The organism is Micromonospora sp. RV43 (assembly GCF_001029515.1).
Taxonomy (GTDB): Bacteria; Actinomycetota; Actinomycetes; order Mycobacteriales; family Micromonosporaceae; genus Micromonospora; species Micromonospora aurantiaca.
The window spans coordinates 1-43,351 of the sequence record NZ_LEKG01000042.1; the positions used below are offsets into that span (position 1 = coordinate 1).

The 43,351-nt window shown below is 72.0% G+C and carries 35 protein-coding genes and 3 pseudogenes; 13 read left to right on the forward strand and 25 right to left on the reverse strand.

Annotation, left to right across the window (positions count from 1 at the left end; translation table 11 throughout):
• Window positions 1–158 precede the first annotated feature (158 nt).
• Both ABD52_RS13080 and ABD52_RS13085 read left to right on the forward strand, forming a co-directional pair.
• Window positions 159–1,817, forward strand: a complete 1,659-nt coding sequence (locus ABD52_RS13080) for a BTAD domain-containing putative transcriptional regulator (RefSeq protein ID WP_047891982.1) — start codon at window positions 159–161, stop codon at window positions 1,815–1,817.
• 84 nt (window positions 1,818–1,901) lie between these two features.
• Complete coding sequence (locus ABD52_RS13085; protein ID WP_030268087.1) at window positions 1,902–2,888, forward strand: Gfo/Idh/MocA family protein; 987 nt, start codon at window positions 1,902–1,904, stop codon at window positions 2,886–2,888.
• A gap of 15 nt (window positions 2,889–2,903) precedes the next feature.
• Here the strand turns inward: ABD52_RS13085 and ABD52_RS13090 are convergent, their stop codons facing one another.
• Window positions 2,904–3,614 carry a bifunctional 2-polyprenyl-6-hydroxyphenol methylase/3-demethylubiquinol 3-O-methyltransferase UbiG gene (locus ABD52_RS13090; RefSeq protein ID WP_047891983.1) on the reverse strand — a complete coding sequence of 237 codons (711 nt, stop codon included), beginning with the start codon at window positions 3,612–3,614 and terminating at the stop codon, window positions 2,904–2,906.
• 178 nt (window positions 3,615–3,792) lie between these two features.
• On the opposite strand from ABD52_RS13090, the gene ABD52_RS13095 reads away from it, so the two are divergent.
• Both ABD52_RS13095 and ABD52_RS13100 read left to right on the forward strand, forming a co-directional pair.
• On the forward strand, window positions 3,793–4,902 hold the full coding sequence (locus tag ABD52_RS13095; RefSeq protein ID WP_047891984.1) for a DegT/DnrJ/EryC1/StrS aminotransferase family protein: 1,110 nt from the start codon (window positions 3,793–3,795) through the stop codon (window positions 4,900–4,902).
• A gap of 127 nt (window positions 4,903–5,029) precedes the next feature.
• On the forward strand, window positions 5,030–6,466 hold the full coding sequence (locus ABD52_RS13100; RefSeq protein WP_047891985.1) for an NDP-hexose 2,3-dehydratase family protein: 1,437 nt from the start codon (window positions 5,030–5,032) through the stop codon (window positions 6,464–6,466).
• A gap of 163 nt (window positions 6,467–6,629) precedes the next feature.
• Here the strand turns inward: ABD52_RS13100 and ABD52_RS13105 are convergent, their stop codons facing one another.
• Window positions 6,630–7,838 (reverse strand): nucleotide disphospho-sugar-binding domain-containing protein, encoded by a 1,209-nt coding sequence (locus tag ABD52_RS13105; protein ID WP_047891986.1) that lies wholly within the window; start codon window positions 7,836–7,838, stop codon window positions 6,630–6,632.
• A 155-nt stretch (window positions 7,839–7,993) separates the two neighbouring features.
• Between ABD52_RS13105 and ABD52_RS13110 the strand changes: the two genes are divergently transcribed.
• The 3 genes from ABD52_RS13110 (at window position 7,994) to ABD52_RS13120 (ending at window position 9,846) form a co-directional block, all read left to right on the forward strand.
• Window positions 7,994–8,608 carry an NADPH-dependent FMN reductase gene (locus ABD52_RS13110; RefSeq protein WP_047891987.1) on the forward strand — a complete coding sequence of 205 codons (615 nt, stop codon included), beginning with the start codon at window positions 7,994–7,996 and terminating at the stop codon, window positions 8,606–8,608.
• On the forward strand, window positions 8,605–9,357 hold the full coding sequence (locus ABD52_RS13115; RefSeq protein WP_047891988.1) for a class I SAM-dependent methyltransferase: 753 nt from the start codon (window positions 8,605–8,607) through the stop codon (window positions 9,355–9,357). The genes ABD52_RS13110 and ABD52_RS13115 overlap by 4 nt, the downstream gene beginning before the upstream one ends.
• A 69-nt stretch (window positions 9,358–9,426) precedes the next feature.
• The gene (locus ABD52_RS13120) at window positions 9,427–9,846 is read left to right on the forward strand and encodes an ester cyclase (RefSeq protein WP_013476232.1); all 420 of its coding nucleotides are present in this window, start codon (window positions 9,427–9,429) and stop codon (window positions 9,844–9,846) included.
• A 77-nt stretch (window positions 9,847–9,923) separates the two neighbouring features.
• On the opposite strand, the gene ABD52_RS13125 is transcribed toward ABD52_RS13120, so the two are convergent.
• The 3 genes from ABD52_RS13125 to ABD52_RS13135 form a co-directional block, all read right to left on the reverse strand.
• Complete coding sequence (locus ABD52_RS13125; RefSeq protein WP_047891989.1) at window positions 9,924–11,057, reverse strand: nucleotide disphospho-sugar-binding domain-containing protein; 1,134 nt, start codon at window positions 11,055–11,057, stop codon at window positions 9,924–9,926.
• A 7-nt stretch (window positions 11,058–11,064) separates the two neighbouring features.
• A complete protein-coding gene (locus ABD52_RS13130) occupies window positions 11,065–12,336 on the reverse strand; it encodes an acyl-CoA dehydrogenase family protein (RefSeq protein ID WP_047891990.1) in 1,272 nt (423 codons plus the stop codon).
• Window positions 12,337–12,579: 243 nt separating this feature from the next.
• Window positions 12,580–15,579: a BTAD domain-containing putative transcriptional regulator gene (locus ABD52_RS13135; RefSeq protein ID WP_047891991.1), complete on the reverse strand. Its 3,000-nt coding sequence runs from the start codon at window positions 15,577–15,579 to the stop codon at window positions 12,580–12,582.
• Window positions 15,580–15,900: 321 nt separating this feature from the next.
• Between ABD52_RS13135 and ABD52_RS13140 the strand changes: the two genes are divergently transcribed.
• Window positions 15,901–18,849, forward strand: coding sequence for a hypothetical protein (locus ABD52_RS13140; RefSeq protein WP_047891992.1), 2,949 nt, complete (start codon window positions 15,901–15,903; stop codon window positions 18,847–18,849).
• 96 nt (window positions 18,850–18,945) lie between these two features.
• Window positions 18,946–19,170 (forward strand): annotated as a pseudogene (locus ABD52_RS37825) (PEP-utilizing enzyme); the annotation flags it as partial.
• A 1-nt stretch (window position 19,171) separates the two neighbouring features.
• On the opposite strand, the gene ABD52_RS13150 reads toward ABD52_RS37825, so the two are convergent.
• The 8 genes and pseudogenes from ABD52_RS13150 to ABD52_RS40775 all read right to left on the reverse strand — a co-directional run.
• A complete protein-coding gene (locus tag ABD52_RS13150) occupies window positions 19,172–19,672 on the reverse strand; it encodes a MauE/DoxX family redox-associated membrane protein (protein ID WP_047891994.1) in 501 nt (166 codons plus the stop codon).
• 3 nt (window positions 19,673–19,675) lie between these two features.
• Window positions 19,676–19,987, reverse strand: coding sequence for a S24/S26 family peptidase (locus tag ABD52_RS13155; RefSeq protein WP_013287125.1), 312 nt, complete (start codon window positions 19,985–19,987; stop codon window positions 19,676–19,678).
• Window positions 19,984–21,762 (reverse strand): ABC transporter ATP-binding protein, encoded by a 1,779-nt coding sequence (locus ABD52_RS13160; RefSeq protein ID WP_013287124.1) that lies wholly within the window; start codon window positions 21,760–21,762, stop codon window positions 19,984–19,986. Before ABD52_RS13160 ends, ABD52_RS13155 begins: the two co-directional genes overlap by 4 nt.
• Before the next feature lie 3 nt (window positions 21,763–21,765).
• Window positions 21,766–22,035: a hypothetical protein gene (locus ABD52_RS40765; protein ID WP_235437454.1), complete on the reverse strand. Its 270-nt coding sequence runs from the start codon at window positions 22,033–22,035 to the stop codon at window positions 21,766–21,768.
• Window positions 22,029–22,247, reverse strand: coding sequence for a hypothetical protein (locus tag ABD52_RS40770; protein WP_235437455.1), 219 nt, complete (start codon window positions 22,245–22,247; stop codon window positions 22,029–22,031). Before ABD52_RS40770 ends, ABD52_RS40765 begins: the two co-directional genes overlap by 7 nt.
• 70 nt (window positions 22,248–22,317) lie before the next feature.
• The gene (locus ABD52_RS13170; protein WP_013287122.1) at window positions 22,318–22,554 is read right to left on the reverse strand and encodes a hypothetical protein; all 237 of its coding nucleotides are present in this window, start codon (window positions 22,552–22,554) and stop codon (window positions 22,318–22,320) included.
• A 65-nt stretch (window positions 22,555–22,619) separates the two neighbouring features.
• Window positions 22,620–24,539: a tetratricopeptide repeat protein gene (locus ABD52_RS13175; protein WP_235437456.1), complete on the reverse strand. Its 1,920-nt coding sequence runs from the start codon at window positions 24,537–24,539 to the stop codon at window positions 22,620–22,622.
• 352 nt (window positions 24,540–24,891) lie between these two features.
• A pseudogene (locus ABD52_RS40775) lies at window positions 24,892–25,539 on the reverse strand (BTAD domain-containing putative transcriptional regulator); the annotation flags it as partial.
• A gap of 411 nt (window positions 25,540–25,950) precedes the next feature.
• On the opposite strand from ABD52_RS40775, the gene ABD52_RS13180 reads away from it, so the two are divergent.
• Entirely contained in the window at window positions 25,951–27,492 is a 1,542-nt protein-coding gene (locus ABD52_RS13180; RefSeq protein ID WP_047891995.1) for a CopD family protein, read from the forward strand.
• Between the two features lie 50 nt (window positions 27,493–27,542).
• On the opposite strand, the gene ABD52_RS13185 is transcribed toward ABD52_RS13180, so the two are convergent.
• The 10 genes from ABD52_RS13185 to ABD52_RS13230 form a co-directional block, all read right to left on the reverse strand.
• Window positions 27,543–28,463, reverse strand: a complete 921-nt coding sequence (locus ABD52_RS13185) for a M56 family metallopeptidase (RefSeq protein WP_013476241.1) — start codon at window positions 28,461–28,463, stop codon at window positions 27,543–27,545.
• Window positions 28,460–28,822: a BlaI/MecI/CopY family transcriptional regulator gene (locus tag ABD52_RS13190; RefSeq protein WP_013476242.1), complete on the reverse strand. Its 363-nt coding sequence runs from the start codon at window positions 28,820–28,822 to the stop codon at window positions 28,460–28,462. Before ABD52_RS13190 ends, ABD52_RS13185 begins: the two co-directional genes overlap by 4 nt.
• A gap of 108 nt (window positions 28,823–28,930) precedes the next feature.
• Complete coding sequence (locus ABD52_RS13195) at window positions 28,931–29,587, reverse strand: DUF305 domain-containing protein (protein ID WP_047891996.1); 657 nt, start codon at window positions 29,585–29,587, stop codon at window positions 28,931–28,933.
• A 76-nt stretch (window positions 29,588–29,663) separates the two neighbouring features.
• Window positions 29,664–30,065 carry a DUF6153 family protein gene (locus ABD52_RS13200; RefSeq protein WP_013287116.1) on the reverse strand — a complete coding sequence of 134 codons (402 nt, stop codon included), beginning with the start codon at window positions 30,063–30,065 and terminating at the stop codon, window positions 29,664–29,666.
• A gap of 160 nt (window positions 30,066–30,225) precedes the next feature.
• The gene (locus ABD52_RS13205) at window positions 30,226–31,368 is read right to left on the reverse strand and encodes a nitrate/nitrite transporter (RefSeq protein WP_174361801.1); all 1,143 of its coding nucleotides are present in this window, start codon (window positions 31,366–31,368) and stop codon (window positions 30,226–30,228) included.
• Between the two features lie 127 nt (window positions 31,369–31,495).
• The gene (locus tag ABD52_RS13210) at window positions 31,496–32,791 is read right to left on the reverse strand and encodes a molybdopterin molybdotransferase MoeA (protein ID WP_047892002.1); all 1,296 of its coding nucleotides are present in this window, start codon (window positions 32,789–32,791) and stop codon (window positions 31,496–31,498) included.
• Complete coding sequence (gene narI, locus ABD52_RS13215; protein ID WP_030268129.1) at window positions 32,788–33,549, reverse strand: respiratory nitrate reductase subunit gamma; 762 nt, start codon at window positions 33,547–33,549, stop codon at window positions 32,788–32,790. The genes ABD52_RS13210 and narI overlap by 4 nt, the downstream gene beginning before the upstream one ends.
• Window positions 33,546–34,166 carry a nitrate reductase molybdenum cofactor assembly chaperone gene (gene narJ, locus ABD52_RS13220; RefSeq protein ID WP_030268131.1) on the reverse strand — a complete coding sequence of 207 codons (621 nt, stop codon included), beginning with the start codon at window positions 34,164–34,166 and terminating at the stop codon, window positions 33,546–33,548. The genes narI and narJ overlap by 4 nt, the downstream gene beginning before the upstream one ends.
• Window positions 34,163–35,860 carry a nitrate reductase subunit beta gene (gene narH / locus ABD52_RS13225; protein ID WP_047891997.1) on the reverse strand — a complete coding sequence of 566 codons (1,698 nt, stop codon included), beginning with the start codon at window positions 35,858–35,860 and terminating at the stop codon, window positions 34,163–34,165. The genes narJ and narH overlap by 4 nt, the downstream gene beginning before the upstream one ends.
• Window positions 35,860–39,525: a nitrate reductase subunit alpha gene (locus tag ABD52_RS13230; protein WP_047891998.1), complete on the reverse strand. Its 3,666-nt coding sequence runs from the start codon at window positions 39,523–39,525 to the stop codon at window positions 35,860–35,862. The genes narH and ABD52_RS13230 overlap by 1 nt, the downstream gene beginning before the upstream one ends.
• 234 nt (window positions 39,526–39,759) lie before the next feature.
• On the opposite strand from ABD52_RS13230, the pseudogene ABD52_RS39055 reads away from it, so the two are divergent.
• Window positions 39,760–39,935, forward strand: a pseudogene (locus tag ABD52_RS39055) (radical SAM/SPASM domain-containing protein); the annotation flags it as partial.
• A 49-nt stretch (window positions 39,936–39,984) separates the two neighbouring features.
• Here the strand turns inward: ABD52_RS39055 and ABD52_RS13235 are convergent.
• Both ABD52_RS13235 and ABD52_RS13240 read right to left on the reverse strand, forming a co-directional pair.
• Window positions 39,985–40,425, reverse strand: coding sequence for a hemerythrin domain-containing protein (locus ABD52_RS13235; protein ID WP_047891999.1), 441 nt, complete (start codon window positions 40,423–40,425; stop codon window positions 39,985–39,987).
• A gap of 129 nt (window positions 40,426–40,554) precedes the next feature.
• Entirely contained in the window at window positions 40,555–41,361 is an 807-nt protein-coding gene (locus ABD52_RS13240; protein ID WP_047892000.1) for a DUF2249 domain-containing protein, read from the reverse strand.
• Window positions 41,362–41,410: 49 nt separating this feature from the next.
• Between ABD52_RS13240 and ABD52_RS13245 the strand changes: the two genes are divergently transcribed.
• Both ABD52_RS13245 and ABD52_RS13250 read left to right on the forward strand, forming a co-directional pair.
• Window positions 41,411–42,118 (forward strand): metalloregulator ArsR/SmtB family transcription factor, encoded by a 708-nt coding sequence (locus ABD52_RS13245; RefSeq protein ID WP_013287107.1) that lies wholly within the window; start codon window positions 41,411–41,413, stop codon window positions 42,116–42,118.
• A complete protein-coding gene (locus ABD52_RS13250) occupies window positions 42,115–43,242 on the forward strand; it encodes a hypothetical protein (protein ID WP_047892001.1) in 1,128 nt (375 codons plus the stop codon). The genes ABD52_RS13245 and ABD52_RS13250 overlap by 4 nt, the downstream gene beginning before the upstream one ends.
• Window positions 43,243–43,351: the final 109 nt, after the last annotated feature.

Sequence of the window (43,351 nt, forward strand, 5' to 3'; positions counted from 1 at the left end):
CACCTCCAGGCGATCATCAAGAACCGACTCAAGAGCATCCAGTACCGCACCGACCTACTCGACGGGTTCCTCGCTCACACCGGACTGACCCTCGAACCCGACACAACCTGACCATTCAAGATCTGTACCTGCTCAACGTCCCGGACGAGGCGGTCGACCTGTACCGGTTCGAGACCGACGCCGCCGAGGGACGCGCGCTACTGGAGGCCGATGACGCCGAGCGGGCCGCGACGACGCTGCGCCGTGCCCTCGCCCTGTGGCGCGGGGCCGCGTTGGTCGACGTGGTGCCCGGCGCGTTGCTCACCTCGTACGTGACCCGCCTCGAAGAACTCCGGGCCCGCATCCTCGATTTGCGCATTCAGGCCGATCTCACCCTCGGCCGGCACAACGAGCTGGTCAGTGAACTGAAAGCCCTCGTCCTCACCCGCCCGCTCGACGAGCAGCTGCACGCTTCGCTCATGCTGGCACTGCACCGCTCCGGCCGCCGTCAGGAGGCCCTCGAAGTCTTCCGGACCCTGCGCGGCAGAATGATCGAGGACCTTGGGCTCGAACCGGGCCACGCCCTCGGCGCGCTGCACCATTCGCTGCTGTCCGACGCCCCGATGGTGCCGAGCCAGCCCGGGCCGCCGGCACGTGAGCGGATCGTCGCCGGCGGGCAGACGCCCGCCGAGCCGGCTCCGGGTCGCCGGACGGTGTCCGAACAGCCCCGGCCCGTGCCCACCGCCCCGGCGAGTCAGCTGCCGCGACCCGCCCAGCTGCCGACCGACATCGCGGACTTCACCGGACGGGCCGGCGTACTCGCCGAACTCGGCGCACACCTCGCGATGGACGCGGGCGTCGGATCGCGGACCGCGACCCGCATCGGGTTCATCACCGGCATGCCCGGTGTCGGCAAGACCGCCCTCGCGACGCACCTGGCGCACCGGCTGCGGCGCTCGTACCCCGGGGGTCAGCTGTACGCCGACCTCAACGGCTCCTCAGGCCGGGCCCTGGACCCGGCCGAGGTGTTGCACGGCTTTCTGCGGACGCTGGGTCTGGCGGAGGAGCACATCCCCGACGACCTCACCGAGCGGTGCAAGACGTACCGGTCGGCGACGGCGGGACGACGACTCCTGGTGCTTCTCGACGACGCCGCCTCCGTCGACCAGGTGCGGCTACTGCTGCCGAGCGACCCGCGGTGCGCGGTCGTCGTCACCGGACGTCGCCGCCTGTACGGGCTGGGCGGCCTCTGGAACATCGATCTCGACGTGTTCGACCACGCCGAGAGTCTGGAGCTGCTCGCCCGCATCATCGGCCGGGACCGTGTCGACCGCGAACAGCGGGCCGCCCGCACCCTCGTCGACATGGTGGGCCGGCTGCCGCTCGCGTTGCGGTGCATCGGCGCGCGGCTCGCCGCGGTACCGGCCCGCTCGCTCAGCGGCATGGCCGAGCATCTGCAGAGATCGCGCGAGGTACTCGACGAGCTGTGCCTCGGCGAGCTGGATGTGCGATCGGCATACGACGCGAGCTACGACCTGCTCAACCGGGTGGAGCAGAGCACCTTCCGGCTGCTGAGCATGCTGCCGCACGGGGAGTTCACCGCTGAGGCCGTAGCCGACCTGCTCGGCTGGGAGGTCCCGCCGGCGGAGCGGCTCCTGGAGCGGTTCGCCGACAACCACCTGCTGAAGGTGAGTGTCGTACCCGGCGCCCGAGACCAGCTGCACTACTCGTTCCCGAGGGTGGCGCACCTGTACGCCCGGGAACGGCTCGACTCGGTGCTGTCGACGATGCGTAAGTTGCCGCCGAACCCGATCGAGCGGGTGTCGAGCAGCCGATGAGGCGTGCCCGCCAGGGTCGCCTTGGTTCGCACGTACGCCCGCGCTGAGAGGTGCCCGTTGTCTGGATCCGGTTCTGTGCTTCGGATGGGCGTGCTCGGGTGCGCCGACATCGCCATCCGGCGGTTGATGCCCACGATCGCAGGGCTCGACGGTGTCGAGGTCGTCGCGGTGGCCAGCCGGAGCCGGTCCAAGGCCGAACAGGTCGCCGGCCGGTTCGGCTGCGCGGCGGTGACCGGCTACCGCGATCTGCTCAAGCGCGACGACGTCGAGGCGGTGTACATCCCGCTGCCGCCGCGGCTGCACTACGAGTGGGTGGCGGAGGCGCTGCAGGCCGGCAAACACGTGCTCGCCGAGAAGCCGTTGTGCACCACGCACGTGGAGACGGTCGAACTGATGGCCGTCGCCCGCGAACGCGGACGCGTCCTCGCCGAGAACTTCATGTTCCTGCACCACTCGCAGCACGACGCAGTCCGGGCCATGGTCGCCGCCAACGCCATCGGCCGGCTGCAGGTGTTCTCCAGCTCGTTCGGTGTGCCGCCACTCGATCCGGCCGGGTTCCGCTACCAGCCGGCCCTCGGCGGCGGCGCACTGCTCGACGTGGGGGTGTACCCGCTGCGGGCGGCGCAGCTGTTCCTGCCGGAACTCGAGGTGCTCGCCGCCACCCTGCGGTACGACGAGACCACCGGCGTCGACGTGGCCGGATCCGCCCTGCTGGCCGCGCCGGACGGCGTGGCGGTACAGCTGGCGTTCGGCTTCGACCACTCCTACCGGTGCGAGTACGCGCTGTGGGGCAGCACCGGCCGGATCGCCGTCGACCGGGCGTTCACGCCGCCGGACCAGCTGAAACCGCCGGTCCGGGTCGAACGCCAGGATCAGGCCACCGAGTTGGCGATGCCGGCCGACCCGCAGGTACGCAACGCGGTGCGGGCGTTCGTCCAGGCGGTTCGCTCCGGTGTCGACGGGCCGATCGAGGAGCGGGCCACCCTGCGGCAGGCCCAACTGGTCGAGGCGGTCCGCGACGTGGCACGCGTGACCGGTTCTCCGGCGAGAATGCTGCGTGCGGCCGGATGACGGTGCCGCACGCCCTCACTGTCGGATACCGACGAACAGGCCGCGCCCGGTCGGCGGGCCGGGGAGGAACTCGATCGAGCATCCGGCATCGCGGAAAGCTGATTCGTACTCCTCACGCGTGAACAGCGTCAGGCGGTCGATCTCCACGAACTCGCGGATACCCGACTCGTCGGCGACCAGGAACCGGACCTCCATCCGGGTGGCCCGGCCGTCGAGTGTCGAGTGGGAGATCCGGGCGATCGTGAGGTCCTCACCACGGGCCAGGTCACCCGCCACGTAGCCCTCGATGAACTGTTCAGGGAACCACCAGGGCTCGACGACCAGGACCCCTCCGGGCGCCAGGTGCCGCGCCATGCCACCGATGGCGGCGCGCATCTCCTCGACCGTGTCCACGTACGCGATCGAGCAGAACATGCACGTGATCGCGTCGAAGGTGGTGTGCAGGTCGAAGTCGCGCATGTCGCCGGCCCGGATGTGGACGCCGGGCAGCCGCAGCCTGGCCCGCTCCCGCATCGGTTCGGCCAGTTCGAGGCCCTCGACGTGCGCGAATCGGCGGGACAGCGCTTCGAGATGTGCACCGGTTCCGCAGGCGACGTCGAGCAGCGTGCGCGCCGCCGGGCGGTGCCGGCGCACGACCTCGTCGACGAGGACGGCTTCGGCGCCCCAGTCCTTGCCCCGGCTCTGATAGATCCGCTCGTACACGTCGGCCAGATCGGCGCTGTACATCGGCGCTCCTGCGAAAAGGGGAGGGTGTCGGCCAAGAACCCTGGCAGAGCCCGCTCGCGGCGTGCTGAACGGCTCACCAAGGTGTATCGAGCCGCGTTGCAGCGGTTCCCGAGCGCGTGCTGCGAACGTCGTGCCGACCTAGCCTGGCGCAGCGAACGGATGAGGGGCCGGCGCATCGATGAGCGACAACGTATGGGACTACCTCGGCGAGTACGAGACCGAGCGGGACGACATCCTCGACGCGGTCGACACCGTGTTCCGGTCCGGTCAACTGGTGCTGGGCCAGAGCGTAAAGGCGTTCGAGGCGGAGTATGCGGCCTGGCACGGGATGGCCCACTGCGTCGGCGTCGACAACGGCACGAACGCGATCAAGCTCGCGCTGCAGGCGGCCGGGGTCCGCCCGGGCGACGAGGTGATCACGGTGTCGAACACTGCAGCGCCGACGATCGTCGCGATCGACTCGGTCGGCGCGGTGCCGGTCTTCGTCGACGTCGACAGTGACACGTACCTGATGGACAACTCAGCGGTGAGCAGCGTGGTCGGCCCGCGGACCACCTGCATCCTGCCGGTGCACCTGTACGGACAGTGCGTCGACCTGACCGAACTGCGCGCGCTCGCCGACGCCCACGATCTGATCCTGCTGGAGGACTGCGCGCAGGCGCACGGCGCGCGCCACCGCGGCCGGCTGGCCGGAACGACCGGTGACGCCAGCGCGTTCTCGTTCTACCCCACCAAGGTGCTCGGCACATACGGCGACGGGGGAGCGGTCGTCACCGGCGACGACGAGACGGCCCGGCGGCTGCGCAGGCTGCGGTACTACGGCATGGAGGAGCGCTACTACGTCGTCGAGACGCCCGGTCACAACAGCCGCCTCGACGAGGTCCACGCGGAGATCCTGCGCCGCAAGCTGCGCCGGCTGGACAGCTACATCGCGGGCCGGCGGGCGGTGGCCGACCGGTATGCCGCCGCGCTGGCCGGGACGGACCTCGCGCTGCCGGTGGTCGCACCCCACAACGAGCACGTCTACTACGTCTACGTGGTGCGCCATCCCCGGCGGGACGAGATCATCGCCGCTCTGCGCGAGTACGACATCAACCTCAACATCAGCTATCCCTGGCCGGTGCACACGATGACCGGCTTCGCGTATCTGGGCTATGCCGAGGGCGCCCTGCCGATCACGGAGAAGCTGGCGGGGGAGATCTTCTCGCTGCCGATGTATCCCGCGCTGGAGCCGGCGAAGCAGGACCGGATCATCGATGCGCTCCAAAAGGTTCTGGCCAAGCTGTGACCGGGCCGGTGCGCGAGCCTGCTCGCGCGCCAGTAGAGCGCGGATCCAGCCATCGTCGACGGTTACCCGTGACGGGTGCGCGACCGTCGAGACCTCGCACTTGGTAACGACGACGGAGGACTGCCGCATGCCTGTCCTGCCCCCTGCCACGACGTTACGGGTCGATCGTGAGCCGATCCACCTGCGCCTGGCCCGCTCGGCTCTCGTCCGCGACGGCGCCGGCGTTGCGGACGTCCGGGGCTGGTTTGACGAATTCGCCCGGCGCGCGTACACCGACGTACACCGGATTCCGTTGTCAGCGCTGAAGAGCTGGCACACCGACCCGGCGACCGGCGACATCCGCCACGACCTGAGCAAGTTCTTCGTGGTGCAGGGCATCGACGTGGCGGTTCCCGGCGGGCCGGTCGCCCACTGGCGCCAGCCGATCATCCACCAGCCGGAGATCGGAATTCTCGGCATCATCGCCAAGGAGTTCGACGGGGTACTGCATTTCCTGATGCAGGCGAAGGTGGAACCGGGCAACGGCAACGGCCTGCAGTTGTCGCCGACCGTACAGGCGACCCGAAGCAACTACACGCGGGTACACAACGGCCGTGCCGTGCCGTACCTGGACTACTTCCGCCACCCCGGTATGCACCGGGTGATCGGTGATGTACGCCAGTCCGAGCAGGGGTCCTGGTTCTACCGCAAGCGCAACCGGAACATGGTCGTCGAGGTGACCGGGGACGTCGAGGTGCTGGACGGGTTCCGCTGGCTCACGCTCGGCCAGATCCATGCCTTGCTCAGCGCAGACGATCTGGTGAACATGGACGCTCGCACCGTGCTGTCATGCCTGCCGTTCGCTGGCGCCGGTGTGCACAGGGTGCTGCCCGGCGGCGGCGCGATCCGCGAGTCGCTGATCCGTGCCTGCGACGAGACCGCCGGTAGTCTGCACACCACGGGCGAGGTCCTCAGTTGGATCACCGAGATGCGCTGCGGGCTCGACGTCGAGACCCGGCGGATCCCGCTGAACGAGGTGACCGGCTGGCATCGGACCGAGGACGCGATCGTCCACGAGAGCGGCCGGTTCTTCTCGGTCATCGGAGTCGGCGTCTCGGCGGGCGGGCGTGAGGTCGCCCACTGGACGCAGCCGATGATCGAGCCGGTCGGCACCGGGCTGATCGGACTCCTGGTGCAGGACATCGGCGGCGTGCTGCACGTCCTCGTGCAGGCCAGAGTCGAGCCCGGCTATCTCGACGTCGTCGAACTCGGTCCCACCGTGCAGTGCATCCCCGGCAACCACGAGATGCTGCCACCCGGCGACCGGCCGCGGTTCCTCCCAGACTTTCTCGACGCGCCTGCCGACCAGATCCACTTCGACACCGTTCTGTCCGAGGAGGGCGGTCGATTCTTCCACGCGCTCAACCGGTACATGATCGTCGAGACCAGTCGCGGCGCCGAGCTGGAGCATCGGGCGTTCCGCTGGATCGCCGTGCACCAGCTTGTGGCGCTGCTGCGACACAGCCACTACCTGAGCGTCCAGGCGCGCAGCATGCTCGCCTGCCTGCACAGCCTGATCACCTGAGCACCCGCCGGCCGCCCGGCGGTCAGGCGGGGCGGTCGTCGGCGTCGTTGAGCGGCAACCGCAGCCGTATCCGCAGTGCCGCCAGCCGGTCCGCTCGACACGTGCAGCTTCGATGATCGCCGTCAGGGAGCCGGAGAGCGGTCACGGAGGAGGAAGCAGAGAGTCAGACGCCGATCAGGTCTACGAGATCCGCGGGCGTCGGCCGCTGCTCCATCTCTCCGCGCAGCCGCACGGCCGACCGCCTGTACGACCCGTCGGCGAGCAGTTCGTCGATGGCACGGCGGATCGCGGCGGCGTCGACGAGGTGACCCGGTAGCTGAACCGCAGCGCCGGCGGCGGCCACCCGGGTCGCCGACGCGGCCTGTTCGGAGGCGAACGTCAGCAGCACCTGTGGCACGCCCGCCCAGAGCGAGGTCAGGGTGCTGCCGCCGCCGCCGTGGTGGACAACCGCTGAGCACGTCGGCAGCAGCAGCCGTAACGGAAGCCTCTCGAGTACCCGCACCGTCGGCGGCACCGGGCCGAGCTCGGCCACGTCCTGTGCGGTCGCGGTGAGCACCACCTCGGCGTCCAGGCCTTCGAGCGCACGCACTGCCTCGGGCAGCACGAACGAGCGGGGACCCGACATCGAGCGCAACGCCGTCGACCAGGACAAACAGACCCGCGGACGGTCGATGGGTTCGAGCAGCCACGTCGGAGCCGGGGCGGTGCCGTTGTAGGGGACGTAGCGCACCGGCAGCCGCTCGGCCGCCAGCGGCGGTTCGACCGATGACGGGCACGGGTCGACGACCGTCTTGATCATGCCGGCTTCGAACGGGCCGAGACCGTAGCGGGCGAAGGAGCCGCTGATGTCATCCGGCACGATCCGCATGTGCTCTGGTTCGGCCGGACCGACCGGACCCCACAGCACCATGGCCGTCTTGACGCCGGTGACGAGGCCGGCGAGCAGGCCCTCCAGGCTCGCCGGGTCGTGCAGCACGAAGTCCGGCCGGAACGCCGTCGTGTACTCGACCGCGGCGTCGAAGCTGGCCGCGGCCCGGGCGGCGTCCTCCGGGAGCTGACGCTCGCGAAACCCGGTCAGGTCGAAGTCGTCCAAGCCGTCCAGCTGCGCGCCGGTGATCGGATGCAACGGCGGCCACGGGTACGGCCATACCCCGTCGACCGCCTCCATGAAGTACTGCAGGCGGAGCCGGATCTCGTCCGACGGACTGTCCAGAATCGGCACCGGAATCAGCCCCGCTGCGCACAGCGGCGCTACCTGCGACGGGGTGCACAAAACGCGCACCTCGTGCCCGCCGGCCTGCAGTGCCCAGCCGATCGGCACCATCACAGCGTAGTGGGTGGGCCAGGACGACACCGTGAACAGGACCTTCACCGCAGCTCCCTCGATACGGATGCGCACGGCCTGCGCGTCGCCATCCTGGCCACATCCGGTCGAAAGGTGCTCGAGCGGGCGTCGATGCGTCGCCGACCGGAGCCGGGCAGAGTCGCCATGACACGACGTTCAGCACGGCAGAAAGAGGACCGTCGATGCCTGGACCACCCCACCGCAGCAACCATCCGCCTCCCCAGGTCGTACTCATCGGTGGCTCGCTGTGCGCATCGTCGCGCACCGGCCGGCTTGCCGTGTGGTGTGCTGGTAGATGCGCCGAGGAGGGAGCCGTCGTCACGTGCCTGCGCGGCGCCGACCTCGAGTTGCCGTTCTACCGGCCACACCGCGGGGACGGGCCGCAGCGGGTACCACGGATCGTGGCGGCCCTCGCCCGTGCCGACGGGGTCGTGCTCCTCTCACCCACGTATCACGGCACCGTCTCCGGCCTGCTGAAGAACGCTCTCGACTACGCCAACGACCTCGCCGACGCCCGTGAGCCGTTCCTCAGCGACCGGCCGATCGGCTGCGTTGCCATCTCCTCCGGGGATCAGGGTGCGCACTCCACTCTGGCCACCCTGCGGACCATCGCGCACGCGCTGCGCGGCTGGCCGACCCCGCTCGGCCTCGCCCTGTCCGGTGAGCGCGCCGAACTGGACACGACCGGAGCGCCCGCCGACCCCCGTACTCGGGCCGCTCTGGAGATTCTGCTGGATCAGGTACTCGTCGCCGCCCGCCGTCGGGTGCGGCCGACGGTGGCGGGAGCGCGGCGATGACGACATCCGTGCCGGCGGCCGGCATGTACGGCGAGGAACAGGCCGAGGTGTACGAGCTGGTGCACCGTGCCCGAGGCAAGGATTACGACGAGGAAGCCGCGTTCGTCGCCGAGCAGGCGCGGGCGTTGCTGCCCGGCGCTGCGACCCTGCTCGACGTCGCCTGCGGCACCGGTGCGCACCTGCGCGCGTTCGCTCGGCTCTTCGACCGGGTGGAGGGCCTGGAACTGTCCCCTGCGATGGTCGAGGCGGCCCGCACGAACACCCCGGGGGCGGTCGTGCACCACGGCGACATGCGCTCCTTCCATCTCGGCGAGCGGTACGACGTGATCACCTGCATGTTCGGCTCCGTGGGCTACCTCACCGACGTCGAGGAGCTGAACGCGGCCCTGCGGCGCTTCGCGGCGCACCTCTCGCCCGGCGGTGTGGTCGCGATCGACCCTTGGTGGTTCCCGGACACCTACCTCGACGGATACGTGTCGGCCTCCCTCGTCGAGGCCGACGGGACGACCGTCGTACGTGTCTCGCACTCCAAGCGCGACCGCGACGCTTCCCGGATGGAGGTCCACTACATCGTCGCTCGCCCCGCCGGCGGCGTCCACCACTTCGTCGAGCAGCATCGCATCACGCTGTTCCCCCGCGACACGTATGAGAAGGCATTCCGGGGCGCGGGATTGAGGGTGCGCTACCTCGAGGGCAGCCAGTCGGGCCGTGGCCTCTTCGTCGGCTGTGCCGGACACCAGGAGGACTGAAGCCCTTTCCGAGCGCCGGATGCCAGCATCGGCGGCAACCCGGCAGACCCCAGAGCATGAGGAGTTGGCATGTCGCCGCTGGAGAACAAGAATCGCTGCCTGCAGATGGTCGCCGCCTGGAACCGGGCAGATGTGTCGGGGGTGACTGAGCACTGGGCGCCCGACGTCACGCATTACAACCTGGACGGCGAGCCGCACGACACCGAACTCGTCCTGACGGCGATGCGTGGCTCGCTGGTGTCCTTCTCAGACCTGCGACTCGAAGTGAGGAGCATCCTCGCGGAAGGCGACCGGGTGATGCTCCGGTTGACCGCGACCGCCACGCACAGCGGTGAGTTCGCCGGGATACCGGCGACCGGGCGGAAGGTCACCTGGCACTACCTCGAGGAGCTGCGCTTCAACGAGGAGGGCAAGGTCGTCGAGCACTGGGACATATTCGACTTCGCCCCGCTGTTCCGGGAACTCGGCCACCCGGCACCGGCGCTCTGAGCGTCACGCCGGGCAGCGCCGGCAGTGTGAAACGGCCTCGTCCGGTCGCCGCGGGCGAGGCCGTTTCGCGTACCGGCTCACCTGGTGAGCTGCACCAACCGGGGAACGAGGTCGGCGACCGGCGGCATGGTGGCGGCCTCGGAGGCCGCGTCCCGAGCCGCCTCGCGCATCGAGTCGTCCTCGAGGAGCCGCCGGCACTCTGCAGGACCCAGCTGGGCCGAATTGGTCGAGAAGCCGATGCCTCGCTTGACCAGCACGTCGCGCCCGATGTTCTGGAAGGAACCCTGCGGGATCACACACTGCGGCACCCCGGCGACGAGCGCGGTCATGATCGTGCCGCTGCCGCCGTGGTGGATGATCCCGGCGCAGGACTCCAGGAGCACACCCAGCGGGAGCCACTCGATGACGCGGACGTTCTGCGGCAACTTGCCGAGCAGCGCCTCGTCACCGCCGCCCAGAGTGAGCACGAACTCGGCCTCGACAGAACCGGCGGCCTCGATGAACGGGGCCAGCTGGGCGATCCCACCCCAGCGGGCGTCGATCGTGCCGAGCGTGACCGCGATGCGCGGCCGCGCCGGCGCTTCCACGAGCCACTCCGGCAGGATCGCACCGCCGTTGTAAGGCTGGTACCGCACCGGCCAGGCACCCGGCGTGTGCGGACCGGGCAACAATGACTCGATGCTCGGCGCCATCGGCATGAGCCGGACCCGGGTACCGGGCGAGCCGCCGACAGCGTGCCGCTCGTAGTCGGTGGCCATCGCCGCACGGATCAGCGATGGCAGCTGCTCCTCACCGTCGGCCGGCCCGAGCGGCAGTTCGGCGCAGGGTATCCCGAGCGCAGCGGCGACGAGTGGCCCGGCACCCTGCGTCGGGGTGTACACGACCAGGTCCGGCCGCCACTGCTTCGCGAACGCGAGCGCGCCGTTCACCACGGCCCCCGAGACCCGGGCGAACATGGCTGCGAGATCTGCGACGCCCGCCTCGTCGGAGTGCATCGGGTCGACGCCGTCGGTCTCGTCGGGGATGAACAACTTCGCGTAGTCGGCGCCGGGCGAGGCGTCGACGCCACACAAACCGGCCTCGGCGACGGCATGGATCTCGCCGCCACCCGCGTACCGGACGTGGTGGCCCGCGGCCTGAAGGGCGTGGGCGAGCGGCACGGTGGGCAGGATGTGGCTGAGCCCGGGGGACGGGATGAACAGGACGCGCATGGCTCTCCTAAGGGGACGGCTCGCGCCGGGCTCTGATCGCCCGGGCGCTGACGTAGTCGTTGTCCTGGTCGAAGCAGAGGACTTGGCCGCTGAGGTAGTCGATCGCGTCGACGTAGGTGTACGGCTGCATGTATCGGCCGGCGCGCACGTCGCGGTAGTGGCGGGCGAGCGGGTGCCGGGCCGAGAAGGAGGCGCCACCGACGACCGTCATGCAGCGATCAACAATGTCTGACGCGAGCTGGTTGACCATGAGCTTCGCGCACTGGAACGGGGTCATCATCCGGCGGCCGCGCTCATCGGCGTCGACCGAGAAGTCGAATGCGAGCTCGTCGGCATTGCGTAGCGCGGCGGCGGCCGACGAGCGCAGTGCGAACAATCGCGCCTCGATCTCGGCGAGCAGCGTCCGGACCGCCGCTCCTGGGTCGACCCGGCGCCGGACGGTCCAGTCGACGGCCACGTTGCGCGCCGCCGACGCGATCCCGGCGTAGATGCCGAGCATGGTGACCGAGCTGACCGTCTGCCCAGCGAGCACCGCGTCCTGGCGGGCACCGACGGCGGCCCTGGGGAGGACGTCCTCCGCTGCGATCGGGCAGTTGTCGAAGACGATGTCGACAGTGCCCGAGCCGCGCATGCCGAGGCCGTCCCAGTTGTCGAGGACCGTGAGGCCGGGCGTCTGGCGGGTCAGTACCGGCGCGGCGAGGCGGAGCGGTTCCTCGTCGACGTGCACCTCGGCGTATACCGCGAAGTGTGTGGCGGCGGGCGCGAGGCTTACCAGGGTCTTGCGACCGTTGAGCAACCAACCTCCGCCAGGCGCCGGAGTCAGCCTGGTCGTGGCACGCGGCGCGTCCTTGACCGCGCCGCAGATGATCGCCTCGCGCTCGCCGACCGAACGCATGAGCCGCTCGGCGAGGGACTGCGCCTCCGGCGCGCCGTAACGCCACTCGTATGTGAGGGTGAGCCCACGGCTGAGCTGCATGTGCAGCGCGAGCGCGACGGACGCGTCGAACTCGGCGAGGGTACGTAGCGCGAGCGCCACGTCGTGCATGTGGCTCACCCCGAGACCGCCCAGTTCGGCGGGAACGGTGGCGGCCAACACCCCCGAGGTGCGAAAGCGATCGAACACCTCGAACGGAAATGTGCCGTCCCGGTCGTGCGCTCCGCTTACCTCCCGCACGTACGGAATGTGCACGGCCAGCAGGTCAAGGAACGCCTGCCCCTCCTTGCTGACCGGTGCCAGCAACTCCCCGGCCGCCGGTGCTCGTACAGGCGTGGTGGTCATCCATGCTCCAGTCTGTGACCGTGTGCGTCAGATGCATCCGACTCTGCTCCGGACGATTTGAGCCTCACTGGAGCGGCATCATCGCCGTCAAGGAGGATTCGAGGGACCAACGCGACGGACGTCCGCCGGCCCGCCGTAGCCCCGGATGGCGCCCCCGAAACCCATCCAGAGCGGAACAGGGAGTCTGTTGCCTGGTATCTCGCCGGGTTGGCCGCCGCCGTACGTGGGCCCGGTCAAGACGATTCAGTCGTCGAGCGTCTTCAACAGTCCAAGCGCGCGCGACTCGATCAGCCGGTAGCCGGCTTCGATCGCCATGCGCAGCGCGGCCTCGGCGTGCTCGCGAGCGACGTCGGGCTGCTCGGTGGCCAGGCACACCGCCGCCAGCCCCACCAGGGCACTCGCCTCGCACCACACGAACCGGGTCTGCCGGGCCAGGTCGAGCGCCAGGCGGTGTTCCTCGGCTGCCTCTGCCGGCCGTTCAGCGGCCAGCAGCACGCGGCCGTAAGCCTCGCGTGCCCACGCCTCGGTGCCGGCGTCGCCGATCTCCTGGGTCAACGCCACTGCTTGTCGCGCGTCGGCGCAGGCGCGTGGTGCGCGGCCGGTCATCGACCACAACAACGCACGTCCGCTGAGTGCCGTCGCCTCACCGTACTGATAGCCCAGATCGCGGTTGGCGACCAGCGCCCGGTCGTACAGCTCCTCGGCGGCTTCCCGGTCTCCACGGTCGCGGCGGATGCCCGCGAGGTCGACCAGAAGCACCGCTTCGTTGTACCGCGAGCCGCTCCGTTCCGCGCAGGCTAGTGCGTCCCGGATGTGCTGGTCCGCCTGTGACAGCGCGCCGAGCTGCCAGTGTGCGAAGCCGAGGTTGGCGAGGGACATGGCCTCACCGCCGTCGTTGCGGTATTGCCGGTTGAGCTCGAGGGATTGTTGGGCGCAGTCGATTGCGGCTCGGGGGTTGCCGAGGCGCTGGTGCACCGCGCTGAGATTGTTCAGCAGGGCCGTGCGTCCCTCCGGCCACCGGTCATGGGCGTTGATGCGGAGGCCGTCGAGGAGGTGTTGGCGGGCTTCCTCGTACCGGCCGGCGGTGACGTGGGCGAGGGCGATGCTCAGGTGCATGCTCGCCTGGGCTGTCAGGTCGTTCGCGGCCTGGGCGGCGGCCAACCCTCCGGTGGCCGCGGACAGCCACTCGGCGCGGCGTCCACGCTGGTGGAACCAGGCGCGTAGGGCGTCGGTGAGCTGCCAGACAAAGCTTGCATGCCCGTGGTCGGCGGCGTGGTTGATCGCCGCGATGACATTGGCTGCTTCTGCGTCCAGCCACGCCGACGCCTCGTCGGCATCGGGAAACGATTGTTGCGGGACCGGCCCGGGGAGCCTGAGGAAGTGGGGGATGAGTTGACGTCCGGCGGCGTCGGCCCTGCTGCGATAGTGCTCAAGCAGACGCTGCCGGGCGTCGTGACGGGTGGTGTCGTCGTCCTCCGTGACGAGCCGGTCCACGGCGTACTGGCGGAGCAGGTCGTGAAACCGGTATCTGTCGGCTCCCTGATGCTCGATCAGGTGTGCGGACGCGAGGGCGCGAAGTGTTCTCGTCGCGATGGGGGGCGCGACCCCCTCGAGCGCGGCGGCGACGTGGGGGGTGAAGCTGCCACCGGGGACCAGCCCGATGTGACGGAACATTCGTTGCTGTGCGGTGGGCAGGGCCCGATACGACATCGCGAAGGCCTTCGTGACCGCGCCCTCGTCGGCACCGTCGACGGTCAGGCTGGTGAGAGGACCGCCCTCGTCGAGTTCCTCGGCCAGTCCGGCGATGCGGGGATGGCCGCTCGTCTGCAGGTTCGCTGCCGCTATCCGCAGTGCCAGTGGCAGGTGCCCGCAGAGGTGGGCGAGGCGGGCCGCGGCGCCGGCCTCGACCCGAACGGCCTCGTCGCCGAGCATCGCCGCCAGCAGCCGTACGGAGTCCGTCGGGCTGAGCACGCCCAGCAGCAGAGATCGGGCGCCGGCCCGGACGACCAGCTCACCGAGCCGGCGACGGCTGGTGATGAGAACGGTGCCGCTGGGCGGGATCAGCGGTATCACCTGGTCAGCGTCACGAGCGTTGTCCAGCACCAGCAGAATCCTGCGGCCGGTCGTCGTCGAGCGGAACAGCGAGACCCGGCCGTCCTGATCGTCCGGAACGACGCGGGGGTCGACACCAAGCCCACCAAGTAGCTGTCCGAGCGCGGCGGACGGTGTGACGGGTGGGCGCTCGACGTCGAAGCCGCGCAGGTCGATGAACATCTGACCGTCGGGGAAGGCCTCACGTACCCGATGCGCCCAGCGCACCGCCAGCGCCGTCTTGCCGACGCCGGGGATTCCGCTGAGAACCCAGACCGTCGTGGCGCTGGGTCCGCCCGGCAGCTGGTCGAGACGAGTCATCTCGTCAGTTCTACCGATGAAACCCGGTACGTCCTGTGGCAGTTCTTCCGGACGGTGCGGGACGCTCGTCAGTGCGTCGTCGCGTTCCGCTGGCAGCACCGGATCACCGCTGAGGATGAGCCGGTGCAGGCGGCTGAGCTCGCGTGACGGTTCCAGGCCGAGATCGTCGTGTAGCCGGGTGCGGAGATTGCGGTAGACCTCCGATGCTCGATCGGCCTGGCCCTCGAGGTACAGGGCTGTCATGAGCTGACCGACGAGGCGATGCCGGTAGGGCTGTCCGGCCACCTGGTCGGACACCTCGCGCACCACTCTCCTGGTGCGACCCAGCCGCAGCAGCGCGTCCGCCCGGTCCTCCGCAGCCGTCCAACGGGCCTCGACGAGACCCGAACAGAGCAGTTGGCGTCCGGAGTCGTCGACGACGTCGAGCAGTGGCTCACCTCGCCACAGGTCCAACGCCTGGTCCAGCAACTCCACGGTGGTGAGATCGGCGGAAGAGCCTGCGGCCTGTTGGACGAGGGCGGAGAAGCGGTGTGCGTCGACGGTCGCCGGATCGGTGTGCAGCCGGTAGGCGCCGCGCTCGCTCAGCAGCTGCGCGGATGCACCGATCTGCCGGAAGGTGGCCCGTAGGCGCGAGACCATGGCCTGCACCGCCGCTCGTGCGCTGGGTGGGGGCGCCTGCGCCCAGATCAGGTCGATGAGCCGGTCCGCAGGTACCGGTCGATTGGCCTCCAGGACGAGCGCCGCCAGGAGCAACCGGGGCTGTCGTCCTCCGATGGCGACGCGGACACCCTCGGACCAGATCTCCACCGGCCCGAGGACCCGAAACTCCATGTGCACTTCCCTGCCGTCGCTGCGTGTGCGGGCCGGCGCGACTCCTCTGCAAGCATTTTGCAAGATCGCTGCATGCGCCGGCCCTGATTATGGTCGAGCCCGCTGACAGTGAGCGGGCGGTACGAGCGTGCGCTTCGGGCGCGGCCAGCACGGGGTGGCCGCGAGCGACGAAGGGTGCGCAGAGTCCGGTGCGCTCATCCGGGGGGCGATGAGCGACGCAATCGCCGGGGTGCGATGCCTGCTGGCCGAGCACAACGATCCACCGGCCGGACGCGCCGCCCACCGGACGGCACCGGCCGGTCATCCAACAGAGGGAGTGCGATGAGAGACCCCCTGGCCCTGCTCAGCGCGACAGTTGTGCTGGCAGCGGCCGTGTTGACCAGTGGCGCCGCGCAGGCGGCGCCCGATTCGGTCGCGGCGCCAGCCGCCGTGGGAGCCGTCGCGCCGCCGCAGACCGAGCCGCGAGTCGCCGCCCCGCCGGTCCCGCAACCGACGCCGTTCAAGGAGGCGCCGCTGCGCACCGCCACCGGCAGGACGGCCGCCCCGCCCGACTTCGGCCCCGGGGAACGCGTGCTCTCGGCGTACCACCGGGGGAAGCTCTCCCGCGACGATGCGGTGCGGTACGGCCTGGGCGCGGTGCGCTCGCCCCGGTCGGTGCCGGCGCACCTTCGACCGACCGGGGCCATCCGCGACCCGCAGCGATATCTGACATACCTGTCGATGTTGGCGGCGAGCGCCGATCCGGAGGCGGCGCGGACGATCGCGCCAGATGTCGCGGTGCCTGCCGGCGCCGCCACGGCCGCCGGCTACGACGACTGCGCCGCCGAACCGTACGACTACCTCGGGGTCACCTATCGCTGCCGGGCGTCGGCCGGCGAATTCCTCGTCCTCTACAACATCGCCGGTGGAGGCAGGCCGGGCATCCCGGCGGACGCCAACCCGAACGGCCGGGCGAAGGCGGTGCAGCATCTGCTGAACGCGCTCTCGATCGCCGTCGACGAGTATCGCGAGATGGGCTACCCGTTGCCCGTGCGGGACGGCAAGCCCTGGGTGCTGGTCTACGGCGTCGACGAGATTCCGATCGTCGGCGGGGTCGGCCTGCCGATCGACGCGCCGTTCGTCCTGCCGTTCGGCTTGAACCAGCAGGCGACCATGCTGGTGCCCAACGGGCAGGACGACTGGGACTACCTGCCGCGGCATGAGCTGTTCCACGTCATGCAGTACCAGTACTGGGACCGGTCCGACGTCGGCCTGGACTACCTGGCCCTCTTCGTGGGCGGCAAGGAGTTCGGCTCGATGAACTGGTGGATGGAGGCCACCGCGGAGTGGGCGACCCGCCAGACCTACGTCCGGGCGCCGTACGTGCCCATCCCCGGCGAGGAGAAGCTGTACGCCCGCAACGTCTACGACGTGCTCAGCAAGCCCGGGGCGGCACTCAACTCCTGGGGCGGGCTGGGCGGCGGTCCGCAGTATGGCGCGTTCCTGCTGCCGACCTATCTCACCGAGCAGGTCGACGCCTCCTTCGTGCGACGCACGTGGGAGAGCATCCGGGACCACGACCATCTGCCGATCGAGGCGATCCGGCACACCGCTGAGGGCTACGGCCTGAACTTCGCGGACATGCTCCTCAACTACCACATCGCCAACTACCGACTGGCCAAGGCGAACGCCGCGCCCGCCCCGACCGTGGACGCCTGGCGGATCTACGGCTACTCCGACTCCGACGCGAGCCTGTGGCGCAGCAACCTCACCGGCGCGAGCGGGACGAGCGACGACGCCCTCGGGGGCGCCAGACCGGCCCGGAAGAGTCACTCGACGCCCGCCGGCACCCAGGCGGAGTACCAGGACATCCTGCGTAAGGGCGGTGCTGTCTACCACGACTTCCGCGCGGTCAGGAACTCCGGCGACGCGAGCTGCGGATACTGCTCGACACTGATGGTGGACACCACCAGGGACGCCAACCGCAGATCTGCCGTCGTCGTCTGGTCGCCGACGGGAAGCACCGGCACGCTGGCGAAGTACCCGAGCATCCACACCGTGCGCCATCCCGACGCGGGTGGACTGATCACGGTGCCGGACTTCGCGTACCCCATGGTGGCCACTCTGGTGACCACCTGGACCGAACTGGACATCCACTCCGCCGACGCGGACAGCAGCCCGAAGACGTTCACCACGAATGTGGAGAGCGTGCTGCCACTCACGGCCCGCTCGTGCGCGCTGCGCCCGCTCTCGGTGCACAGCGTCGAGACCACGGTCGAGCCGGAGGGCGCGTTCAACAGATACGCCGCCAGCACGCCGGACGGCTGGACCGGCGGCGACTCCACGTACTCGGTGAAGCTGCCCGACGGCCGGATCGTCTGGCTGTTCTCCGACACCTGGATGGGCCCGCTCAACAGCGACGGCACCCGCCCGGTGAGCGCCCCCCTGGTCAACAACACCTTCGTCGTGCAGAACGGCGGCAGCCTCACCACCTACCAGGGTGGCACCGCCGGGGCGCCTCGGGCGTTGATGCCGCCGTCCGGACCCGGAAAGTGGTACTGGGTCGGTGACGGCCACCTCTCGGGCGGACAACTTCAAGTCGTGTACCAGGAGTACGAGCGGTTCGGCTCCGGCGCCTGGGACTGGCGGTTCAACCGCAACGTCGTCGCCAACTTCGCCCTGTCCAACCTGCGGACCCCGGTCAGCGTCCGGGAGTTGCCCTCTGCCAGCGGGGTCGCCTGGGGCTCGGGGCTGCTGCCGGCCAGCCGCAGCGGCGACGGCTACACCTACGTCTACGGCGTCGACGACTCCCCGATCAACAAGCAGATGCGCATCGCCCGGGTGTACGGCAGCGACCTCGCCAACGGCACCTGGCAGTACCACACGCCGTGGGGCTGGACGCTCCGCGAGCAGAACTCCCGCAACCTGCTGACCGGCATCGCCAACGAGTACAGCGTCACCCCCTGGGGCGGACAGTTCCTCCTCCTCAGCCAGGACAGCACCGAGGCGTTCAGCGGACAGATCAACGCCTGGACGTCCTGCTCACCGTACGGCCCCTTCACCCAGAAGACCCCGGTCTACCGCATGCCGGAACCCGGCCCCTACGGCAGCTACTGGAACCCCAACGTCATCTCCTACAACGCCCACGTGCACCCCGCGCTCAGCTCCGGTGACACCTTCATCGCCTCCTACAACGTCAACAGCATGGACACCCGTGTCTCCCCGGACGCGGACCACTACCGCGATCCGGGCATCTACCGCCCCCGCTTCTTCCGGTTCGTCCTCGGATAACCACTGCGGTTCCGCCGGGCGTAGGACACGCCCGGCGGAGCCATCGGGCATCACCGGTACCGGTGTGTGCCTCCGAGAGCGCGACCGCGACGTGGGGTCAGCGACCTCGACGACCTGCGGGGCCCCCACGTCGCGGCATGCCTGGGGCCGCCGATGCCGGGCGTGCCGGACCCCGGCCACCCGTACCTGCTCATCGCCGGCGACCTGGCGTCCGCCGACACCGCCGGTCTCGAACCAGGCCTGGTCACCGCCGAGGGCGGGCCGACCAGCCACACCGCGATCCTGGCCCGGACCCGCGGCATCCCGGCCGTGGTCGGCTGTGTCACGTGCGGCTGGCGGCGCCGAACAGGTAGCGCAGCTCGTCCAGCATGACGACCAGCACGCCGACGGCCAGCGCGGCGGCGCCGGCCAGGACCGCCTCGCCGGGGCGTACGGCACCGGCCGGCGCGAGCGCGCCGGCGACGGCACAGGCGACGAGGAACGCGTTGCGCCACACGTGGTGCCGGCCCAGGGGCGCGGCGGTGCGGCCGAAGCAGCGGCAGGTGCCGCCGCCGCGCCGCAGGTTCGCGACGATGGCGGCGGTGAAGGCGAGCAGCAGGGCGCCCGAGGCGAGGAATCCGGCCAGCGGGAACACCGCCAGCAGGACCACGGCGGTGAACTCGGCGGCGACCACGGCCGCGGCGAGCGGGCCGGCGGGCCGGAAGCCCATGTCGCGCACGGAGCGCGTGAACTCGCGGTAGGCGTCGCGGCCGGAGACCTTCCCGACCGCCGCCGCCAGCAGGACCGTGCCGAGCAGCACCCGGCACCCGATCTCGACGTACATCTGTCATCGCCTCCCTCTGACCACGCCGAGGACCGCCTCGGGTGGCACCGCGCCGAAATGCCGCGAGTCCTGGCTGTGGGTGTTGTCGCCCCGTACCGTCACGGCGCCGTCCGGTTCGACCCGGTGCACCCGCTTGACCATCCACGTCAGGTCGGAGGCGGGGACGACGTCGCGGGCCCGGAAGACGACGAGGTCACCGACGGCGGGCGCCCGGCCGACGCGGACGATGAGCCGGTCGCCGTCCCGCAGCGTCGGCGCCATGCTCTGCCCGCTCACCACCACGAGGCGCCAGCGGCGGCGCAGCCAGCCGGTCATGTCGCCGCCAGCTGGTAGCCGTCCGCCTGGAGGCGGAAGAGCCGGGCGTACTCACCGCCGGCCGCCATCAGCTCGTCGTGCGTGCCCGACTCGACGACGCGCCCGGCGTCCAGCACGACGATGCGCCGAGCGTCGCGCAGGGTGCTGAGCCGGTGGGAGATCAGCAGCCCGGTGCGGCCGTGGCGGATCCGGGTCAGCGAGGCGTGCACGCGGGTCTCGGCGTCCGCGTCGAGCCCGGAGCTGGGCTCGTCCAGGATGAGCAGGTCGGCGTCGGCGCGCATCAGGGACCGGGCGAGCGCGACCCGCTGCCACTGCCCGCCGGAGAGCGTCACGCCGGGCTCGCCGTCCTGGCCGGCGAAGGTGCGGCTGAGCAGCGTGGCGTACCCGTGGGGGAGGGCGCGGAGGCGGTCGTGGATCTCGGCGTGCGCGGCGGCCTCGGCGACCTGCTCGGTCGTGTGCGGCAGCCGGCCGATGCCGACGTTCTCCTCGGCGGTGAGGTCGTAGCACATGAAATCCTGGAACACCGCGCCCATCCGCCGGCGCACCGTCTCGATCCGCAGCTCGCGCAGGTCCACCCCGTCCCACGTGATCCGGCCGCGGTCCGGGTCGTAGAACCGGCAGAGCAGCTTGACCAGGGTGCTCTTGCCGGCCCCGTTGAGTCCGACGAGCCCGACGGCCTGCCCGGCGGTGATCGTGAGGTCGACGCCCCGCAGGACCCAGGGGCCGTCCTCGTCGTAGCGGAACCATACGTCCTCGAACCTGATCGCGGTGCGCAGCGGCGGCGCCGGCAGAGTCCCGTCGACCAGGTCGGTGGGGCTGTCGAGGACGGCGACGTAGTGCCGGAACAGCCGCATGGCGGCACCGGCCTCGCCGAGCTGGGCGGCGATGCCGGCCAGGCCGCTGTGCGCCGCGGTGAACGCGGCCAGCAGGAGGGTGAGGTCGCCGAGGCTGAGCCGGCCACGGACCGTGGCGTTCACCGCGAACACCGTCGCGGTGAGGGTCACCGCGGCGCCGGCCAACGCCCAGCACGCCTGCACCGTCGTGGTGTGCCGGGCGGCGGCCAGCTCGATCCCGGCGGCCGAGCGCACCGCGCCGATGAGCCGGTCGTGGAAGAAACGGCCGAGGTGGTAGAGGCGCACCTCCCGGGCGGCGCGCAGGTCGGTCAGCACGGTCTGGAACAGGAACCGGGCCCGGAACAGGCTGGCGCTCTCCTCCACGGCCCGCGCGGTCCGCCGGGACAGTCGCAGTTGGATGAGGAAGTCGGGCACCGCCACGGCGAGCAGGAGCAGACCGGCCGGCGGCCAGAGGGACGTCAGGATCACGGCGAAGCCGCCGATGGTGACGACGTTCTGGGCCACGTCGACCGCGAACATGACGACCACGTACGGCGCCTGGGTGGCGGCCTGCTGGGCCAGCGCCAGCCGGTCTCGCAGGGCCGGCTGCTCGAACGGGCCCAGCCCGACGAAGGTGTTCAGTTTCCGGTACAGCCGCACGTCGGCGGCGATCGTGATCGCGTTCTGCAGGGCCGTGGTGAAGTATCCGGACACCCGGCTGGCGATCGCCGCCAGCGCGCCCAGGACGGCGATCGCCACGGCGTACCAGGTGGCGGTCGACGGGTCGGCCGAGCGGCCCCTGCCGACCTCGTCAAACAGCAGCTTGGTGAACCACGCGACGCCGATCGGGGGCGCCGCGCCGATGACGACGAGGGCGACCGTGGCGGCGAGCGCCCTGCGGTCCGCGCAGCCCAGTCGCAGGGCGGCTCGCAGCGTGGCCACGTCTCAGGCCAGGACCGGAAGCTGGTGGCTGGAGTTGACGACGACGCCGTCGACGACCGACAGCACGGCGGGGAAGCCCTTGACCCCGAACTCCTTCTCCGCCTGGTCCTCGTTGATGGTCGCCGTGTCGAAGTCGGCCAGGCGGGGCGCCATCTCCACCGTGTCCTCCGGCATGCCGATCATGAACACGAAGGTGTCGTGGCGGTAGCGCCGGGCGTCGACGGTGAGGGTGTCCAGGATGGTCTGGCACGGTGGACAGGTGGGGGTCAGCATGACCACCGTGCGCCGACCGCGGTCAGGTCGACGTGCGGGAAGCCGGTGACCTCCAGGCCCGGGGCGGGCAGCACCTCGGGGGCGGCCCCGCCGTCGTGGGCGGTGGCGGTCTGCGTCTCCCGGAGCCGCCGGGCGAGGGCCAGGGTCAGGACGAGGTTGAGCACGGCGACCGCGCCGATCACGGCGATGGCGGCATAGGCGAAACCCGGCATGGGAACTCCTCAACGAGTCAGCGGGGAGTGGGGGCCGCGCCGACGGCGCGGCCCCCGAGGATGAGCCAGGTCAGCAGACGCCGACCTTCTTGGTGTAGCAGATCGGCGACGACGTCGTGACCGAGCACACGCCGGTGCAGGACAGGGTGCTCCGCCGGTAGTAGCGGAAGTACGAACCGCCCGAGCAGTAGCCGTTGGACACCGCGCAGCACGACTGGCCGTGCTCCGGCACGCAGGCGCCGGCCACCTCGCGGCCGAGCACCTTGCTGAGCATCGCGTCGCCGACGCGGTTGATGAGCTTGGTCATGGCAGACCTCCTTGGTGGGTGACTGCCATCACTGTGCTGGGTGCCGCTGCGCGCGCCCTGCGCTCCTACTGCGCGCCGGCTGCGCTCCGCCAACGCGTCAGCGATTCGCGCAGGTCGTCGACGTACGCGGAGTCGAAGTGCTCGAAGATGTGCAGCGCCTCCTCGCCCAGCGCGACGGCCCGGTCGTGCCTGCCGAGGGTGGCCTGCGCCCGCGCGAGCAGGTGCAGCGAGTTCGCCAGCGGGAACGGCTGCCCGACGCCGCGCAGCATCGCCACCGAACTCTCCAGTTCCACCACCGCCCGGTCCGCGTCGCCCTCCTCGAGGTGCGCCTTGCCGAGCAGCCGCCGGGAGATCGCTTCGCCCCACTCGTGACGCAGCTCGTGGAACGCCAGCACCGTACGCCGCAGCAGCCGCCGTGCCGCCTCGCCGTCGCCGGCCGCGAGGTGCGTCGCGGCCAGCGCCTGCTCGGCCGTGGTCACGCTCATCCGATCGCCGAGCCGGCGCGCGCCGGCCACCGCCTGCCGAAGCTGCTCCACGGCTGGCGGCCACTGCTCGGCGTGCCGGTGCAGCAGCCCGATGGTCTCCCGCGCGAGCGCCTCGCCCCACAGGTCGCCGTCGTCGACGAAGACCCGCAGGGCCGCAGCGCAGGCGTCCAAGGCGAACGGGGAGGTGAGCCGGTACTGCCCGTGCTGCATGCCGAGGGCCAGCAGCACGTGCCCGCCGACGCGGCCGACCGGCCAGTGCGCGGCGCACAGCCGCACCATCACCAGCAGCGCGGCGTCCGCCTCCCGCAACCTGCCGAGGTGGCGGCAGCACAGCGAGTAGCCCTGCAGGGCGACGAGGCGGTGCGCCACCCACCGCCCGCGGCCGGCCCGCTGCGCCGCGCGCAGCAGCGGCACGGCTTCGGCGTGCCGGTTCAGCGACCGGTACGCCGTGCCCAGGTGCAGCCGCAGCGACATCCGGGTCGCCGACGGCAGCTCGGCATGGCGGTCGAGCACGGCGCGCAGACAGTCGACCAGCTCGGGCAGGTGTTGGCTGCGCATCGTCGCGAAGTTGCCCATCGTGCAGGCCAACCGCCCCGCCAGGTCGACGGCGCCCAGCCGCAGCAGGTCCTGCACCGCCGCGACCAGGTTCTCCCGCTCCGCCTCGAACCAGTCGACGGCCTCCCAGGCGTCGAGCGCCGGCCCCGCGCCGGCCACCGGCAGGGCCCCGCAGGGCAGCGACGCGTCGGCCCGCTCGGCGTACGCGTGCAGCCGTGCGTACCACGCGACGACCTCGTCGACGGGGACCTCGGTGCGTTCCCGGGCGACGAGCCTGACCAGGTCGTGCATGCGTACCCGGCCGCTGGCGTCGTCGGTCAGCAGGTGGGCCCGGCACAGCTGCTCCAGCAGCGGCTCGGTGGTCTCGTCCCACATGCCGAAGCTGCGCAGCGACGTGCGGCTGAGCACCGCGAGCAGCCGCGCGGCGGGCTGCGGCAACCGCTCGAACCCGACGGTGAAGCTGCTGCGCACGTCGAGCCCGTCGAGGGAGAGTTCGTCGAGGCGGCGTCGCTCGTCGCGCAGCCGCTCGCGCAACCGCGCCACGGTCATCGCCTCCCGCTCGGCCAGCCGCACGCCGGCGATTCGCAACGCCAGCGGCAGGCGACCGCACAGCTCCACGACGTCGGCGGCGGCCCCGGCCTCCCGGTCGATTCGCTCGCCGCCGGCGAGCCCGGCCAGCAGGTCCAGGCCGTCGTCGATCGGCAGCACGTCGACCGGGACGACCTCGGCGCCCGCCAGCCCCGGCAGCGCTCCCGTGCTCGTGACGACAGCGCTGCCGCCGGGCGGCAGCAGCGGACGCACCTGCGCCGCGTCCGCCGCGCTGTCCAACATCACCAGCAAGGTCTGGTCGGCGAGCACGGAGCGGTACAGCGCCGCGCGCTCCTCGGCCGCCGCCGGGATCGCCTCGCCGGCCACGCCGAGGGCGCGCAGGAACGCGCCCAGCACCGTGCCGGGCCGCGCCGGATCCGGGGTGTTGCCGCGCAGGTCCGCGTAGAGGCACCCCCCGGGGGAAGCGGTGCCGGCTCTCGTGGGCCGCGCGCAGCGCCAGCGTGGTCTTGCCCGTTCCCGCCAGCCCGGTCACGACGATCACCTGGGCGACTCCGGCGACCGTCGGGGTGCGCCCCAGCAACGACAGCAGCAGCCCCAGCTCCTTGTCCCGCCCGACGAAGTCACCGGTGACTCCGGGAAGCTGGTTGGGGCGCACCCACCCCCGCGGGGGCGTCTCCTGCTCGCTGCCGAGGATCTCCCGGTGCAGTTGCCGCAGCTCCGGCCCCGGGTCGATGCCGTGCTCCTCCGCCAGCACCCGGACCCCGGCCCGGTACACGGCGAGCGCCTCCGCCTGTCGGCCGCTGCGGTGCAGGGCCACCATCAGCTGGCCACGCAGCCGCTCCCGCAGGGGTCGGTCGCGGACCAGCGTGGTCAGCTCCGGCACGAGTTCCCGGTGCAGACCGAGCGAGAGCAGTGCCTCGGCGCGCAGCTCTGTCGCGTGCTCGCGCAGCTCACGAAGCCGATCGCGCTCGTACTCGACGAGCCGCGACCCGACGTCGACGAACGCGTCGTCGCGCCAGCGCGCCAGCGCCCGGTCGAGCAGCTCCACGGCGCGGCGGGCATCGGCGGTGGCCGCGGCGGCCGCTACCTCGGCGGCGAACTCCGCCGAGTCGACGACCGCCACGGGGTTCAGCTGGTAGCCGGGCGAGCGGGTGAGGATCAGCTCCGGCTTCGCGCCGCGGCGGACCGAGGCGACGACCGCCTGGACCCGGTTGCGCGCCCCCGTGGGCGGATCGTACGGCCAGAGCCCGTCGATCAGGCGGTCGACGGAGACGATGCGTCCGTGGTGGGCCGCCAGGCTCGCGACGAGTGCCCGCTCCAGCGGGGCGAGCGACACGGCCACCCCGTCGACGCTCACCTCGATCCGACCGAGGATGCCGATCCGATACCCACGCACGGCGCAAAACTAGCGCGGTCTGCGCCCTTCGTGACCGCACGTCCGGAACGTTCCCGGCGCGGAAAGCGCTGGTCACGACGTTCCGGCCCGAAGATCGTGACCAGAGCCACTGTCTGCCCGGTCGCGGGGTGGCCGGTCCGACACGGACACCGCGACGCCGGTGGCCTGCCCGAGCCCTGGTGACCTGCGCGTGTCCGACCCTGGCGGGGCCGCCGTCGATTTGCGCGGGACCAGTGAGCTACTACTCCTTGCTAGTAGTTGCCCTATGATGGCGACCGCGTCAGGTCGGAGCGATGGGCGCCGGGTCCATGTCTTCTCGACGGAGGGTTCAGCAGTGCCTTTCTCGCGGCATGCCCAGGTGGCCTGACGGTGTCCGCCACATCGACGAGGTCTTCCCGGCGCAGGTTGCCGATGCGTGGCGTGGCACGGTGGGTGCTGCTGGTATGGCTGGCGTGGTGTCCAGCCCTGTTCGTGGTGCTCGGGTTCGCCTCGCCGGCCGCCGCGCACTTCAAGCTGGTCAAGGCCGTGCCGGCCGACGGCGCGCGGGTGAGTGGCGCTGTCGGAGAGGTCCGGCTGACGTTCAGCGCGCCCGGCACGCCCACCGGGGCCGGTTTCCGGCTTTCCCGCGACGGCGAGGCCGTTGCGGTGACCAGTCACACCCCGGACGGGGGTCGTACGTGGCTGGTGCACCCGGCCGCCCCGTTGACCGGCGGGGAGTTCGCGCTGCGGTGGAGTGTCGCCGCCCCTGATGCTCACCCGCTGACCGGCGACGTGGCGTTCACTGTGGTTCCGTCGGCTGCGGCACCCGGGGCGACGGCCACGCCCCGGCCCACCGCCGGTCCGCCCGGGCATGCCGGTCACGGTGTGCCAGGACTGCCGTCGGCGTCGCCGTCGGCCCATGCCGGCGGGCACGCGGTGGGTCATACCGCTGACGCCGAACAGGGGACGGTGCGGTTCGTCGGCGTGGCGGGCCGGTGGCTGTCCTACGGGGCGACCCTGCTCGGTGTCGGTGGTCTGGTCTTCGCGTTGACCACGCTGGTGGGAACGCGCCGCGACATCCAGCTGGTCCAGGTCTGGGTGCGGGCGGCCGGGCTGACGGTGGCAGCCGGCGCGGTGCTCGAACTCGCGGCGCTGGCGGCGGTGTTCAGTGCCGATGGTGGTCTCGCCTCGGCGGCCGGCACACAGGCGTTGACCGCGCTCAGTCGTACACCGGTGGCCGCCGGCCTGGGTCTGCGGCTCGCCGGCGCGGCCGGGTTGCTCGTGGCCGGGTCCTTGGAGGCGGCGTTGATCCGGGGCCGGCACGCGGTCGGCCGGCACGCCGCAGCGACCGTCGCCGGTATCCCGACCGACCCTCAACCCCTGGTCGTGCCCACCGTCGGCGAAGCGCACGACGACGACGCGCACCGGGTCCGGGCGCGCGCGGTCCGGCCCGTGCTTCTGGGTGTCACCGTGGCGCTGCTGGTGGGTTCGTTCCTGCTCGACGGGCACACCGTCACCGCGCGACCGCGGATGATCGTCGTGGCGGCGGACGTCGCGCACACTCTCGCCGCAGCCGTGTGGGTCGGTGGGGTCCTGCTCCTGGCCGCGCTGCTGCTGGGGCGTGCACGTCTCGGTGCGCCGACCGGGGCCGCCGAGATGGCGGTGCGGTTCTCCGTGCCGGCCACGGCGGCGGTGACGTTGACCGGAGTCGCCGGCGTCGCGTTGACCGTGGCGATCCTGGACCGGCCGGGTCACCTGGTGAGCACCAGTTGGGGGCGGGTGCTGCTGGTCAAGGTCGCGTTGGTGGCGGTCGTCGCCGTCATCGGGCTCTACAACAGCAGGCGGGTGGTACCCCGGTTGGACGATCCCGTGCCGGGCGGCACGCGTCGCCTGCGTCGCACGGTGCTGGTCGAGGCGGTGCTGATGGTCGCTGTCCTGCTGGTCACCGCGATCCTGGTCAACGCCGGCACGTAGGCAACGCCCACCGGACGCACGGCCGCGTGTCGCGGACGGGATTGCGGGGGTTACAGGCAGAACAGGATGCCGGCGGCCACGCCGACGACCAGGGGTGCGGCCAGGGTGGCCGAGGCGAGCGCGGCGCGGGCGAGCACGTTGCGGCGGTCCGGCCGGTACCCCTGAAGGCGTTGGAGTCGGATGGCCACCTCGGCGCCGGCCATCGACAGCGCCGACGGTGGGTGCGGCGCGCCGGCGAAGGTCAGCAGCGCGTCGCGTACGGCGCTCGGGCCGCACTCGCGGACCGCGGCGGCATCGGCGCGCAGTTCGACGAGCAGGCGTACGGCCGAGGGCGCCTGCCGGGTCAGCGGCAGCCACGGTACGGCCGCCGCGAGCCCCTCCACTGCGCCGACGAGGAGGTGGTGGCGCTCGCGCAGGTGGGCGCGTTCGTGGCTGAGCACCGCGGCGAGCTGCTCTGCCGGCAGGTCACCGGCGGCGCTGGCCAGGACCGTGAGTCCGCGGGATCCGCCGATGCTGTACGCCATCGGGGTCGGGTGTGGAATCCACAGCACCGCCTCACCGGACGCAGGCGGCCCGCCGGCGAGCGTGAGCAGGTCGGCGTGGGCGCGACGGGCGCGGTGGGCGCGGTAGGCCCGCTGGGTGCAGGTCATGGTGAAGCGGGCGAGCACGGTCAGCAGGAGCAGGGCTCCTACCGCCCCGACGACCTCGTCGACGGCGGCCGGCCGGCTGGGTTGGGCCCAGTGCCAGCAGACGCGAGCGAGGTCGTGCAGTGCCCACTGCCGGGTGCTGCCCGGGGCGAGGAGCATCACGGTGGCCAGGAGAAAGGTGGCGATCATCGCGACGAGCAGGCCGAGCCAGCCGAGCAGCATCGCGACGGGATCGGCGACATGCCGGAAGCACCACCGCAGCGCGGCGGGACCCCACCAGGCCACGGCCGCGGCGCCGGTGACGAGGGCGAGCGCGAGGCTCACGCCTCGGACTTCCGCTCGTCGAGGACCCGCCGCAGGATGTGCAGCTCGTGGTCGGAGGCGGACCGGGCGAAGTGCATGAGCACCAGGTCGGGATGGCTGCTCGTCTCGATGACCCGACGCAGGGTGCGCGCGGTGATCTCCTCGCGGGTGCCGGCGGCGCGATAGCGGTAGGCCTTGCCGTCCTTCTCGCGAACGGCCCAGCCCTTACGGTGCAGGTTGTCCAGCACGGTGAGGACGGTCGTGTACGCCAGCGCCCGCTCGGTGGTCACCGCGTCGAGGACGTCGCGCACGAGCATCGGATCAGAGGCACGCCACAGCACGTCCATGACGGCCGATTCGAGTTTGCCCAGTTCCGCCACGTGCCCTCCTTCGTGTCGCTCAGGGTACGCGAGGCGACGCGGCGGAGTCACCGCGCGGCGGTGCGGCCGGTTCCGACGCCAAGACCGGAACCGGCCGCACCACGCCGGCTACAGGCGGTCGAGGATCTTCTGCAGGGTCTGCACCTCGGTGGCCTGATCCGCGGCGATCTTGGCGGCCAGCGCCTTGGCCTCGGGGTTGCTGCCGTCGGCCTGCTCGGTCCGGGCCATGTCGATGGCGCCCTTGTGGTGGGCGATCATCATCTCGGCGAACATCTTGTCGAACGCGGGGCCCTTCGCCGCGGCGAGGTCCGTCATCTGCTGCTCGGACATCATGCCGGGCATCCCCGCGTCCATCCCCGGCATGCCGTGCCCGGGCGTGGCGCTCGTGCCGGGCATGCTGTGGTCGCTGGGCAGGTCCGTGGGCTTGCCCCAGGCCGTGAGCCACCCCTTCATGGTGGCGATCTCCGGATCCTGCGCCGCCTTGATCTTTGCGGCCAGGTCCTTCAGTTCGCTGTCGCTCGCGCGCGTCGGGGCCAGGTCGGCCATGGCGACGGCCTGCTGGTGGTGCGGGATCATCATCTGGGCGAACATCACGTCCGCGTCGTTGGCGTTGGCGGTGGCCGAGGACGAGGCGCTCGGCGTGGCACTGCCGGCGTCGTGCGTCATGCCGCCGGCGTCGTCCGCGCCGCCGCAGGCGGCGACGGTGAGCAGGGCGGACAGGGCGACGCCCGCGAGGGCGGCGCGACGCAGGATGGTTGGCGTCATCTGGTACGTGGTCCTTGTCGTGAGGTGGGTCGGAACAGGGCCGTCGGTCCGGGCGAGGCGCCGGACCGGGGTCTGCTCACGTGCGCAGGACCGTGACGGCTCGCAGTCGCAGCCCGATGGGCCGGCGGGGTGGACCTCGATCCGGGCTGATCACCCGCCGGCGGTGGCCGGTCGGCGTGCGTGCGCCGCGATGGCGGGACCGCAGCAGGGACAGGACGCCGAGGATCAGGGCGCCGCCCAGCACCGCCAGGCACACGGTGAACGCGTGCTCCCCGCCCCGGTGTCCGGGCGAGCCGTCGGGTCCGTGTTCGGCGGCGGGCGCGGCGGCGCTCCGGTGGGCGGTGCTCGCGTGGGCGGCTCCGGGTTCGCCCGGGTGGCCGAGGGTGTGCATGCCGAACACGCCGAGCGTCACGGCGACGAGCAGCGCCAGCCGCAGCGGCGCGCGCGCCGGTGGACGCCCCACCCTCACCTGTCGCATCCCACCCCCAGAGGTCGGCCGCCCCGACATCCTCTTCTACTACAACCGCATAGTAGAAGGATTATCACGGCGGCTCGGCACGGGGCTGGCGTTTACCCGGATTCAGCTTTGTCGTGCCTGGCCCGACCGGTGCGGCACCGGTCAGGCCGTACCGGGACCGTCAACCGGCGCGGCGGGCCAGGCCTCCCATCTTCACCGCGGTGAACACCGCGGCGGCCAGCGCCACGTCGGAGAGCAGCATCAGCCCGATGGCGTAGGAGCCCTGCGACCCGTACACCCAGCCCATGATCAGCGGCGGCACGAACCCGCCGAGCCCGCCGGCGGCCCCGACCAGCCCGGTGACCGCGCCCACCTGATCGGCGGGGGCGACCTTGCCGACCAAGGCGAACACCGCGCCGCTGGCCGCGCCGAGCAGCACCGCCATGCCGAGCAGCGCGACCGTGGCCACCGGCATCAGGGCCGGCTGGAAGGCCTGCACGACGGCGAACCCGGCCACCCCGGAGAAGCACCACACCAGCACCGGCACGGGGTGTAGCCGGTCGGAGAGCCAGCCGCCCACCGGGCGGGCCAGCACGGCGAGCACGACGAACCCGGCGGTCCGCAGCGCACCGTCCGCGGCACTGAGCCCGTAGGCGGTGCGCAGGTACGCCGGCAGGTACACGCTGAAGGCCACGAACCCGCCGAACCCGACCGCGTACAGGAAGCACAGCTGCCAGGTGACGGTCAGCCGGGCGACGCCGGCGAGCCGCTGCCAGGCCGACCCGGTGGGCCGGGCCGGGCCCGGCGCGTCGCGCAGCAGCAGGAACGACAGCACCGCGTACGCCGCCAGGATCGCCGCTACCAGCAGGAACGGGGCCCGCTCCCCGTAGGCGTCGGCCAGCCGGACGGTGGTGAAGTTGGCGATCGCGGTGCCACCCATGCCGACACCGAACACGCCGATGGCGAAGCCGCGCCGGGCCGGCGGATACCAGCCGGACACCAGCGGGACGCCGACGGCGAAGGCGGTGCCGCCGATGCCGAGGAAGAAGCCGGTCACGATCAGCGCCGGGTAGGAGGAGACCGTGGTGAGGGTCAGCACCGGCACGATGGTGGCGACGGTGACCAGCGGGAAGACTACCCGGGCCCCGTACCGGTCGGTGAGCGCGCCGACCGGGATGCGGCCCAGCGAGCCCACGATCACCGGCACCGCGACGAGCAGGGACTGCGCGGCGAAGCCGAGCCCCAGCCGTTCCTTGATGCCGGGGCCCAGCGGACCGAGCAGGGCCCATGCCCAGAAGTTCACCAGGAAGCCGAGGGTGGCCATGGCTAGCTGGAGGGCGGCGCCGGAGGTGGCCTCGGGACGCCCGACCGGGGCGGTGGACCCGGCTTGCCGGTCACGGATGCTGGTCATCGTTCAACTCCGTCGGGATCGTCGTGCTGCTGTCGCGGCGTCAAAGGGGAATGCGGCGGTCCGCTTCACCGGTACGAGCCTCGCTCGAGCCAACCCACCCCGGCAGGGCCGGAAGACCCGGCCCAGGAGGACGTCCCACCTGCCACGGCAGGGTGAGCAGACCGACCGGGGTGCCGGGGCGCCAACCGGGCGGCACCACGGCCAGCGCGTCGGCGTCCGCCGCCGCGCCCAGGTATCCCGGGTGCGCCCCGTCGACCAGCCGCAGGCCCGGCGCGCCGCGCCGGACCGGCACGATCCGGGTGTTCCGCTCGTCGAGGCGCAACGGATCGGTGAGGACGGCGGTGTCCAGATCGGCCGGCGGCCGTCCGGCCAGCCCGGTGAGCAGCGGGTCGATCAGGGTGAGCGCGGCGACCAGCGCCGCGTACGGGTTGCCCGGCAGGCCGACGATCCAGCGGGCCCCGGCCTGGGCCAGGACCTGTGGGTGCCCGGGCCGGCACCGCACCCCGTCCACGTGCGCCACGGCCCCGAGGTGCCGCAGCGACGCGTGCAGCCCGTCCGCCGGGCCGACGGAGGACGCCCCGCAGACGACCGTCACGTCGGCGTCTCGCGTGCTGTCCGCGATCGCCCCGGCGAACCAGTCGGGCTGGTCGCCGACCATCCGTGGACCGAGGAGGTCCGCTCCCCAGGCGGACAGCAGCGGGGCCAGCATCGGGCCGATCGCGTCCCGGACCCTGCCCCACGGGGGACGGCCGGCGTGGACCACCTCGTCGCCGCTGATCAACAGGCGGGCCCGGGGTCGGGCCCGGACGGTGAGGTGGTCGAGGCCGACGCTCGCGGCCAGCCCCAGCACCGCCGGCGTGACCGGCGAACCCGCGGGCACCAGTTCCTGACCGCGGGCGGCGTACTCGCCCGCGCACCGGATGTGCCGACGGTCGCCCGGCACCGCCCGCAGGACGTCACCGATCCGGTCGGCGATCTCGTAGGGCACGACCCGGTCCGCCCGGCCCGGGACGGGAGCGCCGGTGGCCACCTCTACGGCGGTCCCCTCGACCAGGGGCGCGACGGCGTGGGTGCGACCGGCCAGGATCTGGCCGACCACCCGCCACGGGCCCGGACCGCGCACCGCGTATCCGTCCATCGCGGAGTTGTCGAACCCGGGCAGCGGGACCGCCGCGACAAGTGGCGCCGCGAGGGTCCGGCCGGCGGCGGAGGCCAGCGGTACCGACTCCGCGGGCAGGGGAGCGGGGAGCCGGTGGGCCAGCGCCCGCGCCGCGGCCCACTCCGTCGCGGGTCGGGACGAATGGTGACTGCCGGTGTGGTGCGGTGCGGTGGTCACCGGCGTGAGCGGGTCCGACCGCCGCGCGGGGTGGGCAGCCGGGGCGGCCCCTCCCATCCGGGACGGGTCGGCCGCAGTCCGGGCCGGTCGTCCCGGCTGCGGTAGACGACGTAGGGGCGGGTGGCGTAGCCGACCGGAGCGCTGAACGCATGGACGAGGCGGGTGAACGGCCAGAACGCGAAGAGCGCGAAGGCGGCCAGGATGTGGATCTGGAAGCCCACCGGGACGCCGGCCATGATCTCGGGGTCCGGGCGGAGGTAGAACAGCGACCGGAACCACGGGGAGATGGTCTCCCGGTAGTCGTAGCCGGGGCCGGCGACGTTGGCCCGCACAGTGGCCCAGAGGCCCAGCACGATCACCCCCGCCAGCACCACGTACATCGCCTTGTCGTTGCGGGTGGTGGCGGCGAAGACCGGCCCGGTCAACCGGCGGCGGGCGATCAGGATGCCCAGCCCGATCAGGGTGCAGAAGCCGGCCACCGTGCCGATGAACACGGCCATGAGGTGGTAGGTGTGCTCGGTGACGCCGACCGCCTCGGTCCAGGACTTCGGGACCACCAGGCCACCGATGTGTCCGATCAGGACCATCAGCACTCCGAAGTGGAACAGCGGGCTGCCCCACCGCAGGATGCTGCTCTCGTAGAGCTGGGAGGATCGGGTCGTCCAGCCGAACTTGTCGTAGCGGTGGCGCCAGATCAGGCCGCCGACGAGGATCGCGATCGACAGGTACGGGTACACCACCCACAGCAGGATGTTCATCGGCGTCCTCCAGTCGTGTCGACCAGTCCGAATGGTTCGAGTCCGACCTGCTCCACCGGCGGCCCGGTGCGGGCCAGCCGGGCGGCGGCGGCGATGTCCCCGGGCTGGGCGGGCGGCAGCATCTCCCGGACGGCGGCGACGGCCTGCCGGTATATCGACTTCTCCCGCCCCAGCGCCTCGACCAGCAGGTCGAGGCCGACGCGGTTCTCCCGCAGCAGCCGCCACCCCTCGTCGTCGGCGGCGGCCAGGTCGAGGACGGCGGGCAGGAAGTCGGGCAGCTCGCCGTCGACGACGGTCAGTCCGGCCGCCTTGTACGCGGCGGCGAAGTCGACCAGCGCCTCACCCCGGCGACGGGTGTCGCCGCAGGTGTAGTACGTCAGGTGCAGGCAGCAGCGGCGCCGGAAGTCGAACACCTCCACGTAGGCGGTCCGCAGGTCGACCGGCGCGGCGGCTTCCCGGTGGGCGACCACCTCGCGCAGCGGCCGGGCGACCTCGGCCGGCAGGCCGTCGAGCGCGGCCCGCACGGTGGGCAGCGCTGCGAGAACCTCCTCTTCGGGATAGCGCAGCAGCAGGGACGCCGCGCGGGCGGCCACCGCCCGCCAGGTCGGCCGGCTCACGGGTTACCTCCGTCGACGGGTGCGGATTCGCGGCTGCGGGGCGGGAAGAGGCCCTTCGGGCTGCCCTTGCCGTCCCAGTTGAGCAGGTTGACCCGGCGGGGTTCGTCGCCCGGGTCGGTGAAGTCCTCCGCGGTCTGCCGGTCGCGCAGCATGTGGAAGGTCTCCACCTGGACCGGCACCGGCGTGCCGGAGGACTCCCCGAAGGGCCCCTGGCCGTACGGGCCGCCGCCGCCCATCCCGGGGCCGCCCTCGTAATCGAGGCTGCACTCGGTGGCGATCTTCTCCAGCCGGTGTGCGTCCTCGGCGTGCGCGGCGGGGATGACGTACCGCTGCTCGTACTTGGCGATGGCGAGCAGCCGGTACATCTCGTCCATCTCCGCGCCGGTCATGCCGACCGCGGCGGCGATGGACTCGTCGCGCTCCTCGCCCAGGTTGATCCGGCGCTGGTAGGCGCGCATCGCGGCGAGCCGGTTCAGCACCCCGCGCACCGGCTCCGGGTCGCCGGCGGTGAAGAGCTCGGCGAGGTACTCCACCGGGATGCGCAGCGCGTCGATGGCCCCGAAGAGGTTGCCGGCCTCCTCCGCGTCGTGGCCGGTCTCGCGCAACGCGTCGGCCACCGGCGACAGCGGCGGGATGTACCAGACCATCGGCATGGTCCGGTACTCCGGGTGCAGCGGCAGCGCCACCTCGTAGCGCATGATCAGGTCCCAGATCGGCGAGCGCTGCGCGGCGTCGATCCAGTCGTCCGGGATGCCGGCCTCGCGGGCGGCGGCGACCACGGCCGGGTCGTGCGGGTCGAGGAAGACCGACCGCTGCGCGTCGTACAGGTCGTGTTCGTCGGCGATGGCGGCGGCCTCGGCGACGCGGTCGGCGTCGTAGAGCATCAGTCCGAGGTAGCGCAGCCGCCCCACGCAGGTCTCGGAGCAGATGGTGGGCTGGCCGATCTCGATGCGCGGGAAGCAGAAGGTGCACTTCTCGGCCTTGCCGGTGCGGTGGTTGAAGTAGACCTTCTTGTAGGGGCAGCCGGTCACGCACATCCGCCAGCCCCGGCAGCGGTCCTGGTCGACCAGCACGATGCCGTCCTCGGCCCGCTTGTAGATCGCCCCCGACGGGCAGGAGGCCGCGCAGGACGGGTTGAGGCAGTGCTCGCAGATGCGCGGCAGGAAGAACATGAAGGTCTTCTCGAACTCCTGCTTCACCTGGCCGGAGACCTTCGCCAGCACCGGGTCACCGGCGGCGATCTCGTTGCCGCCGGCGAGCGAGTCGTCCCAGTTGGCGCTCCAGGTGATCTTCGTATCCTGGCCGGTGAGCAGCGACTTCGGCCGGGCCACCGGGGTGTCCTCGCCGGCCGGCGCGTTGATCAGGTGCTCGTAGTCGTACGTCCACGGCTCGTAGTAGTCCTGCATGGACGGCAGCTTCGGGTTGGCGAAGATGCTGAACATCTTCTTCACCCGGCCACCGGAGCGTGGCTTGAGCTTGCCGGAGCGGGTCCGCACCCAGCCGCCCTGCCAGCGCTCCTGGTTCTCGTAGGTGCGCGGGTAGCCCTGCCCGGGGCGGGTCTCCACGTTGTTGAACCAGACGTACTCGACGCCGGAGCGGTTGGTCCACGCCTGCTTGCAGGTGACCGAGCAGGTGTGGCAGCCGATGCACTTGTCGAGGTTCATCACCATCGCCATCTGTGCCATGACCCGCATCAGTACTGCACCTCCTGGGAGCGGCGGCGGATCACGGTGACCTCGTCGCGTTGGTTGCCGGTCGGGCCGAGGTAGTTGAACGCGAAGGACAGCTGCGCGTACCCGCCGATGAGGTGGGTGGGCTTGACCAGCAGCCGGGTCAGCGAGTTGTGGATGCCGCCGCGCCGGCCGTTGGTCTCCGACTTGGGCACGTCGATCACCCGTTCCTGGGCGTGGTACATGTAGACCGTGCCCTCGGGCATCTTGTGCGTCACCACGGCCCGGCAGACCACCACGCCGTTGCGGTTGACCGCCTCGATCCACTCGTTGTCCCGGACGCCGATCTTCGCCGCGTCGGCCTCGCTCATCCACATCGTCGGGCCGCCCCGGGACAGCGTGAGCATGATCAGGTTGTCCTGGTACTCGGAGTGGATGGACCACTTCGAGTGCGGGGTGAGGTAGCGGACGGTGATCTCCAGCTCCCCGTTGTGGCCGAGTCTCGGTTCGCCGAAGAGCTTGTGCATGTCCAACGGCGGCCGGAAGATCGGCAGCGCCTCGCCGGCCTCGTGCATCCAGTCGTGGTCGAGGAAGAAGTGCTGCCGGCCGGTGAGCGTGTGCCAGGGCTTGAGCCGCTCGGTGTTGATGGTGAACGGGGAGTAGCGGCGGCCGCCGTGCTCGCTGCCCGACCACTCCGGGCTGGTGATCACCGGCACCGGGCGGGACTGGGTGTCGGCGAAGGTGATCTGCTTGCCCTCGTGCTCGGCAGCCAGGTCCGCCAGGCGTACCCCGGTGCGCTTCTCCACGTCCCGGAAGCCCGCGGTGGCGACCCGCCCGTTGGTGGTGCCCGACAGCGCCAGGATCGCCTCGCAGGCGTGCGTGTCCTTCGCCAGCGACGGCCGCCCGTCCGCGGCGCCGCCGCGCACCTCACCGTTCTTGTGGCGCAGATACTCGACCTCCGGCCGCACGTCGACCGAGAAGCCCTTGCCGGTGGTGCCGAGGGTGTCCATCAGCGGCCCGAGCGCGGCCATCTTGTCGGCGATCGCGCCGTAGTCCCTCTCGACCACCACCAGTTTCGGCATGGTCCGGCCCGGCACCGGGGTCTCCCCGGTCGCCGCCCAGTCGCGGACCCGGCCGTGCGGGGTCGCCATCGCGTCCGGGGTGTCGTGCAGCAGCGGCGCCGCGACCAGGTCCTTGCGTACGCCCAGCCGCGGCCCGGCGAGCGTGGAGAACGCCTTCGCGATGCCGTGGAAGGCGTCGAAGTCGGTCCGGGTCTGCCACGGTGGGTTGATCGCCGGGGTGAAGGCGTGCACGAACGGGTGCATGTCGGTACTGCTCAGGTCGTGCTTCTCGTACCAGGTGGCGGCGGGCAGCACGATGTCGGAGAAGAGCGTCGTGGAGGTCATCCGGAAGTCCAGGCTCAGCAGCAGGTCGAGCTTGCCCTCCGGGGCCTCCTCCCGCCAGGTCACGTCCTTGGGCCGCAACTCCTCCGGCGCCTCCTCGGCGCGCAGGTTCGCGTCGGTGCCGAGCAGGTGCCGCAGGAAGTACTCGTTGCCCTTGGCCGACGAGCCGAGCAGGTTGGCCCGCCAGACGGTCAGCACCCGTGGCCAGTTCTCCGGCGCGTCCGGGTCGGTGCAGGCGAACGTCACGTCGCCCTCGCCGAGCCGCTCGGCCACCCAGCCCGCCGGGTCGTCCGGCCGGGCGGCGAGAGCCTCGTCGGCCAGGTCGAGCGGGCTGCGGTCGAAGGTGGGCATCGACGGCATCCACCCCGAGCGGGCCGACTGGGCCAGCAGGTCCATGGTGTGCTTGCCGGCGAACGCGCCGGTGCCGGTGGGGGAGGAGACCACGTCGGCGGAGTAGGTGTCGTAGCGCCACTGGTCGGTGTGCACGTACCAGAAGGCGGTGCCGATCATCTGCCGGGGCGGGCGGACCCAGTCCAGGCCGAACGCGAGCTGGGCCCAGCCGGTCGCCGGGCGGCACTTCTCCTGCCCCACGTAGTGCGCCCAGCCGCCGCCGTTGACCCCCTGGCAGCCGGTGAGGGTGACCAGCGCCAGGATCGCCCGGTAGGTGGCGTCGGAGTGGAACCAGTGGTTCGTGCCGGCGCCGAGCAGGATCATCGACCGTCCGCCGGAGCGGTCCGCGTTGTCGGCGAACTCCCGCGCGACCCGGGCCACCTGCGCCGCCGGCACCCCGGTGACCGGCTCCTGCCACGCCGGCGTGTACGGCGCCTCGACGTCGTCGTACCCGGTCGGCCACTGGCCCGGCAGGCCGTCGCGGCCCACCCCGTACTGGGCCAGCACCAGGTCGAAGACGCTGGTCACCAACTGGCCCCGCACCGTGCGGGTCGGCACGCCCCGGCGCAGCGCCTGCGGGGTGTCGGTGTCGAACCGAGGCAGCTCCACCTCCACCGCGTCGCCCGCCCCGAGGCAGGTCAGCGCCGGCTCCAGGTCGCCCAGGTCCAGGTTCCACTGGCCCTGCTGCTCGCCCCAACGGTGGCCGAGGCTGCCCCGCGGCACGGCGGGAGCGTCGGTGGCCGAGTCCCAGAGCACCGTCCGGAAGGCCGCCTCCTTGTCCGTCTCGCCCAGGTCGTCGGCGGTGAGGAACTTGCCCGGCCGGTACGCCCCGTCGGCACCCGGCTCCAGGGTGACCAGGAACGGCAGGTCGGTGAACCTGCGGACGTAGTCGACGAAGCGTGGGGTGCGCCGGTCGACGAAGAACTCCTTGAGGATGACGTGCCCCATCGCCATCGCCAGGGCGCCGTCGGTGCCCGGCTGGGCGGGCATCCACTCGTCGGCGAACTTGACGTTGTCGGCGAAGTCGGGGCTGACCACCACGACCTTCTGCCCCCGGTAGCGCGCCTCGGCCATCCAGTGTGCGTCCGGCGTGCGGGTCACCGGGACGTTGGAGCCCCACATGACGAAGTAGGAGGCGTCCCACCAGTCCCCGGACTCGGGCACGTCGGTCTGGTCGCCGAAGACCTGCGGGGAGGCCACCGGCAGGTCGGCGTACCAGTCGTAGAACGACAGCATCGAGCCGCCGAGCAGGGACAGGAACCGGGCGCCGACGGCGTGCGACACCATCGACATGGCCGGGATGGGAGAGAAGCCGGCGACCCGGTCCGGGCCGTACTCGGCGATCGCGTGCACGTGCGCGGCGGCGACCATCTCCTGCGCCTCGTCCCAGGTGATCCGCACCAGGCCGCCCTTGCCGCGGGCCTTCTGGTAGCGGCGGCGTCGTTCCGGGTCGGCCTGGATGTCCGCCCACGCGGCCACCGGATCACCGAGGCGCCCCCTGGCCTCCCGGTACATCTCCACCAGCACGCCCCGCGCGTACGGGTAGCGCACCCGGGTGGGGGAGTAGGTGTACCAGGAGAAGGCGGCACCCCGGGGGCAGCCCCGAGGCTCGTACTCCGGCCGGTCCGGTCCGACGCTCGGGTAGTCGGTCTGCTGCTGCTCCCAGGTGATGATGCCGTCCTTGACGTACACCTTCCAGGAGCACGAGCCGGTGCAGTTCACCCCGTGCGTGGAGCGCACCACCTTGTCGTAGGACCAGCGGTCCCGGTAGAAGGCGTCCGCCTCCCGGCCGCCGATCTGGTGCAATGTCCGGCCGTCGGCGGAGACCTCGGCCCGGCGTACCAGGCCGCCCACCGCCAGCAGCGCCCGCCCCGCACTATCGGTGGCTCGCGACATACGCCTCATTCCTTCGATAGATGGCCGTACTGCCCCACGTTCTCGGCAGATGCGCCGGAGCGCAACCCCGAGCGAGGGCGTCCTGGCCATGGTGCCGACGTACAACCTCGGGAAACCGGGCCGAAAGTCCCGAGATCATCGGCTTTGTACCTGCGGGTCCGTGGCGGGACTTCGGGCCCGGTCGGGCGGTCACCGGCGGGGCACGGAGCGGGGCCCGGCCGTCTCGGTGCCACCCTGACGGAGATCGCCGGGCAGGTCCGGGACCGGGGGCCACTGTGGAGCGTGCTCTTCCTGGTGCCGGCCGGGTGGGGCGCCGCGCTGGGCGGCCGCGACGCGGGCAGACCGAGGACGTGCTCGACGCTCTCTACGACCTCGGCGAGACCGTGCCGGTCAAGACCACCGAGGCGCACCGCCGGTAGCCGCGGGGCGGCGTCGGCAGCGGCCGACATCCGGGCCGGCTCACCTGGCTGCCGCCTCCGCCGGGGTGATCCGGTCCCAGGCCGGGATCGGCAGCGCGATCACCGCGGCCGGGAAGAGACCGTGCTCCTCGTTGTCGATGTGCCGGTGGAGCCGGTCCAGGGCGGCCAGCACTGCGGGCCAGTCCGGGTCGGCCCGGTCGACGCCGCCGAGCACGCCGTGGATGTCGTCGTGCTCCGCGCAGAGCTTCGCCACCGCCCCGGCCAGGCTGCCCTCGGCCCGCAGCTCCACGAAGAGGCCGTCCTCCTCGGTGGAGGTGTGCGGCATCAGCAGCGCCAGCAGCGCGTCCAGCGCCACCAGGGCGTCCGGGCCGGCGGCCCGCACCGCGCCGCGCAGCCGGCCGGCCGCGTTCGCGATCGCCTCGTGCTCGGCCGAGAGCCGGCCGATCAGCGGGAACTCCCGACAGCCGCAGTAGTTGCACACTTCGTCTCCTGACCACGAGGGTGGGCGACTCCATCGTGCGCACCGGCAACCTCCGTCAGCAGGGCCGGACGGCCCGGTACGCCGGGACGGCGGGCCCTGATCCCCACCGCCCTGGCACCGACAGACTGCTCAGACCGTCACCGGCCGGCGGGAGAGCCGGATCTGCCACACGTCCGGCCCGTCCTGCAGCCACTCGCTGGTCATGCCGTCGCCGTAGCGGGCTGCGACCTCGGCCAGCAGCGGGCGGGGTGCGTGCGGGGCGACCAGCACCAGCGCTCCACCGGCCGGCAGCGCCTCCAGCGCCGCCAGCACCCGCGCGTGGCGCTGGTCGTGCGGGAGCTGCCGGACGTCCAGCCGGGGATCGATGGTCAGGGTCGGGGCCGGCGCGTCGGCCGGTGCCCGGTCACCACCGCAGCCGCAGCCACCCCCGCCGCAACCGCCGCCATTCGAGCCTTCCGAGGAGCCGAGCAGATCGTGCATCCCCTCCAGCAACTTCGCCAGCGAGACGTCGGCCGCGTCCACCAGCAGCGGGACGACCAGGTCGTTCTCCTTGGCCAGGTGGACGGCGAAGAGCGCGGCGAGGGCGCGCGCGGTGCCGGCGAGGCGTACCGGCCGGTTGCCGGTCTCCAGCTCGGCGACCAGGCCGGTGATCGCCTGGTGCTCGTCGAGCATGCCCCGGACCAGCAGCGCACCCTCGGCCCGCTCACCGGCGGCGGCGTAGAGGGAGTCCTCCTCGGCGTGCGCGTGCGGCAGCAGTTCGTCGCGGAGCCATCGGAGCAGTTCGTCACGGTGCCGGAGCGCCCCGGCGGCGTCACCCTGGTCGGCCGCGGTCAGCAGGTTTCCGACGTGCCGGTCGAGGTCGGCGGCGAGCTGGGCGTGGTGCCGGACGACGGCCTGCGCGGCCTCGCGGTCGGCCGGGGAGCGTGAGGCGGACATGGAACCCTCCAGGGTTTTGCGGTTGAACGACGTTGTAACGTTATCTAACGTGGAAACCCCGAGAACAGGGCCGGTCGGCGAGACCATCGACCCGCAGCGCCACCGGGCTCTCGGCACCGCCAGCCGGGCCTCGATCCTGGAGCTCGTGCGCGCCGCCGGCGCCGGCATGACGATCGCCGAGGTGGGGGAGCGGACGGGCCTGCACCTGTCCACCGCCCGCGCCCACCTCGACCGCCTGGTCGACGCAGGACTGCTGGTCAAGGCGCGGGCCAGTGGGGGCCAGCCCGGACGGCCGGCGTGGCGCTACCGGGTGGCCGTCGCGGAGGCCCCGGCCCCCGCGCCGTACCGGGCACTCGCCGCCGCACTGCTCGACCACCTGTCGCGGCGGGGCCACGGAGACGTCCGGGCGGAGGCCACCCGCGCCGGCCAGGACTGGGGACGCCACCTCGCCGCCGCCACCCCGCCCGGCAGGGAGCCGGTCGATACGCTGCTCGACGTCCTGCGCGGGCTGGGCTTCAGTCCCCGCCGACACCGGACGGCCGACGGGGCGACCGAGATCCACCTGCACACCTGTCCCTTCCTGGAGCTGGTCAACCGCAACCCCGACGCGATCTGCGCCCTGCACGTCGGCGTGGTCCGCGGCACGCTCGAACACGCCGGTGCCTCACCGGCCGGCGCCGTGCTCGAACCCTTCGGCGCACCCGACGCCTGCGTGGTGCGGCTGGCCCTGCCGAATATCACCGAAGAGCCGGCATGAACCCACGGCCGATCGCCGTACAGTGGCGGCTCTCCGTCCTCGCTGCGGGCGGCTTCGCCCTGGTGAGCGGTCTCTACGCCGCCCTGCTGCTGCTCGGCCTGCCGGTGCCCGCGCCTCACGTCCCACTGGAGCAGGTGCACGGCCCGCTGATGGTGCTGGGCTTCGTCGGCACCCTGGTGGCGCTGGAACGCGCGGTGGCCCTCGGCACCCGGTGGGCCCTGCTCGCGCCCGCCTGCTCCGGCGCCGGAGCGGTGCTGCTAGTGCTGACCGGGCCGAGCCTGCCCGGCCGGCTGCTGCTCATGCTCGGCTCGGTGCTGCTGCTGCTGATCTACCAGCGGCTGTGGTGGCGGCAGCCCGGCCCGGCGCTGCTGGCCCAGGTCACCGGCGCGCTGAGCTGGTACGCCGCCACCCTCCTCTGGCTCGCCGGCCTCAGCGTGCCGGAGATCGTGCCCTGGCTGGCCACCTTCGTGGTGGCCACCATCGCCGGGGAGCGTCTGGAACTCGCTCACCTCACGCTGCCCCGGCACGGCGTCGGCTGGTTCCTCGCCGCCCTCGGCATGCTGACCGCCGGCGCCACCGCCACCGCGCTCTGGCCGGCCGTCGGGGCGTACCTCTTCGGGGTCGGCCTGCTCGCGACGGTGGCCTGGCTGGTGGTCTGCGACGTCGCCCGCCGCACGGTGCGCGCCGTCGGCCTGCCCCGCTACGTCGCGGTCGGCCTGCTCACCGGGTACGCCTGGCTGGCGCTGGCCGGCCTGCTGTGGGCCGGCGCCGGGCCGGTCACCGGCGGCTCCCGTTACGACGCCACCCTGCACCTGGTCTTCCTGGGCTTCACCATGTCGATGATCTTCGCGCACGCTCCGGTGATCCTGCCGGCGGTGCTTCGCCGCCCACTGCCCTACGGGCCGTGGCTGTACGCCCCGCTCGCCCTGCTGCACACCACCCTGACGATCCGGGTCCTGGTCGGCGACGTGCTCGGCGTGCCGGCCGGGTGGCGCTGGGGCGGCGTCGGCAACGTCCTGGCGGTGCTCGTTTTCGTCGGCGGAGTGGTGGCCGCGTTGGTCCGCGCCGCCCGGCGGCGGACCCGGACGGCGGTCGTTCCGCCGGTCGTGCCGGCGGTGCAGTGATGGCCGGCACCCGCGGCGACTCCGCCCCGACCGCACCCTCGGGCCCGGGGGCCGGGCGAACCGTCTCGGCAGTCGCGTCGGCCGGTCCCGCCGCCCCGGCCCCCGGCCC

Coding starts and splice junctions, on each gene's coding strand:
- ABD52_RS13090 (WP_047891983.1), bottom strand. CDS start 3,614: ATGTACAGCGCCGATCTGGCCGACGTGTACGAGCGGATCTATCAGAGC.
- ABD52_RS13150 (WP_047891994.1), bottom strand. CDS start 19,672: ATGTACGTCGAGATCGGGTGCCGGGTGCTGCTCGGCACGGTCCTGCTG.
- ABD52_RS13180 (WP_047891995.1), top strand. CDS start 25,951: ATGCGTGGCGTGGCACGGTGGGTGCTGCTGGTATGGCTGGCGTGGTGT.
- ABD52_RS13120 (WP_013476232.1), top strand. CDS start 9,427: ATGTCGCCGCTGGAGAACAAGAATCGCTGCCTGCAGATGGTCGCCGCC.
- ABD52_RS13130 (WP_047891990.1), bottom strand. CDS start 12,336: ATGACCACCACGCCTGTACGAGCACCGGCGGCCGGGGAGTTGCTGGCA.
- ABD52_RS13140 (WP_047891992.1), top strand. CDS start 15,901: ATGAGAGACCCCCTGGCCCTGCTCAGCGCGACAGTTGTGCTGGCAGCG.
- ABD52_RS13135 (WP_047891991.1), bottom strand. CDS start 15,579: ATGGAGTTTCGGGTCCTCGGGCCGGTGGAGATCTGGTCCGAGGGTGTC.
- ABD52_RS13170 (WP_013287122.1), bottom strand. CDS start 22,554: ATGACCAAGCTCATCAACCGCGTCGGCGACGCGATGCTCAGCAAGGTG.
- ABD52_RS13110 (WP_047891987.1), top strand. CDS start 7,994: ATGCCTGGACCACCCCACCGCAGCAACCATCCGCCTCCCCAGGTCGTA.
- ABD52_RS13095 (WP_047891984.1), top strand. CDS start 3,793: ATGAGCGACAACGTATGGGACTACCTCGGCGAGTACGAGACCGAGCGG.
- ABD52_RS13195 (WP_047891996.1), bottom strand. CDS start 29,587: ATGACGCCAACCATCCTGCGTCGCGCCGCCCTCGCGGGCGTCGCCCTG.
- ABD52_RS40765 (WP_235437454.1), bottom strand. CDS start 22,035: ATGCTGACCCCCACCTGTCCACCGTGCCAGACCATCCTGGACACCCTC.
- ABD52_RS13240 (WP_047892000.1), bottom strand. CDS start 41,361: ATGTCCGCCTCACGCTCCCCGGCCGACCGCGAGGCCGCGCAGGCCGTC.
- narI (WP_030268129.1), bottom strand. CDS start 33,549: ATGAACATCCTGCTGTGGGTGGTGTACCCGTACCTGTCGATCGCGATC.
- narH (WP_047891997.1), bottom strand. CDS start 35,860: ATGCGGGTCATGGCACAGATGGCGATGGTGATGAACCTCGACAAGTGC.
- ABD52_RS13115 (WP_047891988.1), top strand. CDS start 8,605: ATGACGACATCCGTGCCGGCGGCCGGCATGTACGGCGAGGAACAGGCC.
- ABD52_RS40770 (WP_235437455.1), bottom strand. CDS start 22,247: ATGCCGGGTTTCGCCTATGCCGCCATCGCCGTGATCGGCGCGGTCGCC.
- ABD52_RS13230 (WP_047891998.1), bottom strand. CDS start 39,525: ATGTCGCGAGCCACCGATAGTGCGGGGCGGGCGCTGCTGGCGGTGGGC.
- ABD52_RS13125 (WP_047891989.1), bottom strand. CDS start 11,057: ATGCGCGTCCTGTTCATCCCGTCCCCCGGGCTCAGCCACATCCTGCCC.
- ABD52_RS13200 (WP_013287116.1), bottom strand. CDS start 30,065: ATGCGACAGGTGAGGGTGGGGCGTCCACCGGCGCGCGCGCCGCTGCGG.
- ABD52_RS13085 (WP_030268087.1), top strand. CDS start 1,902: ATGGGCGTGCTCGGGTGCGCCGACATCGCCATCCGGCGGTTGATGCCC.
- ABD52_RS13155 (WP_013287125.1), bottom strand. CDS start 19,987: ATGACCGGCTGGCTGCGCCGCCGCTGGCGCCTCGTGGTGGTGAGCGGG.
- ABD52_RS13250 (WP_047892001.1), top strand. CDS start 42,115: ATGAACCCACGGCCGATCGCCGTACAGTGGCGGCTCTCCGTCCTCGCT.
- ABD52_RS13100 (WP_047891985.1), top strand. CDS start 5,030: ATGCCTGTCCTGCCCCCTGCCACGACGTTACGGGTCGATCGTGAGCCG.
- ABD52_RS13205 (WP_174361801.1), bottom strand. CDS start 31,368: ATGGCCACCCTCGGCTTCCTGGTGAACTTCTGGGCATGGGCCCTGCTC.